This is a genomic window from Liquorilactobacillus mali KCTC 3596 = DSM 20444, from assembly GCF_000260415.1.
GTDB classification, from domain to species: Bacteria; Bacillota; Bacilli; order Lactobacillales; family Lactobacillaceae; genus Liquorilactobacillus; species Liquorilactobacillus mali.
In genome coordinates this window covers 1-57,671 of sequence record NZ_BACP01000031.1, presented here as the reverse complement: position 1 = coordinate 57,671, position 57,671 = coordinate 1, and the positions used below count along the sequence as shown (strand labels likewise).

56 protein-coding genes and 1 pseudogene (1 of these 57 running past the window's edge) are annotated in these 57,671 nt (G+C 36.6%); 45 read left to right on the top strand and 12 right to left on the bottom strand.

Annotation, left to right across the window (positions count from 1 at the left end; translation table 11 throughout):
* Positions 1-1,543: the 3' portion of an excinuclease ABC subunit UvrC gene (uvrC, locus tag GSM_RS05235; protein WP_010077870.1), read on the top strand. The gene continues 227 nt to the left of window position 1, outside the view; 1,543 of the gene's 1,770 nt are visible here — the last part of the coding sequence; its start codon lies off the left edge, out of view; it ends in the stop codon at positions 1,541-1,543.
* On the opposite strand, the gene GSM_RS05230 is transcribed toward uvrC, so the two are convergent.
* On the bottom strand, positions 1,544-2,455 hold the full coding sequence (locus GSM_RS05230) for a cation diffusion facilitator family transporter (protein WP_010077869.1): 912 nt from the start codon (positions 2,453-2,455) through the stop codon (positions 1,544-1,546).
* A gap of 250 nt (positions 2,456-2,705) precedes the next feature.
* Between GSM_RS05230 and obgE the strand changes: the two genes are divergently transcribed.
* On the top strand, positions 2,706-4,022 hold the full coding sequence (obgE, locus tag GSM_RS05225) for a GTPase ObgE (RefSeq protein WP_010077868.1): 1,317 nt from the start codon (positions 2,706-2,708) through the stop codon (positions 4,020-4,022).
* 37 nt (positions 4,023-4,059) lie between these two features.
* On the top strand, positions 4,060-5,958 hold the full coding sequence (locus tag GSM_RS05220; RefSeq protein ID WP_003690598.1) for an acyltransferase family protein: 1,899 nt from the start codon (positions 4,060-4,062) through the stop codon (positions 5,956-5,958).
* 158 nt (positions 5,959-6,116) lie between these two features.
* On the opposite strand, the gene GSM_RS05215 is transcribed toward GSM_RS05220, so the two are convergent.
* Positions 6,117-6,440 (bottom strand): hypothetical protein, encoded by a 324-nt coding sequence (locus tag GSM_RS05215; RefSeq protein ID WP_003690600.1) that lies wholly within the window; start codon positions 6,438-6,440, stop codon positions 6,117-6,119.
* Positions 6,441-6,593: 153 nt separating this feature from the next.
* Between GSM_RS05215 and rnz the strand changes: the two genes are divergently transcribed.
* From rnz to GSM_RS05185, 6 genes are all read left to right on the top strand, one after another.
* A complete protein-coding gene (gene rnz / locus GSM_RS05210; protein ID WP_003690602.1) occupies positions 6,594-7,532 on the top strand; it encodes a ribonuclease Z in 939 nt (312 codons plus the stop codon).
* Between the two features lie 10 nt (positions 7,533-7,542).
* Entirely contained in the window at positions 7,543-8,352 is an 810-nt protein-coding gene (locus GSM_RS05205) for an SDR family NAD(P)-dependent oxidoreductase (RefSeq protein WP_003690605.1), read from the top strand.
* Between the two features lie 23 nt (positions 8,353-8,375).
* Positions 8,376-8,723 (top strand): lipopolysaccharide assembly protein LapA domain-containing protein, encoded by a 348-nt coding sequence (locus tag GSM_RS05200; RefSeq protein WP_003690607.1) that lies wholly within the window; start codon positions 8,376-8,378, stop codon positions 8,721-8,723.
* Between the two features lie 21 nt (positions 8,724-8,744).
* Positions 8,745-11,075 carry a single-stranded-DNA-specific exonuclease RecJ gene (recJ, locus tag GSM_RS05195; RefSeq protein WP_003690610.1) on the top strand — a complete coding sequence of 777 codons (2,331 nt, stop codon included), beginning with the start codon at positions 8,745-8,747 and terminating at the stop codon, positions 11,073-11,075.
* A 19-nt stretch (positions 11,076-11,094) separates the two neighbouring features.
* Positions 11,095-11,613: an adenine phosphoribosyltransferase gene (locus GSM_RS05190; RefSeq protein WP_003690611.1), complete on the top strand. Its 519-nt coding sequence runs from the start codon at positions 11,095-11,097 to the stop codon at positions 11,611-11,613.
* Positions 11,614-11,727: 114 nt separating this feature from the next.
* The gene (locus GSM_RS05185) at positions 11,728-12,390 is read left to right on the top strand and encodes a potassium channel family protein (protein WP_029327371.1); all 663 of its coding nucleotides are present in this window, start codon (positions 11,728-11,730) and stop codon (positions 12,388-12,390) included.
* Between the two features lie 167 nt (positions 12,391-12,557).
* Here GSM_RS05185 and GSM_RS05180 read toward each other — a convergent pair whose 3' ends face one another.
* Positions 12,558-15,188, bottom strand: coding sequence for a YfhO family protein (locus GSM_RS05180; protein ID WP_010077867.1), 2,631 nt, complete (start codon positions 15,186-15,188; stop codon positions 12,558-12,560).
* A 208-nt stretch (positions 15,189-15,396) separates the two neighbouring features.
* On the opposite strand from GSM_RS05180, the gene GSM_RS05175 reads away from it, so the two are divergent.
* From GSM_RS05175 to GSM_RS05150, 7 genes are all read left to right on the top strand, one after another.
* Positions 15,397-17,472, top strand: a complete 2,076-nt coding sequence (locus GSM_RS05175) for a peptidoglycan D,D-transpeptidase FtsI family protein (RefSeq protein WP_003690622.1) — start codon at positions 15,397-15,399, stop codon at positions 17,470-17,472.
* Between the two features lie 129 nt (positions 17,473-17,601).
* Positions 17,602-17,751, top strand: coding sequence for a 50S ribosomal protein L33 (gene rpmG / locus GSM_RS14700; protein ID WP_003690623.1), 150 nt, complete (start codon positions 17,602-17,604; stop codon positions 17,749-17,751).
* Positions 17,752-17,840: 89 nt separating this feature from the next.
* Positions 17,841-18,392 carry a 5-formyltetrahydrofolate cyclo-ligase gene (locus tag GSM_RS05170; RefSeq protein WP_003690625.1) on the top strand — a complete coding sequence of 184 codons (552 nt, stop codon included), beginning with the start codon at positions 17,841-17,843 and terminating at the stop codon, positions 18,390-18,392.
* Positions 18,393-18,404: 12 nt separating this feature from the next.
* Positions 18,405-19,055: a rhomboid family intramembrane serine protease gene (locus tag GSM_RS05165; RefSeq protein ID WP_003690626.1), complete on the top strand. Its 651-nt coding sequence runs from the start codon at positions 18,405-18,407 to the stop codon at positions 19,053-19,055.
* A 33-nt stretch (positions 19,056-19,088) separates the two neighbouring features.
* On the top strand, positions 19,089-19,289 hold the full coding sequence (locus tag GSM_RS05160) for a YqgQ family protein (protein ID WP_003690628.1): 201 nt from the start codon (positions 19,089-19,091) through the stop codon (positions 19,287-19,289).
* Between the two features lie 26 nt (positions 19,290-19,315).
* Positions 19,316-20,275 (top strand): ROK family glucokinase, encoded by a 960-nt coding sequence (locus tag GSM_RS05155; RefSeq protein WP_003690629.1) that lies wholly within the window; start codon positions 19,316-19,318, stop codon positions 20,273-20,275.
* Between the two features lie 30 nt (positions 20,276-20,305).
* Entirely contained in the window at positions 20,306-20,713 is a 408-nt protein-coding gene (locus tag GSM_RS05150) for a rhodanese-like domain-containing protein (RefSeq protein ID WP_003690631.1), read from the top strand.
* A gap of 190 nt (positions 20,714-20,903) precedes the next feature.
* On the opposite strand, the gene GSM_RS14695 is transcribed toward GSM_RS05150, so the two are convergent.
* A complete protein-coding gene (locus tag GSM_RS14695; protein WP_003690633.1) occupies positions 20,904-21,080 on the bottom strand; it encodes a DUF3042 family protein in 177 nt (58 codons plus the stop codon).
* Positions 21,081-21,200: 120 nt separating this feature from the next.
* Here GSM_RS14695 and miaA point away from each other — a divergent pair, with 120 nt between their 5' ends.
* The 4 genes from miaA (at position 21,201) to glnA (ending at position 25,249) form a co-directional block, all read left to right on the top strand.
* Positions 21,201-22,133, top strand: coding sequence for a tRNA (adenosine(37)-N6)-dimethylallyltransferase MiaA (gene miaA, locus GSM_RS05140; RefSeq protein ID WP_003690634.1), 933 nt, complete (start codon positions 21,201-21,203; stop codon positions 22,131-22,133).
* A 7-nt stretch (positions 22,134-22,140) separates the two neighbouring features.
* Complete coding sequence (locus GSM_RS05135) at positions 22,141-23,415, top strand: methionine gamma-lyase family protein (RefSeq protein ID WP_010077866.1); 1,275 nt, start codon at positions 22,141-22,143, stop codon at positions 23,413-23,415.
* Positions 23,416-23,490: 75 nt separating this feature from the next.
* Entirely contained in the window at positions 23,491-23,880 is a 390-nt protein-coding gene (locus GSM_RS05130; protein WP_003690638.1) for a MerR family transcriptional regulator, read from the top strand.
* A 25-nt stretch (positions 23,881-23,905) separates the two neighbouring features.
* Entirely contained in the window at positions 23,906-25,249 is a 1,344-nt protein-coding gene (gene glnA, locus GSM_RS05125; RefSeq protein WP_003690640.1) for a type I glutamate--ammonia ligase, read from the top strand.
* A 98-nt stretch (positions 25,250-25,347) separates the two neighbouring features.
* Here glnA and GSM_RS05120 read toward each other — a convergent pair whose 3' ends face one another.
* Positions 25,348-25,671, bottom strand: coding sequence for a hypothetical protein (locus tag GSM_RS05120; protein ID WP_003690642.1), 324 nt, complete (start codon positions 25,669-25,671; stop codon positions 25,348-25,350).
* 183 nt (positions 25,672-25,854) lie between these two features.
* Here GSM_RS05120 and gmk point away from each other — a divergent pair, with 183 nt between their 5' ends.
* The 11 genes from gmk to GSM_RS05065 all read left to right on the top strand — a co-directional run bounded on the left by gmk (position 25,855) and on the right by GSM_RS05065 (position 37,724).
* A complete protein-coding gene (gmk, locus tag GSM_RS05115; RefSeq protein WP_003690644.1) occupies positions 25,855-26,475 on the top strand; it encodes a guanylate kinase in 621 nt (206 codons plus the stop codon).
* Complete coding sequence (gene rpoZ, locus GSM_RS05110; protein ID WP_003690646.1) at positions 26,472-26,684, top strand: DNA-directed RNA polymerase subunit omega; 213 nt, start codon at positions 26,472-26,474, stop codon at positions 26,682-26,684. The genes gmk and rpoZ overlap by 4 nt, the downstream gene beginning before the upstream one ends.
* Positions 26,685-26,818: 134 nt before the next feature.
* Positions 26,819-27,997 carry a bifunctional phosphopantothenoylcysteine decarboxylase/phosphopantothenate--cysteine ligase CoaBC gene (gene coaBC, locus GSM_RS05105; protein ID WP_003690648.1) on the top strand — a complete coding sequence of 393 codons (1,179 nt, stop codon included), beginning with the start codon at positions 26,819-26,821 and terminating at the stop codon, positions 27,995-27,997.
* 12 nt (positions 27,998-28,009) lie between these two features.
* Positions 28,010-30,430, top strand: a complete 2,421-nt coding sequence (gene priA / locus GSM_RS05100; protein WP_076621431.1) for a primosomal protein N' — start codon at positions 28,010-28,012, stop codon at positions 30,428-30,430.
* A gap of 19 nt (positions 30,431-30,449) precedes the next feature.
* Entirely contained in the window at positions 30,450-31,403 is a 954-nt protein-coding gene (gene fmt / locus GSM_RS05095; RefSeq protein WP_003690651.1) for a methionyl-tRNA formyltransferase, read from the top strand.
* The gene (gene rsmB / locus GSM_RS05090) at positions 31,396-32,727 is read left to right on the top strand and encodes a 16S rRNA (cytosine(967)-C(5))-methyltransferase RsmB (protein WP_003690653.1); all 1,332 of its coding nucleotides are present in this window, start codon (positions 31,396-31,398) and stop codon (positions 32,725-32,727) included. The genes fmt and rsmB overlap by 8 nt, the downstream gene beginning before the upstream one ends.
* 16 nt (positions 32,728-32,743) lie before the next feature.
* The gene (locus GSM_RS05085; RefSeq protein ID WP_003690655.1) at positions 32,744-33,493 is read left to right on the top strand and encodes a Stp1/IreP family PP2C-type Ser/Thr phosphatase; all 750 of its coding nucleotides are present in this window, start codon (positions 32,744-32,746) and stop codon (positions 33,491-33,493) included.
* The gene (gene pknB / locus GSM_RS05080) at positions 33,490-35,505 is read left to right on the top strand and encodes a Stk1 family PASTA domain-containing Ser/Thr kinase (RefSeq protein WP_003690656.1); all 2,016 of its coding nucleotides are present in this window, start codon (positions 33,490-33,492) and stop codon (positions 35,503-35,505) included. Before GSM_RS05085 ends, pknB begins: the two co-directional genes overlap by 4 nt.
* 31 nt (positions 35,506-35,536) lie before the next feature.
* Positions 35,537-36,412, top strand: a complete 876-nt coding sequence (rsgA, locus tag GSM_RS05075; protein ID WP_003690658.1) for a ribosome small subunit-dependent GTPase A — start codon at positions 35,537-35,539, stop codon at positions 36,410-36,412.
* Positions 36,413-36,421: 9 nt separating this feature from the next.
* Positions 36,422-37,075 carry a ribulose-phosphate 3-epimerase gene (rpe, locus tag GSM_RS05070; RefSeq protein ID WP_003690660.1) on the top strand — a complete coding sequence of 218 codons (654 nt, stop codon included), beginning with the start codon at positions 36,422-36,424 and terminating at the stop codon, positions 37,073-37,075.
* 1 nt (position 37,076) lies between these two features.
* Complete coding sequence (locus tag GSM_RS05065; RefSeq protein ID WP_003690661.1) at positions 37,077-37,724, top strand: thiamine diphosphokinase; 648 nt, start codon at positions 37,077-37,079, stop codon at positions 37,722-37,724.
* Positions 37,725-37,950: 226 nt separating this feature from the next.
* On the opposite strand, the gene rpmB is transcribed toward GSM_RS05065, so the two are convergent.
* Positions 37,951-38,136: a 50S ribosomal protein L28 gene (gene rpmB / locus GSM_RS05060; RefSeq protein ID WP_003690663.1), complete on the bottom strand. Its 186-nt coding sequence runs from the start codon at positions 38,134-38,136 to the stop codon at positions 37,951-37,953.
* 233 nt (positions 38,137-38,369) lie between these two features.
* Between rpmB and GSM_RS05055 the strand changes: the two genes are divergently transcribed.
* The 14 genes from GSM_RS05055 (at position 38,370) to rplS (ending at position 53,533) form a co-directional block, all read left to right on the top strand.
* Positions 38,370-38,732, top strand: a complete 363-nt coding sequence (locus tag GSM_RS05055) for an Asp23/Gls24 family envelope stress response protein (RefSeq protein WP_003690665.1) — start codon at positions 38,370-38,372, stop codon at positions 38,730-38,732.
* A gap of 35 nt (positions 38,733-38,767) precedes the next feature.
* Complete coding sequence (locus GSM_RS05050) at positions 38,768-40,447, top strand: DAK2 domain-containing protein (protein WP_003690666.1); 1,680 nt, start codon at positions 38,768-38,770, stop codon at positions 40,445-40,447.
* Positions 40,448-40,674: 227 nt separating this feature from the next.
* Complete coding sequence (gene recG, locus GSM_RS05045; RefSeq protein WP_003690668.1) at positions 40,675-42,714, top strand: ATP-dependent DNA helicase RecG; 2,040 nt, start codon at positions 40,675-40,677, stop codon at positions 42,712-42,714.
* 15 nt (positions 42,715-42,729) lie between these two features.
* Complete coding sequence (gene plsX, locus GSM_RS05040) at positions 42,730-43,752, top strand: phosphate acyltransferase PlsX (RefSeq protein ID WP_010077865.1); 1,023 nt, start codon at positions 42,730-42,732, stop codon at positions 43,750-43,752.
* A gap of 3 nt (positions 43,753-43,755) precedes the next feature.
* Positions 43,756-43,998: an acyl carrier protein gene (acpP, locus tag GSM_RS05035; RefSeq protein WP_003690512.1), complete on the top strand. Its 243-nt coding sequence runs from the start codon at positions 43,756-43,758 to the stop codon at positions 43,996-43,998.
* A 156-nt stretch (positions 43,999-44,154) separates the two neighbouring features.
* Complete coding sequence (gene rnc / locus GSM_RS05030) at positions 44,155-44,844, top strand: ribonuclease III (RefSeq protein ID WP_003690514.1); 690 nt, start codon at positions 44,155-44,157, stop codon at positions 44,842-44,844.
* Positions 44,845-44,887: 43 nt separating this feature from the next.
* Entirely contained in the window at positions 44,888-48,454 is a 3,567-nt protein-coding gene (gene smc, locus GSM_RS05025) for a chromosome segregation protein SMC (RefSeq protein WP_003690516.1), read from the top strand.
* Between the two features lie 2 nt (positions 48,455-48,456).
* A complete protein-coding gene (ftsY, locus tag GSM_RS05020; protein WP_003690517.1) occupies positions 48,457-49,467 on the top strand; it encodes a signal recognition particle-docking protein FtsY in 1,011 nt (336 codons plus the stop codon).
* A gap of 24 nt (positions 49,468-49,491) precedes the next feature.
* Positions 49,492-49,830 (top strand): putative DNA-binding protein, encoded by a 339-nt coding sequence (locus GSM_RS05015; protein WP_003690519.1) that lies wholly within the window; start codon positions 49,492-49,494, stop codon positions 49,828-49,830.
* A 15-nt stretch (positions 49,831-49,845) separates the two neighbouring features.
* Positions 49,846-51,279 carry a signal recognition particle protein gene (ffh, locus tag GSM_RS05010; protein ID WP_003690521.1) on the top strand — a complete coding sequence of 478 codons (1,434 nt, stop codon included), beginning with the start codon at positions 49,846-49,848 and terminating at the stop codon, positions 51,277-51,279.
* Between the two features lie 93 nt (positions 51,280-51,372).
* Entirely contained in the window at positions 51,373-51,645 is a 273-nt protein-coding gene (gene rpsP / locus GSM_RS05005; protein WP_003690523.1) for a 30S ribosomal protein S16, read from the top strand.
* Positions 51,646-51,830: 185 nt separating this feature from the next.
* Complete coding sequence (gene rimM, locus GSM_RS05000) at positions 51,831-52,340, top strand: ribosome maturation factor RimM (RefSeq protein WP_003690525.1); 510 nt, start codon at positions 51,831-51,833, stop codon at positions 52,338-52,340.
* Positions 52,340-53,077, top strand: a complete 738-nt coding sequence (trmD, locus tag GSM_RS04995) for a tRNA (guanosine(37)-N1)-methyltransferase TrmD (RefSeq protein ID WP_003690528.1) — start codon at positions 52,340-52,342, stop codon at positions 53,075-53,077. Before rimM ends, trmD begins: the two co-directional genes overlap by 1 nt.
* A gap of 108 nt (positions 53,078-53,185) precedes the next feature.
* Positions 53,186-53,533 (top strand): 50S ribosomal protein L19, encoded by a 348-nt coding sequence (gene rplS, locus GSM_RS04990; protein ID WP_003690530.1) that lies wholly within the window; start codon positions 53,186-53,188, stop codon positions 53,531-53,533.
* Positions 53,534-53,641: 108 nt separating this feature from the next.
* Here the strand turns inward: rplS and GSM_RS04985 are convergent, their stop codons facing one another.
* The 6 genes and pseudogenes from GSM_RS04985 to GSM_RS14535 form a co-directional block, all read right to left on the bottom strand.
* Positions 53,642-54,763: a tyrosine-type recombinase/integrase gene (locus GSM_RS04985; RefSeq protein ID WP_003690532.1), complete on the bottom strand. Its 1,122-nt coding sequence runs from the start codon at positions 54,761-54,763 to the stop codon at positions 53,642-53,644.
* Between the two features lie 155 nt (positions 54,764-54,918).
* A complete protein-coding gene (locus GSM_RS04980) occupies positions 54,919-55,557 on the bottom strand; it encodes a hypothetical protein (RefSeq protein ID WP_003690535.1) in 639 nt (212 codons plus the stop codon).
* 2 nt (positions 55,558-55,559) lie between these two features.
* On the bottom strand, positions 55,560-55,976 hold the full coding sequence (locus tag GSM_RS04975) for a hypothetical protein (RefSeq protein WP_003690537.1): 417 nt from the start codon (positions 55,974-55,976) through the stop codon (positions 55,560-55,562).
* 47 nt (positions 55,977-56,023) lie between these two features.
* Positions 56,024-56,851 (bottom strand): ParA family protein, encoded by an 828-nt coding sequence (locus tag GSM_RS04970; RefSeq protein ID WP_010077864.1) that lies wholly within the window; start codon positions 56,849-56,851, stop codon positions 56,024-56,026.
* 56 nt (positions 56,852-56,907) lie between these two features.
* Positions 56,908-57,069 (bottom strand): annotated as a pseudogene (locus GSM_RS15620) (SHOCT domain-containing protein); the annotation flags it as partial.
* 61 nt (positions 57,070-57,130) lie between these two features.
* On the bottom strand, positions 57,131-57,580 hold the full coding sequence (locus GSM_RS14535; RefSeq protein WP_010077862.1) for a hypothetical protein: 450 nt from the start codon (positions 57,578-57,580) through the stop codon (positions 57,131-57,133).
* Positions 57,581-57,671 lie beyond the last annotated feature (91 nt).

The window sequence follows — 57,671 nt, the reverse complement described above, 5'->3', positions numbered from 1 at the left end:
TTTGTTGGAAATCACGCTGATTCAAAAACATAAGCCTTATTACAATATAAAATTAAAAAGAGGTACGGGGTATCCGTATATTAAGATCACAAATGAAAAGGACCCAACTTTAAAAATTGTAAGTCAGGTCAAAAAAGATGGGGCTTATTATTTTGGGCCTTACCCGAATGTTTATGCTGCTAGTGAGACAATGCATCTATTGCAGCGTGTTTATCCGCTCAGGAGATGTAATGGTTATCAGAAGCGGCCGTGTCTGTACTACCATATGGGGCAGTGTTTAGGAGCTTGTTTCAAAGAAGTAAAAACAGAAGAATATGATAAGCAAATCAAAAAAATAAAGACCTTTCTGAATGGGAATGTCGGTGCAATTAAGAAAACGTTAGAGAGCAAGATGAATAATGCCGCACAGAAACTTGAATTTGAAAGGGCAGCGGAACTTCGTGATCAAATACATTACATTGAAGTAACTGTAGAAAAACAAAAGATAATCTCAAATGATAATACTCCGAGGGATTTATTCAACTTTTATATGGACAAGGGTTGGGTTTCACTGCAAATTTTCTTTATTCGTCAGGCACGCTTAATTAAACGTGAGAAACGACTTTTTCCTTGTATAGATACACCTGAGGCAGAGTTGGAGTCGTTTATTTTACAGTTTTATAATCAAAAAAATAGAATATTGCCTAAAGAGATACTTGTTCCTAAGGGAGTAAGTCATGATGTACTTGGTGAAATACTGCAAGTTCCTGTCAAAACACCGGTTAGGGGAACAAAGAAAAACTTGATGGAACTTGGGCAGAAGAATGCACGGCTTGTACTTGAAGAAAAATTTCGTCTATTGGAGCTGGATGATCGCAAAACAACGGGTGCAATGGATGAAATAATGAAGGCTTTGGCTCTGCCGGCTGGACATCGAATTGAATCATTTGATCATTCACATATCCAAGGTTCTGATGTTGTTTCGGCGATGGTTTCATTTTTGGATGGACGACCGCAAAAAAGCCAGTATCGTAAGTATAAGTTGCGGACGGTCACTCACGCGGATGAAAGTGCAAGCACAAGAGAGGTCATTAGAAGAAGGTACACAAGGTTGTTGAAGGAGCATAGTGAATTGCCAGATTTAATTTTGATGGATGGAGCAGAAATCCAAATTGAAGCGGCACAAGATGTACTGCAAAACGAACTTGGGTTAAATATACCAGTGGCAGGAATGGTTAAGGATAATCATCATAAGACCGCAGACCTAATGAATATGCAGTATCAAAAAGTATCATTGAATCCGAAGAGTGAGGCATTTTACTTGCTTCAGCGTATTCAAGATGAAGTTCATAGATTCGCGATAACTTTTCACCGTCAAACGCACTCTAAAAAATCTTTGTCTTCGAGATTGGATCTAATTCCCGGTGTGGGTCCAAAATCAAGAATTAAATTGTTGAGAAAATTTGGATCCATGAAAAAAATCGCAGATGCTTCGCTTGAAGATATCGAAGCTTTAGGCATTCCTAAAAAAGTGGCCCAAACAATTAAATTAAGTCTTAAGTAATTAGTGACTATTTAATTCATTTGGTTGTTGAGGCTCATAATCAACGTCCCATGGTTCAACATGAACATCAGTATCAAAAACACCATATTTTCGTTGTAATAGACTTTCGATTTTTTCGGTAATGTGGTGACTTTTTCGCACCGTCATTTGTGGATCTACCCAGATAATAATATCCACGAAGATATTGGCACCATATGAGCGCCCTTGAATATTGTGGACAAGTTCGACGCCAGGAATTCTTTCAACATCGGCAGTATATTTTTCGAGCAAGTCATCATCAAAACCGTCAGACAATGAGAAGGCACTTGCTGAGAAAATATCATAGGCAGTTTTGAGAATCAGGAGCCCAATCAAAAAGGCAACGACACCATCAATCCAAGCCATATTAAAATTAGCCGCAAAGATTGTGATTGATGTTCCAAAACTAGTCCAAGCATCGCTTCTGCAATCTTTGGCAATTGCGAGTAATGATTGTGAGTTTATTTTCTTTGCTTGATGTGCATTATGGAAATAGACACCATACATCAGCAGCCCACTAAAAATACCGACAAATAAGGCATAGATGTCAGGGGATTCTTGATTGCCCGCTAAGATATCCTTGACTGAAGTATAAAGAACACTTAGCCCAACTAATAGCATAATCAATGAAGTCAGAAAAGTTGCGATTGTTTCGGCTTTCCAATGCCCATATTGGTGGTGTTCATCTGGCGGACGGGTAGCTAATCTTAGTCCAACCATGACAGCACAGGATGAAAAAATATCCGTTGCATTGTTGAACCCATCTGCTAGCAGTGTTTCAGAGTGACTTAACTGTCCAATGATGACTTTTAATAAGGAGAGTAGAATGTAGGCACAAAGACTGATTAAGACACCCTTTTGTGCTGTTTTTAGATTTTTATATCTTTGCTGCATTTTGAACACTCCCTGAATAGTATCGGATACGTAAATTATATGATTTTTTTTGTTGAAATGAAATTGTTATATCTTGTAGTGCAAATACGCAAAAATGTGAGCAGTTGTATTTTTGACCTTGATTCTAAAAACTGGTATAGTTGGCGGTGGTAGTTTTTAGGGTAACGATGAACAAGTTCATTTTTTCTTTATTAGCTCACATATTAGTGTCAATGTAAATAATCAATATGGAAAGAAGGGTGAATTAATAATGTTTGTCGATCAAGTAAAAATTAATGTGAAGGCTGGAAACGGCGGAGATGGAATAGTTGCATTCCGTCGTGAAAAATTTGTTCCTGACGGTGGTCCGGCTGGTGGAGACGGCGGTAAAGGTGGAAGTGTAATCTTTAAGGTTGATGAGGGTCTAAGAACCTTGATGGATTTTCGCTATCACCGTCACTTTAAAGCTAAGAATGGTGAAAAGGGAATGAATAAGGGAATGTATGGTCGTGGTGCAAGTGATTTTTACGTTTCGGTACCGGAAGGAACTACAGTTACGGATGATGAGACAGGTGAAATTTTAGGTGATCTGTTACATGATGGTGACGAGTTAGTAGTCGCAAAAGGTGGTCGTGGAGGTCGCGGAAATATTCATTTTGCAAGTGCAAGGAATCCAGCACCAGAAATAGCTGAAAATGGTGAACCCGGTATTGAGCGTGTCTTACGTTTAGAATTGAAAGTTTTAGCGGATATCGGTTTAGTTGGTTTTCCTTCAGTCGGGAAGTCCACGCTGCTGGCGACTGCTACAAGTGCGAAGCCCAAGATAGCTACTTATCATTTTACGACACTTGTTCCTAACTTAGGAATGGTAAGACTGGATGATGGACGAGATTTCGTAATGGCAGATTTGCCAGGATTAATTGAAGGTGCTTCTCAAGGAGTTGGACTTGGGATTCAATTCTTGAGGCACATTGAGCGTACGAGGGTGATTTTACACTTAGTTGATTTAAGTGGTATGGATGGGCGAGATCCATATGATGATTTTGTTAAAATTAATCAGGAATTATTATCATATGATGAAACGCTGCTTGAACGTCCACAAATTGTAGTGGCAAGCAAGATGGATTTACCGGATGCTAAGAAAAACCTGGCTGATTTTGTTGTAAAAATTAAGAATGATAAAATGCTTAAAACTGTACCAGAGGTTGTTGAAATTTCTTCCGTTACTCATACTGGCGTCAAGGAATTAATGGCAAAAGCTGCTGATTTACTTGAGAAAACACCTGTATTTCCAACACTTGCTGATAGAAAACGACAAAAACAGCTTGAAAATGGAACTGTTTATAAGTTTGAAGAGGCTGAACAATATCCATTTGAAATTACGAGAGATCCAGATGCAACATGGGTATTAAGTGGTACTGAATTAGATAAGCTATTTAAAATGACAGATTTTGAACATGATGAAAGTATCATGCGCTTTGCTCGTCAGTTACGGGGAATGGGTGTTGATGACGCTCTAAGAGCAAAGGGTGCAAAACAAGGTGACTTAGTTAGAATTGACAAGTTTACGTTTGAATTTGTTGAATAAATTATAGAATCTTTTTCGTGTTTTGGGGTTGGAATAAATGAATACAGGTAGTAAGAAAAGACGTTATATTACAGGGTTTGATGGCATTAGAACGCTTGCGGTTATCGGTGTTATTTTATATCACCTTGTGCCATATGATATTCAAGGCGGTTTTTTAGGAGTTCCAATCTTCTTTGTGTTATCCGGATATCTTATTACGGATATTTTGAACGAAGAAATTCAAAAAAAAGGGAAAGCCAACCTTTTTTCTTTTTATAAAAAAAGAATGAAGAGGCTTTATCCTGGGCTGGTTACAATGATTGTTGCCACAAGTGCGTATATAACTTTATTTCAAAGAAGTCTATTAAACGGTATTCGGAGTGTAATATTTGGTAACTTGCTTTATGTTTATAATTGGGTGCAAGTTAAGCAAGGCCAATCGTATTTTGATCGTTTTGAGGTACAATCTCCGTTTACACATTTATGGTCGTTGTCGATTGAGGGACAATTTTATTTTTTCTGGCCAATTGTATTGACAGTTTTATGGGTACTCTTACGAAAAAAGCAACCAATTTTTGACACTATCTTTCTGATTGCCTTTTTTTCAGCATTAACAATGGCATTGTTGTATAAAGATGGCCAAGATTCTTCAAGAATTTATTTTGGAACTGATACAAGAATGTTTTCAATATTATTGGGTACCAGTCTAGCAATCGTTTGGCCAAGCAAGGAATTGAAGACTACCCTCCAGAAAAAATCGCGCATGATTTTAGATGGAGTTGGAATAGTTAGTCTAGGTTTGATTGTTTGGATGTTTTTCTCAATGTCTGGTGAGAGCGATTTGACATATCATGGAGGGATGTTCTTTTTCTCATTGATTTCAATGTTTTTAATTGCAACTGTTGCTCATCCTGGAGCCGATATGAATAAGTTGCTGACTAATCCTGTATTTACTTGGTTAGGAAAGAGAAGTTATGGGATATATCTCTATCAATATCCAGTGATGATTTTTTACGAGTCACATGTTCAAAATATTGCAGCCCACCCATGGCTACACGTTGTTATCGAGATTTCCTTGATTGTGATAATTAGTCATTTGTCTTATCGTTATATCGAATTACCGCTTCAACACTTTGATTATTCCAGAACAAAAGAAGTGGTTCAAGAATTCTTCAAAAAAAAGTCTCGTTATGGTTGGCAAAGATTATGGGTAGTAGGTGCACTTCTTTTAATTTTACTAACTATGACGGGGGCAGTTTTTCAACCCAACGCACAAAGCAATCAGAGTGGTAAGCAGTTAGAAGATGTGATAAAAAGAAATCAAAAAGAAGTTGCTGAGGATAATAAGAAACTGCAAGGTAAAGAAAAGCAAAATACGGGTTCGGCTTCTTCCTCTTCACAAAAAAATGCAAGTAGTTCGTCTGAGTCAGCGCAATCGAGTTCGGAACCGGATCAATTAACGCAGCAGCAGCAACAAAAAGCTGCTGCAATGAAGATTACCGCTATTGGAGATTCTGTCTTAGCTGATGGTTCAGTAAAGTTAAGGTCTATTTTTCAGCAGATGTACATTGATGCAAAGGTCGGAAGACAGCCAAGAGATGCAATTGGAATTTTGAATGGACTTGCGCAAAAGAGACAGCTTGATAACACAGTTTTACTGAGCTTGGGGACTAACGGCCCGTTTAATGATGAGGAACTGCACCAAATCATGGGTGCGATTGGAAATCGCAGGGTTTATTGGATAAACACGCATGTTCCTACGAGAAGATGGCAAAAGCAGGTTAATGACTCACTAAGTGCTGCGACTAAAACTTATCCTAATTTGCGAGTAATTGATTGGTATGATTACAGTAATAACCACAATAACTGGTTCTATGACGATGATGTTCATCCAAATGAATATGGTCTGAATTATTACGGCAATTTTATTGCAAAAGAGATTTTAGAAGATAAGTAGCGGTCCAGAATGATAAAACCTAGTAATCTTGACTTTGATTGTTGTTTTTGGATATAGTTGTGCATTTGCTTATTAATCAAGTGAATGTTTCTTCTTGGATATAATAAACGACGGGGAATGACACAGAGCATTGAGTTGTGGTCAGCCTCGTTTTTATTCTACAAATGCAAATTACCATTCACCAACTGTAATTTACCATTTATTAACAATTTTCCTTCTGATATCCGGTATCCGAAAACTTTAAAAATATCAGAATTATAGTTGATCAGAATGTTTTTATTCGATAAAGCAAACTGGTTTGACAGAGAAAAAAAAGTTTTTAAATCAAGTGCAGCGATTGAATTAGGGTCTGCGAGTAAAACCGCTGCTTGTTCATTAGTTGAAAACTGTGTGATTGGAACCAAAGTATCGTTTGATTGAAAATATAATTGGTAATTAGGATTGAGTCCGAATATAAGTGTTGTAAAGTCTTTTAAATACATGGTGTTCCTCTTTTCGTGGAATAAGTTTTAAACGTCTATTTAATTATATTTTGTAATTAAAAATAGTGACAGCTTTTATTTTGATGTTAAAATGATGTAAGATATTATTATATTTTAAGCCATTTATATTGACTTAATAGATTGGAATTATATATGGAAATTGAATTTTTAGGAACTGGTGCGGGATCACCTGCCAAGTCACGTAATGTAACTAGTATAGCGCTAAAGCTTTTAGAAGAAATAAATGAAGTTTGGTTATTTGATGTTGGAGAGGGAACACAGCATCAAATATTGAAAACATCAATTAGGCCACGGAAGGTGACTAGAATTTTTATCACACATCTTCATGGAGATCATCTTTTTGGGCTTCCTGGTTTTTTAAGCAGTCGTTCTTTCCAAGGTGCCCAACAGATGGGAACTTTGGTTATTTATGGTCCAAAAGGAGTTAAGGACTTTGTGCAAATGAGTTTGCGTGTTTCTCAATCCAAATTAACTTACAAAATAAAATATGTTGAAATAGAGCAAACTGGGTTATTAGTGGATGAAGAACGTTTCAAAGTTTACGTTGACAGGTTGGATCATCGAATTGAATGTTTTGGGTATCGTGTTGTTGAAAACGACTATGCTGGAGAGCTTCAAGTTGAACGACTTAAAGAGGAACATGTACCAGCAGGGCCACTTTATGGGAAATTGAAGGCTGGCGAAAAAGTAGAGTTACCCGATGGTAGAATTATTGATGGAAAGAACTACCTTGGAGAGAAAAAGAAAGGCAGAGTTGTTACTATTCTTGGTGATACAAGACAAACGTCATCCATTTTAGAATTAGCAAAAAATGCGGATGTACTTGTTCACGAGAGTACTTTTGGAAGGGATGAGGCGCAACTGGCTTTTAATTATCATCACTCAACTAATATGCAGGCTGCAAAAGTTGCTAAGCAGGCTGGAGTTAAACGACTTTTTCTGACACATATTTCTGCAAGATATATAGGGGCAAAAGCATTGCAACTTGAAAAAGATGCACATAAAGTTTTTGGAAATACAATATTGGCGAATGATTTTGATACTTATGTAGTTCCGTTTTCTCACAAATAGGAGGGAAAGAATGAAAAATTATAAACAACTAAAAGACTTACACAATCGAATTGTTGTTGTAACAGGAGCTTCTTCTGGACTAGGTGAGCAGATATCATACGAATTAGCGAAAAAAGGTGCAATTGTGGTAGCCTGCGCTAGGAGATTGGATAGACTTGAAAAAGTTACCAAAGAGTGTCAGAAATTATCGGGTAAGATATCAGTTGCAAAGCAATTGGATGTTGAAGATCCGTCCCAGATTGAAAGATTAGTTGAAGATGTTGAAGATGAACTCGGACCGATTGATGTACTCGTGAATAATGCTGGTTTTGGGTTGATGGAAAATGTTCTTAATTTCGAAATGAAAGTTGTAGAAAAAATGTTTAGAGTCAATGTACTGGGTTTGATGTATCTATCGAAGTATACTGCACTTAGGATGGCAGAGCGTAAAAGGGGTGCCATCATTAACATTGCATCTGTGGCTGGTAAAATTGCGACGCCAAAATCAGCTGTATATTCGGCAACTAAGTTTGCTGTTCTAGGATATTCGAATGCACTAAGACTTGAATTAAAACCGTTAGGCATTTCTGTTTTGACTGTTAATCCGGGACCAATTGATACTGAATTCTTTAAAATAGCAGATAAGACAGGCAATTATTTAAGTAAGGTTGGTTTTTTGGTCCAAAAACCAGAAGAAATTGCACAAAAAGTTGTGGGTACGATAGGAACAAGTAAAAGGGAACTTACTGTACCCTTTGCTTTTGAGATAGCTCACCGCTTCTATGATTTATTTCCACGAGTTGGTGATTATTTGGCAGGGGATTTGTTCAATAAAAAATAGAAACTAAAGGAGGAGTATTTGTTATGAAGAATCAGTGGAGAATGATTTTAGCACTTGTGATTGCACTTGTTGTCATTGTTTTTGCACTATTGAATACGCAAGAGGTTGAATTGAATTTTCTATTTGGAAAGTTTAGTTTGCCATTGGTGTTGATTTTAGTTGTCTCTTTGTTACTAGGTGCTTTGGTAGCTGTCTTAGTATCAACGATGACGATTGTTGGTTTAAAACGGGAATTAAAGAAGAAAAATGATAATGAAAAGCAAATCAAAAAACAGTTTGAAGAGGATTATCAGAAAAAATTGACTGAAGTAAGAGCTGAGTATCAGCGCAAAATCAATGATAATCGAACAACTGATTTGAATTTAAAGTAAAATTTGGTAGGAGTTGGTTTTTTGTTTGACAAGCACTACGAATGGAAATTCGAGTCTATGTCGTTGGGAGAAAAGGAACTCAAGCTGCAAAAACAAATGGGTATTTCAAAACTGTTAGCACAGCTATTGCTCAAAAGGGGAATTTCAACTCCCGAGGCTGCTGCTGAATTTTTAAATCCTAACGAAAATAGTATTTATGATCCATACCTCTTGCATGATATGGATAAGGCTGTAGAGCGAATTCAAGCTGCAGTAATGGACAATCAAAAGATTACGATTTATGGCGACTATGATGCAGATGGATTAACAAGTACAGCTGTACTGTATGAGGCTCTTGAGCAAATCGGTGCCAATGTAGGTTATTATATACCTGATCGTTTTACTGATGGATATGGTCCAAATATGGAAGTATATAAGAAACTGGTCGATGATGGAACTGAACTGATTGTTACGGTAGATAATGGGGTCGGTGGTTATGATGAGGTTGCATATGCTCAGAGCCACGGTGTTGATGTTGTAATAACCGACCATCATGAATTGCCTGATAAATTACCTGAGGCTGTGGCTATTGTTCACCCAAGACATCCGGATAAAAAGTACCCATGGCCAAATTTGGCAGGTGTTGGTGTTGCTTTCAAAGTTGCTTCGGCATTACTGGAAGATATTCCACAAGAACTACTTGATTTAGTCGCAATCGGAACTGTTGCTGATTTGATGCCCTTGCTTGATGAGAATCGTGCACTAGTTAAATTTGGCATTATGGCACTTAGAAACACCCAGCGCCCGGGACTGTTAGCATTGTTGGCCAATGCTAAAATCAACATTGATGATATCAACGAGGAAACAATCGGTTTTGCGCTTGCTCCGCGACTGAATTCGTTGGGAAGAATTCAAAACGGAAGTACTGGTGTGGAGCTACTGACGACACTTGATGAAGACAAGGCAAAGCAGATTGCAAACAAGGTTGAATCCTTGAATACCGAGCGTAAAGAGCTAGTGGCAACGATCTCAAAGCAGGCATTTAAAAAACTGGCTGAAGATGAAACTGAACATTTAGTAAACGTTGTTGCTGGTAAGGATTGGCACGAGGGTGTGCTGGGAATTGTTGCTAGCCACTTGGTTGAGGAAACAGGTAAACCTTCACTGGTATTGAGTATTACTGATGATGGAAATATCGCAAAGGGTTCAGGAAGATCAGTTGAAGCCTTTCAGCTTTTCGATGCAATTAATGGTCATCGTGACCTTTTAACCAGTTTTGGTGGACATCACATGGCATGTGGGCTGTCTTTGGAAGAGTCAAAGATTGGTGAACTGCAAGCGGTATTAGATAATGAAGCAATAAAACAGCAGTTGGATTTGACCAAAAAAGCCCAATTAGAAATTGAACAGACTATTGAGGCAGATGAAGTCAGCCTTGATTTGATCGAAGAATTAAAGCGGCTAGCACCGTTTGGGGTAGACAACCCTAAGCCAATTTTTTCTTTTACAAACTATAATGTACAAAGTTCGCTCTTAATGGGACAAGAGAAGAATCACTTCAAAATGTCTATAAGGGGTAAAAGAGCACCAATTGACGTAATTGCGTTTTCAATTGGTACGCATGGACAGCAGCTTGTCGATAATGCTGAGAATATTGAATTTGTTGGTGAGTTGGCTACTAATGTGTGGAAGGGTCAAACTAAGATCCAAATAATGATTAAGGACTTTTGTCTAAATGCTGTGGAGATACCCAGAATCAGAATTAATGATTTGAGGAGCAGTAAATTGACAGCAAGTTTGCTGCGGACAGATGGCGAGTTCTTTTTCTTTAACTCAACTGTCTACAGTAAGCTAGCCGGTTATTTTAAGCGCGATGCGAAAATTATTGTTGGTCTAGAGAAATTGCCTGAGAGAGGGAAAGTAGACAATCTGGTCGTCGTAGATTGCCCTCCTAATTTGGAAAGCTTTGGTACTTTGTTAAATAGGATTGAGTTTGAAGAAATTACGACAATTCTCTACCCATACAAGCCGGTATTTCTTACTGGAATGCCGACTAAGGAAGAATTTGGTAAGGTTTATCGCTTTGCAATTTCACATAAGAATGTGGATTTAAAAAAAGATTTGAATAAATTAGCAGATTACTTGAAAATAAAAAAAGATTTGTTGATTTTTACCTTACAGGTGTTTTTTGAGGTCGGATTTGTTAAAATAGATAATGGTTTAATGGCGGGATCATCTTCAAGAAAGAGGATTAATTTGAAAGATGCTCCCAGTTATCGTGCGAGACAACGGTTGCTTGAAGCAGAAAATGTCTTATTAACGAGTAAAACTGCAGAGTTTGAGAAAACTATTTCCCAATTCATAACAGTTTAATTAAAGGAGCGTTTATAAAATGGCACTAGATTTAACTAAGTATATTGCAAGCATCCCAGATTATCCCGAAAAAGGAATAATCTTCAGGGATATCTCACCTTTAATGGCAGATGGGGAAGCTTATAAGCAAGCTACAGCGCGAATTGTTCAATTTGCTCGTGATAAAAAGGTTGAGATGATTGTTGGACCCGAGGCACGCGGCTTTATTGTTGGTTGTCCCGTTGCTTATGAACTTGGTGTTGGTTTTGCACCAGCCCGTAAGAAGGGAAAGTTGCCTCGCGAAACAGTTGAAGCAACATACAAACTTGAATATGGTACCTCAGCTCTTTATATGCACAAAGATGCCGTGAAACCGGGGCAGCGGGTGTTGGTTACTGACGACTTGCTGGCTACTGGAGGAACGATTGGAGCAACAATTGATTTAGTTGAGCAATTAGGTGGAATTGTTGTGGGATGTGCATTCATTATTGAACTTGATGCTTTAAATGGTCGTGATAAGATCAAAAACTATGATACATTAAGCTTGATGAATTATTAATTTGATTGACTTTAGTGTTTAGCAGATATGGGATTACCAGTAAGAAGGGCTTTGACAGAATTAATTTTTGTGTCACAGGTCCTTTTTTTGTTAAGGAGGAGTTTCAGTAGAATGATTAAGCAGACTTTTGCTGTGATTGGGTTAGGAAGGTTTGGCTCAAGCGTTTGTCAAACCTTAATAAATGCAGGTGTTGAAGTATTGGTGATTGATAAAGATGAAGCGCGAATCAATGATTTTAAAGATATTGCGACACAAGCTATTATTGCAGACGCACAGGATGAGAGTACACTTAAATCGATTGGCATCAGAAATTTTGATCATGTCGTAATCGCAATTGGTGAGGATATCCAGGCCAGCATTCTTGTAACACTAATGGTTAAGGAGTTAGGAGTTAAGTATATTACGGCTAAAGCACAAAATGAGTACCATGCTCGTGTTTTGACAAAGTTGGGGGCAGACAAAGTTGTCCATCCAGAACGAGATATGGGAACGAGAATTGGGAAAAATCTGCTTTCACGAAATATGCTGGACTACCTTGATTTATCCTCTGATATTAAAGTCGCTGAAATCAAAATTACAAAGAATTCCTTTGTGGGAGCATCACTGTCTTCACTTGAATTCAGGAAAAAATATGCACTTAACGTCATTGCGATTAGGCATGATAAAAAAATAGACATCTCTCCTGCACCAAGTGATGCATTAATACTGGGAGATAGTCTATTAGTTGTTGGTTATCAAAAAGATGTTGATTATTTTAATAGTTTAATGGATAGTTGATTATCATGAGATGAGGGGCCAAGTCAAAAGTTAACGTTTGACTTGGCCCCTCTATTTACCTAGGATAAACGTGTTTCATGAGTTTAGACTTTCTGTCTAATCTTGAATATTCATAGCAAATCGCTTGCTATATTTTTGTGTTAGTACACAAATCTTACCGACTTATGTTATACTTTTCGTCTTTTTTTGCTTTCAAAGATAATTATGAATAGCAGTAGGGCTAAACCAATTAGTGTAATTATGGTTCCTGTTACGAACAGAGGAGGTGTAAAGGTCAAAGTAATTGAATGTTTTCCTTTGGCCACGTTTGCTGCAAGGAACGTATTTTGAATTTTAAAAGTTGAAACTTTCTTTCCATCTACACGGACTGTCCATCCAGAACTATAAGGAATTGTAGTAGCTAAAAGATGATTAGTGGAAGCATTGTAAGTTCCAGATAGTTTACGAGATGAAATCTGTTTTAGATTGACCGAATGTTTTTTGATTTGGGTAATCTTATTTTGTACCAAACGATTGTTCATTTTATAGAGAACAAAGTTATTCAACCATAATGACGATTTTTTCAGACGTGCAGTCAGTACGATTTCTTGCCCCTTTGAATGGTTAGCAACGTTGACTATGACAGTATGCCTGAAAGTGCTATATTGTTTTAATGGTTGGTTATTTAAATACAGCGTAGCATTGTCTGAATCTAAAGCAGAACCAAGAGTCAAATAGTATGAGTCATTTGTTTTAGGTGTGAATTTAAAAACTATTTGTGCAGATTTTGCAAGATTCTTCTTTTTGAAAACAGAATTTGTTAATTTAGTTGATTGTTCAATATTTTGAAATACAACTTCATTGAAATTTTGTGCCTCAAAGTACTTGTTATTTTGCTTGCCACTTATGTCATTTAGCCACTCAGTTTGGTATTCAATAGGGTTGTCATAGAATACAGATAAGTTCTTTAACTGGTTATTAGCAAGATAAGCATAGCCCAAGGCGTTATTATTTTTATAAATGCGAGTTAACTTATTTTGTTTAATCTCCTTATAACGGGACAAATCGGGTTTCTCGGTTAATGACGAGAGCGGTTGACCGTTTTTTAACAGTGAACTGTCGATAGGTGTAATAAAATACTTCATGTTCAATAAAGCATCACTGATAATCGTTCCGTTTGAATAAGTAACATAATTATCCCCATCAGGATTTCCAAGCATGCCGTAGAAGTCCGGAATACTTTTTTCGAGGGCTGAGCTAAAGTATGAACCAGTATTTAAATTATTAGCCAAACCATCATTTTTAGTACGACTGTACGTCTGTCCTGTGCGATAGGCGCTGTCCTTAAGACTATTTAGATAGTTGCTGTCTTTGATGAGTGCTTTTGTAGGAGTTGCATAGTCTTTTTGTGTAAGATAACTCAAATTACCTAGTGAAATATAAGCGTTCATTGATATTTCGACGACACTGATCAAACATAACAAGAAAATTTTGACTCTATTATATTTTGAATTTACAGCAAAGGCTAAAACTGCAAGAGAAAGGGTTGCAAAGATTGCTGTAAAAATCAGAGTTTCATTGGTTACATAGGAAAATTTTTTTTCATTTATGAAAGAATATGCAATTATGCCAGCATAAAGGATGAAGCTAAGCCAAATCTTCCAAGGACGCACGGTTATAAAGTTTTTGAGAGTTCGACTAGCTAGCAGAAGCATCCAAAAACTTACGACATAGGAAAAGCGGTATGGGTACCAAACAGGAAATTGCCAACCATGCCATAATAGATCCAAAGGTTCAAAACATAAGGATAAGACTAAGAAAATACTGATTAAAAATGATAAAATTCGTTCGCGCATGCTGATTTTTGAATCAACAAAGTATAAAATAAATCCAATCAGGAAAATAGAACCAATGAAAAGATTGGGATAACCGGAAGGCATCTGTTGAAAATTGAAGGAACCAACAATAAACTTAGAAAGCATTTTGAAAGCATTATACTCGAATTTTAAGCTCACAGAGCTTTGAGTATATTGTCCCTTGCTTGAAAGTAAAGAGGCAATTGTAGGTAACAAAATAATCATTGAGATTGCCAATGCAACGAGCGAGCTAATGATAAAACGAATGCTTAACGAGAAAATCTGCTTTAAATCGCGTGCTTTTGAGAACAAAAACCAAATAAAGTACAAGATTAAAAAGAGGCAGATCATGTAACCCATGTAATAATTATCGATCAGCATGATGGCTAGTAGAACAATGTAAGGCCAACTTTTCTTGCCTGATAAAAGTCTGTGAAGCGCTAGAACAATTAATGGTAAGAAAATTGTTGCATCTAACCATAGCAGATTCAATTGATTGGCAACAAACCAACCCATCATTGAGTAAGAAGTAGAGAAGGCGACAATCGATAATCCTGCTTGTGTGCGCATTTTTTTTAAAAAATAGCCGAATGATAAACCTGCGCAGCCATACTTTAAGAGCGTGATCAGCATGACTCCCGCTGCTAAGTACTTCTCGGGAAATAATAGCAAAAATAAATTAAATGGGCTCATGAGGTAATATGCCCATTCACCAATCATATTGCCCCCGACTTCTTTGGAGAATGAATAAAAGAAACCACTTGGATTTGACAAAAGGGTCCTTCTAAAATATGCGAAAAAATCAATATATTGCTGTCCCAAATCAACAGTTAACAGGCTGCTTTTACCAAATGGGAACATTTCCTGTGAGATAAAGTAACCGCCCATTAGAAAGATGGGTAAGAAAAAACTAATTATTAAAGGATAATGACTGCGAACAAAGTGTGTTAATCTTATTTTCATGCTAAACTCCTAATAATGATTTATGTAACATCTCTAATTATAATACAGACTAAAATTCAAAGTTGAAAAAAGCATGTAGTTTTTATTAAAGTTTAGACAATTAATAAAGTATCAAGACTAATTTATGGTAACATTATTAAGTGAACTATTATGTGGCAGGCCTGTGTTAGAAAATGGCTAATTAATTATTTATTGTGAGGGAAAAAAATTGAAGTTTCTTAGAAAGACAAGTAAAAAAAAGCAAACAAAGAAATCACAGACACCTTTTAGACTGAATTTTCTTTTTGTTATTGTTTTTTTGCTTTTTGCTGCCTTGATTTGGCAGTTGGCATATCTCCAAATTGTTAACGGGACCAAGTTTGAATCTGAAATCAGCAGTACAGATACACAAACTGAAACCGGAAGTGTTCAGCGTGGGATGATTTACGATTCAACTGGGAAAGTACTAGTGTCAAATAGTGCATCACGAGCGATTACATATACAAAGCCATTGTCTGTTACCTCGAAACAGATGTATCAAATTGCTAATGAACTCGTTAAATATGTCAAGATAGACACTAGTACATTAACAACGTCAATGAAATCTGATTACTACCTTGGGAGCGAAAAAAATCTTAAAGCTGTTAATAATAAATTAAAAAAACAAATATCTAAGTTTTCAAGTCTAAGTGGAACAGAGGCTTACAAAGACGAGGTAGCTTATGTAAAAAAGCACAAGTTGGCGGCTAGTTTAACAAGTAAACAAAAACAAGCAGCAGTTGTTTATTCGAAGATGAGCGGAGCATATGCCCTTTCAACGGTGTATTTGAAGTATGAAGGTGTTAGTGATAGCGAAATGGCTGAGGTCGGAGAAAATCTTTCTCAGATGCCAGGTATAAAGATTGGCACAAGCTGGGCAAGAAGCTATCCAAATGGTAGCTCTGTTAAGAGTGTCATTGGGACTGTAACGAGTAAAAAGCAAGGACTTCCGAGTGACCAATTGGGTGAGCTTTTAGCGGAAGGATACGCAAGAGATGATAGTGTCGGCTCGAGTTACATTGAATCTGAATATGAAAATGTATTAAAGGGGACAAAATCAGTTACAACACTTGAAACTCAAAACAATAAAATCACTAAAGAAATCAAGACATATGGTGGTAAAAAAGGTGATAATATTGTTTTAACAATCAATGAAAAATTCCAAAAAGATGTGCAAAATATTATGGAAAGTGCAGTTAAGAGTGTTTCAGGAAGTAACCCTTATCTTGCTGGTGCTTATGCTGTAATAATGAATCCTAATACGGGGGCAATTTATGGCTTAGCTGGCGTAAGCCGTAATATTAAGACTGGTAAGGTTTCTGAAAATGCACTTGGGACAATCAACCAATCATTTGTTATGGGGTCTGTTGTTAAAGGTGCAACAGTAATGGGTGGCTTAATGTCCGGTGCAATTACACCTACAAGCAATACTTTTACTGATCAACCAATCAAATTGAAAGATACCGCAAGTAAATCTTCATGGTTTAACTCTTCGGGAAGCAATGATATGCAATTAACAGCTTCTGATGCACTGGAAATTTCTTCAAACTCATATATGATGCAATTGGCGATGCGTGAAGCAGGATTCCAGTATAAGTCAGGGGCATCGTTGAATATGTCTACTTCAATCTTTAGCAAGCTTAGAGGTTATTTCAATCAGTTTGGGTTGGGTGTAAAGACTGGAGTTGATATTCCAGGGGAAGCTTCTGGATATGAAGGTCCTTCGACACAGAGTGATATTGGTAAAGCACTTGATTTGTCGTTTGGTAACTATGATTCGTATACCACAATTCAGTTAGCACAGTATATGTCAACTGTTGCAAATGGCGGTTATCGTCTGCAGCCACATATTTTACAGGCTATTCGAGGTACAAGCAAAAATGGAGGCTTGGGTAAGACTAAGTACCAATTTACACCAAATGTCTTAAACGTTGTAGATGCGACGAGTGCCGAATGGAATGTTGTAAAAAATGGTTTTTGGAGTGTGGTTCATGGCTCTAATTCAATGAGAACTGGTACAAAACTTGAAGACTTGAATCCACAAGTAGTTGCTAAGACTGGTACTGCGCAGACATATTATGGAACCAATGAAACAACCACTCTGAGTGGTGTTTCTTATGCACCTGCTAAAAATCCACAAGTAGTAATTGCGATTGCATTTCCAGGAATGTCTGAAGAAGATTCAATTAATATGACTTCAATGCATGAAATTTATGAAGCATATTGGAAAGATGTACAATCCAGTGACGGCTATACTACAAATTAGACTGTCAAGGTAATTTCCTTAACATTTTTCGAAAAAATACTAGCGTGTTTGTATAAAAGATGGTATCATATTTACGTTAGAGGCTTAGTTGCCCTTTTGAAATGAAGTCGTAGTTTGGAGGTTTAGAATATGCGTGTACACATTACAATGGAATGTACTGAATGTCATGAGAGGACATATCTATCAAGTAAGAATAAGCGTAATAACCCGGATCGCTTGGAATTGAATAAGTTCTGCCCACGTGATAACAAGGTAACATTACATCGCGAAACAAAATAACAACAGGAACTTTTTCCTGTTGTTTTTTATTATGTTATACTCTTTTGAAATTCTTAATATGGAATCTTTTTGGGGGCTACTCGATAGTAATGATGAAAGAAAAAATACTATTTAGAAGAGAACAATTAGCGATATTTGAAGAAAGAAAGCATGAATGGGAGAAAGAATTAGAAGAAATATTACTATACAGGAAGCTTTTTAATTCTTCTGAATGGATCAATGCTGATATGATAGGCATGACTTTAAGTTTGCCTTCTGAAATTGACACTAAACCAATAATTTTACAAGCATGGTCAGAATCTAAGAAGGTTTGTGTCCCTCTCACTTTACCGCAAAGAAAGATGAATTTTAAATTGTTGACTAAGACGACAAGAGTTGTGAAGAATAAATTTGGAATCTTAGAACCTGAGAAGACAAGTACAGAAATTGATAAAAAACAAATCGACTTAATTATTGTCCCAGGCTTAGCATTTTCTTCTAGAGGAGAACGACTTGGCTTTGGCGGTGGTTATTTTGACCGTTTTTTAGCCGATTATGAAGGTGGAACAATTAGTCTTGCTGAAAAGCCACGTTATTTTGAGAAATCAGTCTGGCCAATTGAGGAAACCGATGTTTTGATAAAAAAAATATTGACGTTGTGAGGATGATTTATAGTGGTAAAGAAACCTGTGGTTACCTATACACTTTTAGGCATTAACGTACTCGTCTTTATCTTAATGACTTTGGCAGGTGGTAGTCAAAGTGTGGGGGTACTGGTTGAGTTTGGTGCAAAAGTTAATACACTTATTGTCGCGGGACAATGGTGGCGCTTAATCACACCAATGTTCTTGCATATTGGTTTTGAACATATTGTTTTGAACATGATAACCTTGTATTTCGTAGGAATTCAACTTGAAAATATTTTAGGTCGCGGCCGTTTTTTAGCTGTCTATCTAGTGAGTGGAATTGCTGGAAATCTTGCAAGTTTTGCGTTCAACCCAGACGCCTTATCTGCAGGTGCAAGTACTGCATTGTTTGGACTATTTGGGATTTATTTGATGATGGGAGAATCATTCAGTAGTAATCCATATATCAGAGCAATGGGAAGGCAATTTTTGCTACTTGTTGTATTGAATATTATGTTTGGTTTTTATGGAAGTGTTGATTTGGCAGGACATATCGGTGGTCTTGTTGGCGGCTTTTTGATGGGATATTGCGTTGGTGTTCCACGCGTAGGCAGTGTCCCTCTCCCAAAAAGAATTGTCAGCACTTTGGCATTGGTATTTCTATGTATTATGATGTTTACTTTGGGTTTTAAAAATTAAAGTTTTCTATTATAATCAATTGGAGATGTTTTTTTGAAGACACTTTACGACGTACAACAGCTGTTGAAAAAATTTGGGGTTTTTGTTTATGTCGGTAAACGGCTGTGGGATATTGAACTGATGGCACTCGAGATTGATAATTTGTACCAAGCTGGAGTTATCGACAAACAAACATTTTTGAATGCTAAACTTATTTTGACTCGTGAACATAAGGTTGAGGAAGAAAATAACTAGATGTTTAATTTTTGGAGGGACATTTAATGGACAAAAAATTGATTGGTGTTGATTTGGGCGGTACAACAATCAAGTTTGCAATTTTAACTGAAAAGGGTGAAATTCAACAAAAATGGAGCTTTGAAACCAATATTCTTGATGATGGTGCACACATTGTTCCAGATATAGTTGAGTCTATCAATCATCATCTGAATTTATATGGTATGGAACCCGAACAGTTTCTTGGTATTGGTATGGGATCACCGGGAACAGTCGATTTAGAAGCAGGAACCGTGACGGGTGCGTATAATCTTAATTGGAAAACCTCGCAAGAAGTAAAAAAGGTTGTGGAAGAAGAGACAAAGATATCTTTTGCCATTGATAATGATGCAAACGTTGCTGCTTTAGGTGAGCAATGGAAGGGTGCAGGTGAAAATGATAAGGAAGTTGCATTTATCACTTTGGGAACTGGTGTCGGTGGCGGACTAGTTTCTAATGGTGAACTTCTTCATGGACTCGGAGCAGCGGGTGAAATCGGGCATATGGTTGTACAGCCAAATGGATATTTGTGCACTTGCGGTAATCATGGCTGTTTAGAGACATATGCTTCAGCAACTGGTGTTGTGCGAGTTGCACGCGATCTTGCGGAAGAATTTGCGGGAGATTCCAAATTGAAGAGCGCATTAGATGATGGGCAGGAGATTACATCTAAGATTGTGTTTGACTTGGCGAAAGAAGATGATCTTCTCGGCAAGATGGTCGTTGATCGTGTCTGTTACTACTTGGGATTGGCTTGTGGGAATATTGGAAACTTATTAAATCCTTCATCTATTATTATTGGTGGTGGGGTTTCTGCAGCTGGAGTATTTTTATTAAGTCGTGTGGAAAAATGCTTTCTGGAATTTGCTTTCCCAACGGTTAGAAAATCTACCAAACTTAAATTAGCACAACTAGGAAATGAGGCTGGTGTTATCGGTGCTGCTTCGTTAGCATTACGTTTCAAATAAGAGGTTAGAATGAAAAGGGGATGATAGTTTATGGTATTAAATGTTTCAGTATGGGTTGTAATTGATATTATTGCCATTGCAATTCTACTTTACATTATCGGAAATCAGCTATATTTATGGTATCAAGGAAGACGAGTTGCAACTTTGCTTGAGAACAAAGAATTCAGACAAGGGATGCATGTTGGGCAGATTATTGATTTGAGAGATAAGGATAATTTTGATGCCGGTCATATAATGGGAGCACGTAACGTTCCGTATACTCAATTCAAAATTATGAAAGAATCAATTCGTAAGGATATGCCTGTTTATTTGTATGATCAAGGCAAGTCTTTGAGTACAAGAATAGCGGTCAAGCTGTATAAAGACGGATACAAAGACATTTTTGTATTAAAAAATGGTTTTGAACGTTGGGATGGCAAGATCAAAAAAAGAAAATAATAAGGTAGTATTTGCAAAGTAGTCTGGAGGCTTTTTTGTATAATACAGGATTACTGAAAAAGTGCGTTTATAGGTAATGAAAAAAGGGCTGCTACAAAACATTGTTTTGGTACAGCCCTTTTCTTGAATACAATTAATTATTTTTAGAATAGTTAATTGTATATCATAGTATTATGTTAGTTTAAAAGTGTTATCCTTGGTGTGCAGAATGCATTTTACGGATTGCACGACGACGATGTTGGTCATCGCGTTCCTCTTTTATTTCAATTGGTTCAACAACATTTTTCTTGAAAGCATAAAAACAACCTGCAGCTGCACCGATTGTTGTAACAATTCCTAATAAAAATCCTGTATTAAATTGTTTCAATAAGAAAACCTCCTCAATCTAGTTACTACATAATCATTATGAAGTATTTTGACTCTAAATTCCAGTTTATTGATTATTTTGCTTAAGATGAAATAAAAAATAATGAAAGGAGCCGTTTTTTTGGCTTATAAAGTAATAGTTATCGTGGGTCCTACCGCTGTTGGAAAAACTTCATTGTCTCTTGTATTGGCACAAAAATTCAATGCTGAAATAATTTCAGGAGATTCTATGCAGGTTTATCGTGGACTAGATATTGGGACAGCAAAGGCTACTGCGGAAGAAAGAAAGTTAGTTCCACATCACTTGATTGATATCAGGGAAATCAATCAACATTTTACGGTCGCAGATTTTGTGCAGGATGCAAGAAAGCAGATCAAGGAAATCAGTGAAAGAAATAAACTACCCTTGATAGTAGGTGGCACTGGGTTTTATTTGCAGGCATTACTCGATGGCTATAATTTGGGTGGTAATGATGTCAGAGGTAATCAGGGCATCCGAAACAAGTTCCAAGATTTTGCTTTAGAAAATGGGAATGAGGCTTTGTGGAGTTATCTAAATAAGATTGACTCAGCTGCTGCAGCACAAATTCCTGTTAATAATGTTAGAAGAATTATTCGTGCGATTGAAGTGTATGAGGTTACGGGACACAAATTTTCGGAACAATTTGATCAGCGGGATGAGGAAATAGACGCTTTAGTAATCGGTTTAAATACAAAACGAAATGTCTTGTATGAGAGAATTGAGCAAAGGGTTGATCAGATGATGCAAGAGGGGTTGCTGGATGAGGCACGCTGGTTGTTCCAAGAAGGCGGCATAAATTTACAACCTGGTAAGGGAATCGGGTATAAGGAGCTTTTCCCCTTTATTGAAGGGACGGAAAGTCTAGTAAATGGAGTAGCAGAAATAAAGAAAAATTCGAGGCATTATGCCAAGAGACAGCTGACTTGGTTTAGAAACAAAATGAATGTAAGATGGTTTGATTTAGTTTCGGATGAAGCTGAGATTGAGAAGGTAACAAGTGCAGTTTTGTTATGGCTTAAAGAGAAAGGATAGATAGAGTTTGAGTACATGGATGGGTGAATTACCGGCAAAATTACAGCAAACGATTGAAGAGGTTGAAAAACAAATAAAGAGTAAGATACAAGAGATCGACGATCAGGCTACATACAATCAAATGAGGGTGCTGAAATGTTTTAAAAAACATCATGTAGCGGAGGAAGATTTTGCAGGTTCAACTGGCTATGGCTATGATGATGTCGGTCGAGACAAACTTGATGCAATTTATGCGGATTACTTTAATGCCGAAGATGCAATGGTTAGACCGCAATTAATTTCAGGAACACATGCGATTACAACAGCACTTTTTGGGGTGCTTAGACCAGGAGATACGTTATTTTATATGACGGGAATGCCATATGATACTATTCAGCATGTTGTCGGTATTGTTGGAGATGAGCCTGGAGCAATGAAAGATTTTGGCATTAATTTTAATTACTCGTCATTACTTGAAAATGGTGAAGTTGATTATGAAGATGTTGCGAAAAAATTGAAAGCTGACAAGAAGATTAAAGTAATTGCTATTCAGCGTTCACGTGGTTATTCAGACAGAGCGAGCTTTACTGTTGCAAAAATCAAACAAATGATTAAATTTGTAAAACAAATCAGCCCAAATGTGATCGTATTTGTTGATAATTGTTATGGTGAGTTTTCAGAAATTAATGAACCAACCGAATATGGTGCAGATCTGATGGCGGGTTCATTGTTTAAAAATGCTGGCGCTGGGATTGCTAAGACTGGGGCCTATATAGTGGGAAAAAAAGACCTAATTAGACAAGCAGGTAATAGATTAAATGTTCCAGGAGCAGGTAAAAATGAAGGGGCAACTATCGGACACATGCGTGATATGTTTCAAGGTTTCTTCTTGGCACCAAATGTGACTGCTAATGCAATTAAGGGTGCGGTATTTGCAAGTGCATTGTTAGAAAAAATGGGACTCGATGTTTCACCAAAATGGAATGAACCGAGAACAGACTTGGTACAAACGATTAATTTTGGGAATCCTGAGGCAATGATTTCTTTTTGTGCAGCAATTCAACATTATTCACCTGTAAATTCATTTGTAGATCCGGTACCTAGTTACATGGATGGATATGAGGACGAAGAAATAATGGCATCAGGTAGTTTTACAGAAGGTTCAACAATTGAACTATCATCTGACGGGCCTTTGAGACCTCCATTTACTTTGTATATTCAAGGAGGATTAACTTATTCACACGTAAAAATTGCGATTAGTAATGCAGTGAGTGAAACTTTCTTCGAAAACAAAAAGATGTAAGAAAATGTAACATTTGGCGTTGACATTCATAATGCCCCTTGCTATCATAAGGGCGTAACTTAGAGGAGGGTTGTTATGAAAGAGAAGGAGCTCAGACGGTCGCTTGCTGTTTTGCCTATTGGTACTGTGATGAAACTCACAAATTTATCTGCACGTCAGATTCGTTACTATGAAGAACAAGAGTTGGTCATGCCTAAGCGCAGTGAAGGTAATCGTAGAATGTATTCTTTGAATGACATTGATCGTCTACTTGAGATTAAGGATTTCTTGGATGAAGGGATTAATATGGCTGGTATTAAGCATATATACGATGAGAAGGAACGGAAACTTGCTGAGAAACAAGCTAAGCTTGAGAAACCACTGACGGATACTGATGTACGACGGATTTTGCGTGATGAGTTTATTGCAGTGAGTGGGCTCAGTAAGCAGAATGAGTCTTCTTTTAAACATAATAATAACTTCTAAAAATTCAATAAGGAGCGATTTAATGATGGTAAAGCCTAATTATACAAAGGATGATATCCGTAAAATAGCCAAAGATGAAAATGTTAAGTTTTTGCGTTTGATGTTCACCGATCTATATGGTGTTATCAAAAATGTTGAGGTTCCAATTAGCCAACTTGAAAAATTATTGGATAACAAATTAATGTTTGATGGTTCTTCAATTGATGGTTTTGTTAGGATTGAAGAGAGTGATATGTGGTTATACCCAGACTTATCAACTTGGATGATTTTCCCTTGGGGAAGCGAACATGGGAAAGTAGCTCGTGTTATTTGTGAAGTCTACAATGCTGATCGCACACCATTCATCGGTGATCCACGTAATAACTTAATTCGAGTTCTTGACGAAATGAAGGAATTAGGCTTTACCGACTTTAATATTGGACCTGAACCAGAGTTCTTCTTGTTTAAACTTGATCCAGAAACTGGTAAGCCAACATTGAACCTTAATGATAAGGGAAGTTATTTCGATTTAGCTCCTGTTGATTTGGGCGAGAATTGCCGTCGTGATATTGTTTTGGAATTAGAAAACATGGGCTTTGATATTGAAGCTTCTCATCATGAAGTTGCTCCTGGGCAACATGAAATCGACTTTAAGTATGCTGATGCACTCCAAGCATGTGATAATATTCAAACATTTAAGTTAGTTGTAAAAACTGTTGCAAGAAAACATGGTTTACACGCAACATTTATGCCAAAACCACTTGATCGCATTAACGGATCGGGTATGCACATTAATATGTCATTGTTCAATGGCGATGGGAATGCATTCTTTGATGAAAATGATGAAATGCAATTATCTAAAGAAGCACGTTACTTCTTAGGCGGTTTGTTGACACACGCACGTAGCTTTACAGCTGTAACTAACCCAACTGTTAACTCATACAAGCGTTTGGTTCCTGGATATGAAGCACCTGTTTATGTTGCTTGGTCTGGTCGCAACCGTTCACCTCTTGTACGTGTTCCAATCGCACGTGGTATGTCAACACGTCTTGAATTGCGTAGTGTAGATCCAAGTGCAAATCCATACTTAGCAATTGCCTCAATTTTGGAAGCAGGGTTGGATGGTCTGCGTAAGCAGATTGAAGCTCCAAAGCCAATCGATCGTAACATCTATGTAATGGATGCGGAAGAACGTAAGGCAAATGGTATCTCTGATCTTCCATCAACATTGCATAATGCACTTAAAGAACTTGAAAAAGATGAAGTAATTGCAAAAGCAATGGGTCCTCATTTGTATCAAAACTTTATTGAAGGTAAGAAACTCGAATGGGGTGCTTATCGTCAAGAAGTTTCACAATGGGAACGTGATCAATACTTAGAATTATATTAGAGTCAAAATAAAAACCGTTGGCAAATTAGTTACCTGTTCATCAGGAATATTCGCCAATGGTTTTTATTAGTCAAAAAACAAAATGTTTAGAGATGATTTTATCTTTTTGCCAGTTTAATGTACTTTATTTGGTTAATATTTAGCAGGTGTGATAAATTATCTCCAAGGCTATCAAGTTTAAGAATTGTTTTATTGTTTTTGTTTCTCGAGATGAAACCAGTTGCTACAAATTCATTATCATAAATATCTTTATAACTTATACTGATGACTTTATGTTTTTGGATAGCCTGGTTAATAAAATAGTTAAGCTGAAAGATAGGCATTTGTATGCAGTTACTAAAATCTTGTTTAGCATACGAAACAAATTGCTTTTGGATATTCTGAGTGATTTGCTGCAGTGTTGTTTTTTTTAATTCTAGCATATTGGAAACACTCTCCTTTTTCAGAACGTTTGTTCGATATTTATATTATAGAACAAATGTTCGAAAAAGCAAGCGGTAAAAGTATTTTTTATTAAGAAATTCTAATTAAGAATAACTTGAAATTTTTTGAAAAAAAGTACATGATAATCTTAATACAATATTTTAGAGGAGAGTTTTGTAAACATGTCTAAACGGGGAATGTTGATAGTATTGTCTGGACCTTCTGGAGTCGGTAAAGGAACAGTTAGGAAAGCTATTTTTGAGCAAGATGATAATAAGTTTCATTATTCAATCTCTATGACTACGAGATCGATGCGAAAAGGCGAAGTTGACGGAAAAGATTATTATTTTGTTTCGAAGGCTGAGTTTGAAAAGGAAATTCGAAATGGCGGCATGCTTGAATATGCTCAGTATGTTGACAATTATTATGGAACACCGCTAAAATATGTTAATGAGATGCTTGATCAAGGCAAGGATGTTTTTCTTGAGATCGAAGTAAATGGTGCTATGCAAGTTCGTGAAAAATGTCCTGATGGTTTATTTATTTTTTTGACACCTCCAGATCTTATGGAACTGCGTCATAGAATAAGCGGACGTGGAACAGATGATTTAGCGACTATTGATAAGCGTATGGCTAAAGCAGTTGATGAAATTGAAATGATGCAAAATTACGATTATGCGGTTGTTAATGACGAAGTTTTGAACGCGGTTGAGAAGGTAAAGACCATCATCAGGGCTGAAAGATGGCGGGTAAAGAGATTCTTACCTGATTATAAAAAGCGACTAGGAGATGATTTAAAATGATTTTATATCCATCAGTTGATGATTTATTGGAACGAATTGATTCGCGTTATTCGTTGGTAATGTTAGCTAGTAAAAGGGCTCACGAGTTGGATGCAGGTGCAATTCCAATGCTTAGTGAATATAAGTCTGTTAAGAATGTTGGCAAGGCACTCGAAGAAGTTGTTGCTGACGATTTGATTATTGATCCAGACCACAGAGACGAAGTATAATTTTTTTACTTCAGGGAAAGGCCATGAGACTGCTGATATGATGGTATCAGAATAATAGTCACAATGGTCTTTTTTGATGTTCTTTTTTGGCTATATTATTGATACAATATAGTTATCATTAAGGAGGGTTACAATTGGAGAATATGCATGTCGCTGTCTGTGTAACTGGAGGAGTTGCAGCTTATAAAGCGGTTATTTTTATTAGAAAATTAATCAAGGAAAAAGCAGAAGTTAAAGTCGTAATGACCGAAGAAGCAGCGAGCTTTGTGACTCCGCTAACCTTTAAAACTATCAGCCGGAATAATGTATACTGTGAAATGGGGCAACAACAGGGAATTGTCGATCATGTTGAACTTGCTAAATGGGCAGATATCGCGGTAGTTATCCCTGCAACTGCCAATACCATTGGCAAAATTGCTAACGGTATTGCTGACAATTTTGCAACAACTTGCTTGATTGCTATGAATTGTCCAAAGTTTATAGTACCTGCAATGAATGATAAAATGTATGACAATGAAGCAGTGCAAAGAAATCTGCAACAGCTAATTGAAGATGGGTATCAAGTCCTAGAACCTGACACTGGATTTCTTGCTGAAGGATATGATGCTAAAGGCCGTATGCCAGAACCTGATGCAGTTTTTAAATGGATTAGTGATTTCATCTCAAACAAACATGATCTAAAAGGGAAAAAAGTCGTGGTTACCGCAGGACACACGATTGAAGCAATTGATCCCGTGAGATATATTACAAACCATTCTTCTGGTAAGATGGGATTTGCAGTCGCCAGAAATGCAGTAAGACGTGGAGCGGATGTAATCCTAATAAGTGGGCCAACACATTTGGCTAATGACACGGGTGCGAAGCTGGTATCTGTTAGGACGACTGCACAGATGCATAAGGCTGTAGAAGAACAATATTCGGATTCAGACATTGTGATTATGGCGGCCGCAGTAGCAGATTATCATGTGTTACGACCTTCAAAACAAAAAATTAAGAAGACGGGCAGTAAGTTGACCCTAGAACTAGAAAAAAATATTGATATTTTAAAGACACTTGGTCAGAAGAAAAAAACACAAAAATTGGTCGGTTTTGCTGCTGAGACGCAAAATCTATTAGAAAATGGGCAACAAAAATTGATTAGTAAAAATCTCGACTTGATTGTTGCAAATGATGTTTCACGTTCAGATATTGGTTTTGGCAGTGATGAAAATGAAGTGGTCTTTATGCGTCCTGGTAAAGAAAATATCAATAGTCCAAAAACTGATAAAAATAATATTGCCAAGATGATTTTTGATCTTATTACAGAAGACTAGGGGGAATTCACAATCGCATCTTTTGCTGAAATAATTGTTGACATACCAGCTATGCAAACTGACAAACCTTTTGTATATCAAATTCCTCCTAAATTTGAAGATATGATTCAGGTAGGAATGCGGGTGAGTGTGCCATTTGGAAATGGTAATCGGTTAATTCAGGGATTTGTAATAGGACTAAAAGCAGGCAATGATTTTTCTGGAAAAATCAAAGAAATAAAATCCTTGATTGATGTTGAACCAGTGCTAACCGAGGAATCGATTGCCTTAGCAAAATGGTTGGCGCATGAAACGTACTCATTTCTGATAAGTTGTCTACAAGTAATGCTGCCAAGTGCGATGCGTGCTAAATATTATAAACAGTTAGTTCTTGTTGATGATGCAGTTGATCCAGCGGTTAAAGAGTATTTTTCTTCCAGTAAGAAACAAATTTTGAATGAAGATAAGATCGATCCAGCATTATTGAAACAATTAATGGCTGCCAGAACTTCAGGAAAAATTAGTTTAGAATATTTGATGAAAGATAGTTTGGTTGAAAAAAAGGTTCAGGTTATTCTGAACAATTTGACAGCAAAAAGTTACAAAATTGAAAAAGATAAATTGCGTGCTAATGCTTTAAACTTGAATAGACTGCTTGATTATTTGATTAAACTTGGAGATTCAGCAATTGAACAAACAATGCTTGAACAAAAATTAGGAATTACGAGTGCTGTAATAAAAAATGCAGAATCAAAAAATTGGTTGAAACGCAAAGCTATAGTGAAAAGAAGAGCAGCTTATAAGCAAAGTGATTTTGTTAGAACCACACCAAAAGAACTTACTAGTGCTCAAAAAGACGTTATTGTTAAAATCAATAATTCCATGGATGAAAATAAAGAAAAAATTTTCTTGCTCGAAGGCGTAACGGGAAGTGGAAAGACAGAAGTTTATCTTCAGGCAATGGCAAAAGCACTTAAAAAGGGCAAGACTGCTTTAATGTTGGTTCCAGAAATAGCATTAACACCGCAAATGGTAAAGAATGTAGTTGGAAGATTTGGCTCAAATGTTGCGCTATTGCACAGCGGGTTATCTGAAGGTGAACGTCTAGATGAGTGGCGCAGGATTCAAAATGGAAGAGCAAAGGTAGTTGTTGGTGCAAGATCAGCAATTTTTGCGCCTTTGAAGAAGATTGGCATAATTGTCATCGATGAAGAACATGAGGCAAGTTACAAGCAAGAAAAGATGCCACGTTATCATGCCATAGAAGTTGCAAAGTGGCGTGCACGATACCACAATTGTTCTTTAGTTTTAGGCAGTGCTACACCTTCACTTGAGTCGAGGGCGCGTGCCCAAAAAGGTGTCTACGAATGGCTTCATCTTAGTGAGAGAATTAACAAGATGCCTTTGCCAGAAGTTGAACTGATTGATATGAGAAAGGCAACTAAAAAAATTGATGATAATGTTGATTTTTCGACTGAACTGCGTAGTGAAATTGCCTTGAGACTGAAACGCAAGGAACAAATTATTTTGATGCTCAATCGGAGAGGGTACTCTTCTTTTATGATGTGTCGTGACTGCGGTGAGGTTTTGCTGTGTCCAAATTGTGACATTTCACTAACTCTGCATTTAGACAGTCGTTCAATGAAATGCCATTATTGTGGACATGAGGAGAAAATACCGCAAAAATGTCCAAATTGTGGCAGTAATAAAATTCGATACTATGGAACTGGTACTCAAAAAGTTGAGCAGGAATTGCAAAATTTATTTCCCAAAGCACGTGTTCTGAGAATGGATGTGGATACCACTAGAAGAAAGGGAATGCATGCCAAAATCTTGAAACAATTTGGTGAGAAGAAAGCGGATATTCTGTTAGGGACACAAATGATTGCAAAAGGATTGGACTATCCTGATGTGACGTTGGTCGGTGTTTTGAATGCAGATACAGCACTTGGATTGGCTGACTTTAGAGCAAGCGAACGAACCTTCCAATTATTAACACAGGTAAGCGGAAGGGCAGGAAGGGCCGATAAAGAAGGCAAAGTTATTATTCAGACTTTTAATCCCGAACACTATGCTCTGCAATTGGCAAAGAAACAAGATTACGAAAGATTCTTTGTTAGAGAAATGAATGTGCGGCATCAAAATGGTTATCCACCGTATTTTTATACAGTCCAAATTACTGCCAGTGCAAAAGAAGAAGGGCTGGCTGCAAAAAAGATCTACCAGATTTATGCTGAGATAAAATCTTCTTTGAGTACAAAATCGATTATTTTAGGACCAACGCCGAAAGCAATAATGCGTATTAATAATCAATTTTATTACCAATTGATTATTAAATATAAAAAAGAACTTAATTTAGATGCAGCGTTAAATACAATTTTACAGAAGAGTCAAAAAGATGAGCGGCAGGGAATTTTAATTTCAATCGATAAGGAACCACTTAATTTTATTTAAAAGGAAACGAGGTATTTAGATGGTATCAGTAATTTTTATGGGAACTCCTGAATTTGCAGCAACTATTCTTGAAGGAATAATTGCTACTGATTATGACGTTAAAGCAGTTGTGACACAACCAGACAGGTATACAGGCAGAAAACGTATTTTGACTGCTTCACCGGTGAAACAAGTGGCAGTAAGCCATGGTATTCCAGTGTATCAGCCCCAAAAATTAGGAAAGAGTACTGAACTTGCTCAGTTGATAGAAATTAAACCAGATTTAATAATCACTGCTGCCTTTGGTCAATTCCTACCAATGTCGCTAATCAATTCTGCAAAGATTGCAGCCGTAAATGTACATGGTTCGCTGCTGCCTAAGTATCGTGGAGGAGCACCTGTCCAATACGCTATTATGAATGGCGAAGATAAGACTGGGGTCACGTTAATTTACATGATTAAGAAGATGGATGCAGGTGATATGTTGGCACAAGCTGAATTACCAATCTTGCCAGATGATGATAATGGAACAATTTTCACTAAGATGAGTCTTTTAGGAAGAGATGTTTTAATAAAGACACTTCCTAAAATTATTAGTGGTGAGGTCACGGCGGTAAAGCAAGATGAAGAAGCAGCTACATTTGCCCCAGTTATTTCAGCAGAGCAGGAGAAGTTATCGCTAGATTTGACCGCACAACAACTTGATTATATGATTAGAGCACTTAGACCGCAGCCGGGACCATATTTTGAAAAACTTTTGAATAAAAGGACAAAACTATGGGATATAAGGCCACTTGATGAAAAAACTGAATACGAACCCGGAGTAGTTGTATTTGTAGACAAAAAACAATTGAAGGTGGCTGCTGCTCAGGGAAGTGTGTATGAAATTAAGGAAATTCAACCTGCCGGTAAGCCAAAAATGACAATTAATAACTTTTTAAATGGTCAAGGTCAGGGAATAAAAGCAGGACAGAGGATTATAACAGATGAATGAAGATAATAAAAACCCCAGGTTAATGGCAGTTGAAATTCTAACCAAGATTGCCAAAAATGGAGCTTATTCGAACTTGGCACTTAATCAGGTTCTTAAAAAAGATCAGATGTCGAGAGTAGATGCTAATCTACTGACAATTATTGTATATGGAGTTCTCCAGAATCTTTTATTACTTGAATTTTGGTTGGAACCTTTTGTTAAGGGCAAGAAAATGGATGACTGGGTCAAGCAGCTATTATTGATGTCCTTGTATCAACTGAAATTTCTAGATAAGGTCCCAAATCATGCAGTGCTGAATGAAGCAATCAAGATTGCAAAAAGTAAGGGACACGATGGTACAAGAAAGTTTGTAACAGGTGTTTTGCATGCAATTTTACGTAAAGGTGTTCATGATGCTGCAAGTATCGAAGATGAGAATGAGCGACTAAGTATTGTCTATAGTGTACCTGTATGGATAGTTGAAGAGTTAAAGAAACAGGTTGGATATGATAAAACAGTCGCAATTTTAAATTCTTTGAATAAGGCACCGAAGCAAGCAATTAGGGTAAATGAATCAAAGGCATCAATTGAAGATGTTAAAACTGAATTAACTCGCGAAGGTTTTAAAGTTGAAAATAGTCAAGTTGCAGCAGGGAGTCTAATCGTGGAAAAAGGGCATGTTAGTTCAACCCGACTCTTTGAAGAAGGTAAAATAATGCTGCAAGACGAAAGTGCAGGTCTTGTAGTTGAGGCCATGAATTTGAATGGAGATGAACAGGTTTTAGATGCTTGTGCTGCCCCAGGTGGAAAAACAATGCAGATTGCTGATTATCTGAGAACTGGTACGGTCACAGCTTTGGATATCCACAAACATAAGGTAAAACTGATTAAAGAAAATGCTAGGAAATGCGGATTTGAGGAAAAAGTAAATTCAATACAGCTTGATGCTAGAAAATTGAATGAACATTTCGAGCCTGAAAGTTTCAATCAAATACTGGTTGACGCACCTTGCTCTGGTATTGGATTAATGAGGAGAAAACCGGAAGTCAGATATGAGAAATCTTTGCAAGATTCGTTAAACTTGCATAGGGTTCAAGTTGGAATATTGGATAAAGTTGCAAATTATATTGAAATTAACGGGTACTTAACGTATAGTACTTGTACTATATTAGAAACTGAAAATACCAGTGTGATTAAAGAATTTTTAGAAATGCATCATGAATTTGAACAAGTTGAGGTGAAGACAAGATTGAATTTACCTAATACTAAAAAAAGTTTGACAATCTATCCAGATGATTATGAATCTGATGGCTTTTTCATTACCCGGTTGAGGAGAGTAAGATAAACGAGGTGAGTACCTGATGAATTTTGCATATAAGAGTGATGTGGGCGAAGTAAGGCCCAACAATGAGGATTATGTAGGTGTTTTTAAAAATATTGCCAATATAAGCTTTGCGATTGTTGCGGATGGCCTGGGTGGTCACAAAGGTGGCGATGTTGCCTCAGAAATGGCAGTTTCTCACTTGGGCTTTCGGTTTGAAGAAACTGAAATTGATACAATTGATATTGCTGCAAAGTGGCTGGTAGATGAAGTTCAGCGAGAAAACAAATTAATTTTAGAGCGCTCAAACCAATATGAAGACCTAAATGGTATGGGGACGACGATTGTGTGTGCTATTTTCTTTGGCGATGAGGTGCTCTTGGCAAACATTGGCGATAGTAGGGGATACTTATTGCGAGACAGTGATTTGATGCAGTTAACCGAGGATCATTCTTTAGTAAATGAATTATTAAAAAGTGGTCAAATTAGTTCTGAAGAAGCAAGAAATCATCCTCAAAAAAATATTGTCACTAGAACACTTGGAATATCGGAAAATGCAAATATCGATGAAAAGATTATCAAGATAGAAGAAAATGATATTTTACTACTTTGTTCTGATGGACTTACAAATATGGTTGATGATCAATTGATAAAAAAGGTTTTGCTGAATAATGAGTCTTTCGCAGATAAATGTGACAAGCTAATCGATATGGCAAATAAGGCCGGTGGAAATGACAACGTTACACTCTTACTTGCTTCTTCCTCGTTTGAGAGGAGGGATGAGCAGTGAAACCAGGATATGTACTGAGCGGACGATATAAGGTTGTAGAGACATTAGGCGAAGGTGGGATGGCCAATGTCTATCTTGCATACGATTTAATCTTAAAGAGAAATGTTGCAGTTAAGTTGATGCGCCTTGATTTACGCGATAATGAAGCTGCGATTAGAAGGTTTCGACGTGAGGCAATCTCTTTGACAGAACTCGTCCATCCAAACATTGTCAGCATTTATGATATTGATGAAGACAACGGTACACAGTTTTTAGTGATGGAATACGTAGAAGGAATGGATTTAAAGAGTTACATAGCACAAAATTATCCTCTTAGTTACGAGCAGGTAGTCAACATTATGGATCAGGTGTTGTCGGCGGTTGAAGAAGCACATGCACATGATATTATTCATCGTGACTTAAAGCCACAAAATATTTTGATCAACGCTGATGGACAGGTGAAGATTACCGATTTTGGAATAGCGTTAGCGACTTCTGAATATTCGTTGACACAGACAAACACATTAATGGGATCAGTGCATTATCTTTCTCCAGAGCAGGCTAGAGGAAGCGTAGTTACTAAACAATCAGACATTTACTCATTGGGCATAATCTTATTTGAATTATTGACAAGCCGAGTTCCCTATCAGGGAGAAACAGCTGTTTCAATAGCTTTGAAACATTTTCAAAATGATATGCCTTCTGTTAGGTCCTTTGACAGTCAGATACCACAAGCACTTGAGAATGTCGTATTAAAAGCGACTGCAAAAAATTTAACAGAACGGTATCAGAATGCTTCAGAAATGAAGGATGATATTGAAACTGCCCTCTCATATACTAGAAGTAATGAAGGAAAATGGGAACCCGCGAGTATAATTGAGGACGAAACTAAGGTTTTGGAACCTTTGAGTGCACAGCAAGTTAAAAAGAATATTGGCTTAGGTGATAAAAAAGATGGTTCTGAAAAAGATGGTAAACCCAAGAAGAAGTGGAGCAAAAAGAAAAAGTGGCTAATTTGGTCATTGATTGCAGCAGCTATATTTGTTTTGATAATTTTTATAACTGCATTGGCAATGAGTCCAAAGGATGTGACAGTTCCGGATCTGCAAGGAATGAATGAGACAGAGGCGAAAACTGCTCTTGAATCTCAACAACTGTCTATTGGAAATATTATCAGGCGAGATAGTACAAAATATGATAAGGGGCAGGTTATCTCATCTAGTCCGACCGTGGGCTCAAGTGTACGTCAAGATTCAAAAGTTGATCTGATAATTTCAAAAGGTCCTGAAAAAAATGTGTTTGGTAATTATAAAGGGCAATCATACGCTAAGGTGAAAAGTAAGCTTGAGAACAAGGGCGTTACTGTTGTCAAGGAGACAAAGAGTTCCAATTCGGTAGCAAAGGGAGAAATTATTAGTCAGAATATTTCGTCCAAGAAGAAGGTAGTTTGGGATCAAACAACGGTCAGATTTGTTGTTAGTTCTGGTGCAAAGAAAGTTATTTTACGTGATTTGACAGGCTATACTGAAAAAAGCGTGGAGGACTATGCTGAAGAGCTGGGTCTTGCATTAAATATTGAAAATGACTCTTCAGGCAGTTCTAGCACAGGATTAGTGGTTTCACAAGAACCTGCTGCGAATACGCGTGTTGAAGCAGGGGATACTTTAAACGTGGTTTTAGGGTCGACTTCTGAGAGTTCTTCCAGCGATGAATCGCAGCAAAGTAGTAGCTCAAGCAGTAGTGAAAGTAGTTCAACTAATACTTTTTCTGTTCGTGTAAACATTCCGTACCAGGCTTCTTCCAGCAGCACACAGAGTTCTACAGGCTCTTCGGAAAGTTCTAGTACAATGAATACGATTCAAATTTACTTGCAAGATGATAATCATAGCTATAGTGATATCTACCAGCAATTTACGATTTCATCTGATACGAGTGTGACTCTGCCATTTACATTAAGTGGTTCGGATACTGGTAAATATAAAATTGTTAGAGATGGTCAGGTTATCGCTGAGAAAACAGATGTGACAAGCTAAACTTACGAAGCTTGAAAGGCAGGGTGATTTATTGTTAAGAGGTCAAATTCGACAATCGTTGAGTGGATATTATGATGTTGATATGGAAGGTATTACTTATCGAACACGTGCACGTGGAAATTTCCGAAAAAAAGGTGAAGCTCCACTCGTGGGTGATTGGGTAGAATTCAAGGCTGATAATCAAAATGAGGGTTACATTTTACGAATAGAAAAGCGAAAGAATGAATTAATAAGACCACCAGTAGCCAATATTGATTATGCAATTGTGGTGACGGCTTGTAAGGAGCCCAAGTTCTCTTCAAATTTATTGGATCGTCAGTTGGTAATGCTTGAGAAGAATCAAATTACGCCGTTATTGTTTTTTTCAAAGGTAGATTTATTAACTGAAGAAGAATTCTTAGAGATAAAACAAGTTGTAGCAGACTATCAAAAAATATATGACTGTCAATTAGGAAGCCTTGATTCTGTCGTGGCACTTACCGAAAAATTTCAGCAGAAGACGGTCGTTGTAATGGGACAGACCGGTGCTGGCAAATCAACATTATTGAATAATCTTCAACCAAAACTCAAGTTAGAAACCGGTGAAGTTTCGAAAGCTTTAAGTCGAGGGAAACATACAACTAGAAAAGTGACGCTCTTACCCATAAATGGGAATTTAATTGCAGATACCCCAGGTTTTTCATCCTTTGACTTATTAGAGATAAAAAAAGAGGAACTGGCAAAATATTTTCCAGATTTTCAAAACTATGCTGCAGGATGTAAGTTCAGAAGCTGTATTCATTTGAACGAACCAGGATGCAAAGTCAAAGAGGCTGTGAAAAAAGGTGAGATTAAGTCAAGTAGATATGAAAATTATCAACAATTTCAAGAAGAAATAAGTAAGCAAAAGGTAAAATATCGAAAATGAGGTGTTAGGATGAAAATTGCTCCTTCAATTTTAAGTGCTGATTTTGCAAATTTAAAAAATGATGTAGAAATGACGACTCAGGCTGGTGCTGAATACTTGCATATTGACATAATGGATGGTCATTTTGTGCCCAATCTTTCATTTGGTGAACCGATTTTAAGGGCAATTAGACCATATTCGAAACAAGTCTTCGACTGCCATCTGATGGTTGACAATCCTGAAGAATATATTGCAATTCTTGCAGATGCGGGTGCTGATGTATTGGGAGTGCATTATGAAGCAACTCCGCATATTCACCGAGTCTTGCAGCAAATCAAGGAAGCTGGGTGTGAAGCTGAGGTCGTAATCAATCCTGGGACACCAGTGACCGTTCTCGAAGATTTGTTAGAAATGGTAGATGCGGTGTTGATTATGACTGTTAATCCAGGATTCGGGGGCCAAAAGTTTTTACCTAGTATGCTTTCAAAAATTCAAGCTTTGAACCAGATTAAAAACGACAGAAAACTTAGTTTTGATATTGAGGTTGATGGAGGCATCAACAGTGAAACAATTAAACAATGCCAACAAGCAGGGGCTACAATTGCGGTGGCCGGATCATTTGTGTTTAATTCAACTGATCCGATTGAAAAAATACAATTATTACACAAGGTGACGGGTGATTAGAGTGGAAATAAATCTACTAGTTGGAGGTCCAATCAGCGAATGGCCGGAAGCGCTGCTGAAAAAAGATGATGACAAGATCTGGGTTGGTGCAGATCGTGGGGCCTTGCGGTTAATTCAGAATGGAATTCAACCAACAATTGCAATCGGTGATTTTGACTCTTCGACAAAAGCAGAACAAGATCTGATCAGGGAAAATAGTAAGAAAGTTTACACTGCTAAACCTGAAAAAGACGACACTGATACAGAGCTCGCATTAAAAATTATATTTAAGAGTTTTCAAGATATTAGTAGAATAAACATATTCGGTGCCACCGGCGGTAGGATAGACCATCTTTTGGCTAATTTGTTTTTTGTGTTAAGGAAACCATTTTATGAATATGCAGATAAAATTTTTATTTTTGATCGTTTTAACACTATTAATTTCTATAGACCAGGCACTTATATTATTCAAAAAGAAAATGACAAGAAGTATTTGGCATTTGTTCCATTGACTAGCGTCGAAAAACTAAGTTTGATTGATGAAAAATATCGTTTGGATAAAAGAGATTTTAAATTTCCCATATCGTTGGCAAGCAATGAGTTTGTGGGTAAAAAAGGAAGTTTTAGTTTTGTGAATGGGGTTGTGTGTGTGATTCAAAGCAAGGATTAGGCGAAATACGGAATATTGTAAAAAATAGACATTTTATTTAGTCAGAGTATGCGAAGGAGTTTCTGTTTTAACCAGAGACTTCTTCATTTTTTATTCATTGATCGATGTTCATTTACAAGTGAAGTTGATACCATGATTTTAGTTAATTTTTAAAAGGTTAGAGGATATAATCGATATATTTGTAACTGCAATAAAAAAAGACCCGTAAAAAACGAGTCTTCAGTGTTTAAACACGAGTAACTTTACCGGATTTCAATGCACGAGCTGAAACCCAAACCTTCTTAGGTTTACCATCAACCAAGATGCGAACTTTTTGCAAATTTGGTTTCCATGAACGGTTTGTTTGGTTTAAAGCATGTGAACGTTTCTTTCCGAAAGTTGTTTTACGGCCAGTAATAAAATCTTTTGCCATTATTAGTTCCTCCTTTAATGATAGGATTCAAAGCATACGTACTACTTACTCACTAGAATAAGTTATCATAATTAACGAATGATTGCAAGAATTTTCTGTAAAGTAAAATAACTTGGCAGATAAGTTATTGTTTTTCACTTGAAATTGTCACAATCATACGGTATAGTGATCTGTCGTATTTTATGCTAGAATGATACTAGTATTTGTGTGTTAAATTAAGGAGGCTGTATCTAATGGCTGTAAAAATCAAAACGCAATTTGGAAATATTGATATCAATAATGATGTTATTGCGACAGTTGTTGGTGGTGCTGCAACTGAAATATTCGGAATTGTCGGAATGGCAAGTAAAAACCAGATTAGAGACAATCTTAATGAAATTCTGAAACGTGATAACTATTCAAAGGGTGTCGTTGTGCGTCAAGAGGATGACGGAGTTGCAGTTGATGTGTATATAATTGTAGGTTACGGCACAAAGATCTCTGAAATTTGCCGTAATGTGCAAGACAAAGTTAAATATAATTTGGAAACCATGTTAGGAATAACAGCTAATTCGGTCAATGTTTTCGTACAAGGTGTACGAGTCATTGAAGAATAACTGAGTGTTATGGGGACCAAGGAGGATAATTGAATTTGAAAGTCACAGAGATAACTGAGACGCATTTTAGAAAGATGGTTGCGGTCAGTTCAAAAAGATTAAGTAATAACGCAGAGTTTATTAATTCATTAAATGTGTTTCCTGTCCCAGATGGGGACACTGGAACAAATATGAGCCTTTCTTTTGCCAGCGGAGCAAAATATGTGGCTGAATCTACTGCTAACACTGTAGGTTCTTTAGCTGTGGCCTTAGCTAAGGGACTACTAATGGGTGCTCGTGGAAATTCAGGAGTAATATTATCTCAAATATTCCGTGGATTTTATAAAAGTACAGAAAAGAAGGACAGCCTGAATGCTGCCGACCTGGCTGCAGCTTTGACTGCGGGTGTTGAAACGGCATATAAGGCTGTAATGAAGCCCACTGAAGGAACAATATTAACAGTCGCGCGCGAAGCAGCTAAGGCAGCTAACAAGGCAGCTAGTGAGAGCGATGATACTGTCGTGGTGATGGAAGCCGCCTATGAAGCTGCAAAAGAAGCATTGGCAACTACTCCGGATTTATTACCGGTTTTGAAAGAAGTTGGGGTAGTCGACTCTGGTGGACAGGGTCTTACTTTTGTGTATGAAGGTTTTTTTGATGTCCTTTCTGGGAATAAACGTGCTGAAGACGATGCACATCAGCCAAGCGTCGAAGAAATGGAAGAGATGGTGAATGCGGAACATCATAAGAGTGTTCAAAGTCAGCTTAGCACAGAAGATATTAAGTACGGATATTGTACTGAAATAATGGTTAAGCTAGGTGCAGGTCGCCTAGTTGATTCAAAATTCGATTATGATGAGTTCCGCAATCACTTGAGTGAAATTGGTGATTCATTATTGGTAATTGCTGATGACGAAATTGTCAAAGTACATGTCCATACTGAGCATCCGGGGGATGTTATGTCTTATGGACAACGTTTTGGGTCTTTGATTAAGGTCAAAGTTGATAACATGCGTCTACAACATGAGACGATTTTGGAACATGATGAGCAAGAAGAAACTGAAAAAAATTCGAATAATGATGGGTATGGCATTATTGCAATCGCTTCTGGCAATGGTGTTGCTAACTTGTTTAAGAGTTTGGGTGCGACTTATGTTTTAAATGGTGGTCAGACGATGAACCCAAGCACACAAGATATTATTGATGCAATTAAGAAGGTCAATGCCCAAAAGATCATTATTTTACCAAATAACAAAAATATTTTCTTAGCTGCTGAGCAAGCCGCAAAGGTTGCGGATGTACCGACAAAAGTTGTTGCAAGTAAGACAATTGCTCAAGGAATGACGGCATTAATTGCATTCAATCCCGCAGAAAATTTGGATGAAAATGCTGTAAACATGAGTGATGAGATGGATTCCGTGAAGTCAGGTCAAGTTACTGTTGCAGTTCGTGATACAACTATTGAAGGAAATATAATCAAAAAAGATGATTATATGGGAATTATTGATGGAAAAATTAAGTTGACGAATCCAGACAAAGTTGATGCGGCTATTCAGATGGTAGGGAAAATGCTTGATGATGATAGTGAAATCGTTACGATAATTGTTGGTCAAGATGGTACTTCGGCAGAAGCTGAAAGTATCAAAAAGGCAGTTCTGGATATTGATAAGGATCTAGAAATCGAGATTCATCAGGGCGATCAGCCTGTATATCCATATCTAATTTCTGTTGAATAATGATTTTCATGATGATGGAGTTGGGTCAAAAGTTTAACTTTGACCTAGCTCCTCTATTTGTTCCAGATAAACGTGTTACATTAGTCAAAATTTTTCGTCTAATATCGGATTACTCATAGTACTCATAGCAAATGATTCAACGTACTTGTAGTTTAGATTCAGTACTAAAATTTTACCGACTTATGTAACACTTCCATTTTTAGGTCATTTAAAGAGAGGTGATGTTTTTGGCAAAACAACTTAGTGATTCAGTAGCAGTTCTGTCAGGTGTTGGTCCTAAGAAAGTTCAAGCACTGAACAAATTGGGCATAAATACCATTGAAGACCTGTTAACTGCATATCCATTCAGATATGACGACTACGCTGCACGTAAGCTTGCGGAAATTGGTGATCAAGAAAAGGTAGCTTTAAAAGGAACTGTTGCAACAGAACCAGTACTGAGTCGCTTTGGACGCCAGAAAAATCGCCTAAATTTTAAACTTTTGGTAGAACATGATGTGATTATGGTGACTTTTTTTAATCAAGGATATTTACGTTCTAGAATTGAGTTGGGTAAAGAATTAACTGTTTATGGCAAGTGGAACCATAAAAGGCAAAACTTAACAGGCATGAAAATATTGGCAGACGATAACAGTAATGAACTTGGCGGGGTATACCGTTCTTCGAAGGAGATCAAACAGTCCCAGGTAAAAAAATTAATAGAGCAGGCATATGATGAGTATGAAGATGCAATCGTTGATATTATTCCGGATTATCTGGCAAAAAAATACCATTTGCTTTCACGAAAAGAAATTATTCATGAGATTCATTTTCCAAAAGACCAAAAATCTGTGAAATTGGCACGCCGCAGCGGAACTTTTGAGGAATTTTTTCTTTTTCAAGCTCGAATGCAGTATATCAAGGAAAATGACAACATTAATGAAGGATTGAAAATTAACTACAAACTCGGGAAACTAAAGCAGTTTATTGCAAGGCTACCCTTTGAATTAACAAATTCACAGAAAAAAGTTGTGAATGAGATCTGCCACGATATGCACATGCAAAGACATATGAACAGGTTGTTACAAGGCGATGTTGGTTCAGGAAAGACTATTGTTGCAGCAATTATTATGTATGCAGCTATTACAGCAGGATTCCAAACCGCATTAATGGTCCCAACTGAAATATTAGCTCAACAGCATGCTACAAAGTTGGCACAGTTGTTCGAGCCCATGGGAGTTACTGTGGCACTCTTGACGAGTTCGACTGTAACGAGAGTGGCGCAAAGACGCGAATTATTATCCAATTTGAAAAAAGGGACAATCAATCTTGTAGTCGGGACCCATGCGTTGATTCAACCAGATATTGAGTTCTTGAATCTCGGTTTGGTTGTAACAGATGAGCAACATCGTTTTGGTGTCGGGCAAAGACAAATCCTCAGGGAAAAGGGAAAGTCCCCTGACGTACTAATGATGACAGCAACTCCAATTCCACGAACATTGGCACTGACAACTTATGGAGAAATGGATGTTTCCACGATTAGAGAATTACCAAAGGGACGCAAAGCTATTCGGACCCAGTGGGTAAAGAATCGTCAATTAGCAAGTGCCTATGAGTTTCTCGAACGGGAATTAGCTAATAATTCACAGGCGTATATCGTCAGCCCTTTAATTGAAGAATCTGAGGCAATGGACTTGAAAAATGCTGAGGAAATATTCAACAAAACAAATGAACATTTAGGATCGCGATATCAAGTTGGGCTTCTTCATGGTAAAATGAGCGGTGAGGAAAAAGAAAAGGTAATGTCCGCTTTTAAGGAGCACAAGATTGATGTGTTGGTAGCAACTACAGTAATTGAAGTAGGAGTTGACGTGGCGAATGCAACTGTTATGATGATTCTTGATGCGGATAGATTTGGTTTGGCACAGCTGCATCAGCTACGTGGCCGAGTCGGACGAGGAGATAAGCAATCCTACTGTCTCCTTGTCGCTGATCCTAAAAATGAATATGGGATTGCACGGATGCAGATAATGACAGAAACAAATAATGGGTTCGTGATTGCACAAAAGGACTTGGAACTTCGAGGACAAGGCGACATTTTAGGAAATAAACAATCAGGAATACCTGAATTTAAATTAGGTGATCCAATCGCTGATTTGCGAATATTACAGATAGCAAAAGAAGAAGCACGGCAAATAATCAACAATGAACATTTTAAACAAAAAAAAGAAAATGAAGAACTGATAAAGTATTTGAATCGAACTTTATTGGGAGCATCATTTGATTAAAGAAGGATGGATTTAATGAAAATTGCAGTTGACGCTATGGGTGGAGATAACGCACCTCAAACGGTTGTTGAAGGGGTTGAGCGGGCAAGAGATGAGTATAGTGATCTTGAGTTCAATCTCTATGGTAAAGAAAGTGAAATTAAGAAGTATTTAAATGATCAATCTAGGATTCAGATTATTCATACTGATAATAAGATTGACATGAATGATGAACCTGTTCGAGCAATTCGACGAAAGAAGGATTCATCAATGGTTTTAGCTGCAAAAGCAGTTAAAGATGGCGAAGCCGATGCGTTCTTTTCATGCGGTAATACTGGCGCGCTCCTTGCTGCCGGACTGTTGATTGTTGGAAGAATCAAGGGAATCAGTCGTCCTGGATTACTTTCCACACTTCCGATGCTTTCAAAGGGCGAGGGAGCTTTAAATCTGTTGGATAGCGGCGCAAATGCCGATAATAAACCTGAACATCTTTATGAATATGCGATTCTTGGTAAGTACTATGCACAAAAGGTCAGAGGAATTGCAAATCCGAGAATAGGCTTGCTGAATAATGGAACTGAGGAACACAAGGGTAGTAAGACTACACAAGAGGCGTATCAGTTATTAAAGGCAACTCCAAATTTGAATTTTGTTGGTAATGTAGAATCCAATGCAATTTTAAAAGATGTAGCAGATGTAGTGGTTGCAGATGGTTTCACCGGCAATGCTGTTTTAAAAGCAATTGAAGGGACTGCTTCAGCTACAATGCATTTGTTGAAGGATTCAATTATGAATAGCGGAGTGTCAGGTAAATTAGGTGCATTGTTACTCAAATCGACTTTTAATGAACTAAAAAATAAGATGAATCAATCACAGTACGGTGGGGCTGTTTTACTTGGTGTCAAGGCGCCTGTTGTGAAGGCCCATGGCTCAAGTGATAGTGCAGCGGTCTATTATACGTTGAAGCAGATTCATAAAATGTTGGAAGAAAAGATGATTCCCGATTTAGTTGCGTATTTTGAAGAAGAAGCAAAAAAAACAGATGGTGCGGAGGAATAAAAGATGACAGAAAAAGAAATTTATGACAAGATTGTAAAAATTATCAATGAACGCTTTGATGTTGAAGAAGATAAAGTAACCCCTGATTTGAACTTTTCAACGGACTTGAATGCCGATTCAATAGATATTGTTGAATTTGTGCTTGAACTTGAAGATACATTTTCGGCTGAAATACCTGATGAAGATGCAGAAAAATTAATCACTGTCGCAGATGCAGTTAAGTATATTGCGAATCACCAAGAATAGTCACTGACATTTAAAATTCTGGAAGATAGATTGCAGCAGGAAAAATCCTGGATGATGATCTATCTTTTTTTAGAAGAATGACTGTCATGCTTTGTTCAGATAGATATGTAAGGGTATAATATAAAGTATTAAGTTGTAAAAAGGAGAAGACAAAAAGTGATAATCGGATTAGTACAAAAACTAAAAAACGATTTTGAAATAGATTTTAAACGACCTGAGCTACTTGATGAGGCATTTACACATGCTTCATATGTAAATGAGCATCCAAAGGAGCATCTAAAGTATTACGAACGAATTGAATTCTTGGGAGATGCTGTGATGCAGCTTTGTGTCTCTGAATATTTGTATCGTCGCTATCCTGGAATGTCGGAAGGAAAGCTTTCACGGTTGCGTGCAGCAATGGTTTGTGAAGATAGCTTCAGCAAATTTGCAAAAGAATGCAATTTTGACGAATACATCAGACTTGGTAAAGGAGAAGAAAAGGCCAATGCAAGGCAAAGACCGGCCTTGTTATGTGATATTTTCGAGGCTTTTATTGGGGCATTGTATCAAGACCAAGGCAAAAAAGCAGTAGAAGAATTTATTGCAAAAGTTGTTTTTCCTAAATTAGACTTGGGATGGTTTGATCACTTGTTAGATCACAAGACGGAATTGCAGGAATTATTGCAGGAAAAAGGTGAGGTAACCATCACTTATGATGAAGTTGCTGATCTTGGACCAGAACATGACAAAATGTACACAATGGCTGTTAGTGCTGATGGTAAGGTTTTAGGAACAGGCAGCGGACATTCAAAGAAAGAGGCTGAACAGGTAGCTGCAAATGCTGCATTAAAATCTTTAAAGTAAAGAAGCCTATCTATATAGTAAGGAAATAAAGGAGCAGTGCTGGATGAAGTTAAAGTCACTGATAATCAATGGCTTCAAGTCTTTTGCAGACAAAACACAAATTGATTTTCAAGATGGGATGACAGCAATTGTCGGACCAAATGGAAGCGGTAAGAGCAATGTAATTGAAGCGATTCGCTGGGTCTTAGGGGAACAGTCTGCTAAGAATCTTCGTGGTGAAAAAATGCCGGACGTAATTTTTGCCGGGACAGACACTCGTGCACCACTTAACCGCGCAGAAGTTGAGATTATTTTTGATAACAAGGATCACTATTTACCGTTGGATGAAGACGAGATTGCAATTGCGCGTAGAATTTATCGTAATGGTGATAGCGAATTTTTATTGAATGGAAAACAGGTTCGCTTGAAAGATATCACAGGCCTGATGTTGGATACAGGGCTTGGAAGAGAATCATTTTCAATTATTTCTCAGGGACGCGTTGAATCAATCTTTAATAGTAAGCCTGAGGAACGCCGGGTGATCATTGAAGAAGTCGCTGGTGTTTTGAAATATAAAAAAGAGAAGCAAAAGGCACAACAAGAATTGGCTGAAACTGCAGATCATTTGAATAGAGTTGCAGATATTGTTGTGGAATTACAAATGCAAAGAGAACCATTAAAAGAGCAGAGCAGTATTGCAAGGGATTATCTAGAACAGAAAAAAGATTTTGACCATTATAATTTAAGTAAATTAGTTCTGGAAATTGCTGAGAATAAACAGAAAAAAGTTGTATTTGAAGGTGAGATTGCACAGTTAGAGGCAGTTAAGGCTAAAAATAAAAAACAGATTGAGCAATACGAGTCATCTGTTAATTCATTGCATAAGAAGCAAGATGAATTGAATCACAGTCTTGATCGTTTACAAGAAGAAGCAGCACTTTTAACTGGTCAGAAAGAACGCTACAGTGGGAAAAAAGAAATTACACAAAAGGAAAAAGACTACCAGTTACAAAAAATCACTGAGGTTAAGGCACAAAAAAAATTAAACCAGGAAAAACTGAAACAAGTAGAAATTGAACGCATGGAATTAATAAAACAGATTAAAGATCTTACAGAAGAACAAACGGAATTGCAAAGAAAAGTCACTGATTTAACGGAATTGCATGAGCATGATGCAAACCAGATTGCAGCTGAAATTGAAGACTTGAGACAGCAAATAATTACAAAGATGCAAGAACAGACGTCTTTAAAAAATCAGGCTTTATATCTCACAAAAGAAGAGCAAAGAAACAAGGCAAGTAAAGATATTTTTCTCAAGAAAACAAAAAAACAGCAGGAAAATATTCAGACTCTTAAAAAGAAAACAGACGATTTGAAATTAATTTACGAAGAAAAATGCAAGCTATTAGAAATTGAAAATAAACGCTTTGAAACTGAGCAAGATGATTTGTCAAGTTTACAAGTGAAGCTGCAACAGCAAAAAGACAGCTGGTATAAGGCATTAGCAATTGTTCAGCGTGCACAGGCACAACATGATAGCCTAAAGAATATTGATGATAATTTTGCCGGATATTATCGTGGTGTCAAGGAAATTCTGCAGAAAAGAGCAAAATTTGCTGGAATTATAGGTGCAGTTGCAGAACTGTTGGATGTTCCTTCAAATATTGCATATGCAATTGAAATTGCCTTAGGAAGCCAAACACAAAATGTTGTTGTTGAAAACGAGCAGGCAGCAAAGGCTGGTATAAATTATTTAGTAAAGAATCGTTTGGGAAGAGTTACTTTTTTACCGCGGAATACAGTGAGACAGCGGAAATTAAGTAAGTATCAATCTGAAATATTAGCAAAAATTCCAGGTGTTCTTGGAATTGGTAATCAGTTAGTAAAGTGTGCTAAAGATGATCAGCCAATTTTGAATTATTTACTGGGTACAACAGTCATTGTGGAGGATATCGATATTGCGGTGGATGTTGCAAGAAAGCTTGACCATAGTCTACGAGTTGTTTCGCTAGCAGGTGATGTTGTTAATCCTGGCGGTGCAATGACTGGTGGTGCAAATAAGCAAAAAAATAGTGGACTAATAGAGCAAAAAGAGCGAATCAAGACATTAGAAAATGATCTCGCCGAAATGAAGCAAAAGATGAAAAAGATTGAACTTCAGGGCGCCAATGCAAAAAAAGATTTTGAGCAAAAAAAGATAGATGTTCAAATGATTGAAAAAAATGTAGCTGCGAAAAAAGAAGAAAGTCATAATATAGAATCTCAACTTGTACTTTTGAAAAATCAATTAAGGGATTCAAAAGAGGCTCTTGAGCTACAACAAGAAGAGTTTGAACAGGAAATAAAAAATGATGCATTTGGTGCGAATAAGAATTCTCTTGCTGAAAAGCAGGCTATTTTAGAGCAAAAAATAAATAAGCTTCGGGCTGAGTTTGACAGTAAGAAAAATATGCTTACAAAGCTAAATGAAGTTAAAGAACAAAATACACAAAAAGGCAATGATATGAAACGACGTTTGGCAATTGTCACAGAAAGATTGAGTTCTTTAAATGAAAAGGCTGTGGCTAATAAAAAACAGATTAATGAGTATCAAGATGCACTTCAAGATGAACAGAAAATATTAGATGGGATTGACAACAAACAAAAAATTGACTCTCTAAAATCTGAGGAGATAGTACAACAACTGCGTCAGATTAACGAAAAACAAGAGGCAATTGCTATCGAACTTACAAAAGGTAAAAAAATGCGAGCTGATATTCATGAATATCTGCAATCAAATGAAACTGAATTGACAAGAGTTAACAACCTGCAGGAGCTAACATTTAATAAGCAGCGTGAGAAAAGTATTAAATTAAGCAAGGTAAATGGTATACTTGATCAGAGCCTGTCCGAACTAGCACAAACATATGAATTAACATATGAGGCTGCAAAGGCTCAAAATAAAGAGCATGATTTGAAACACGTATTGCAAAAGTTAAAGCTGCTGCGTTTAGGTATTGAAGAACTAGGAGAAGTTAATATTGGTTCAATTGATGAATATGAACGCGTAAATGAACGTTTTGAGTTTCTATCAATGCAGCAAAATGATTTGTTGGAAGCAAAAAAACAGTTGCAAAAAAGCATGCAAGAAATGGATAATGAAGTTAAAATCCGTTTTGGAAAGACATTCAAGGCTGTTGCGGATGCATTTACTGAGGTCTTTCCACAGATGTTCGGTGGTGGGAAAGCATCTTTGAAATTAACTGATTCAAGCGATCTATTGACAACAGGAATAGAGATCATGGCACAACCACCTGGTAAAAAACTACAGAAATTATCTCTATTGTCGGGAGGAGAAAAAGCATTGACTGCATTGACACTGCTCTTTGCCATCTTGAAAGTAAAACCAGTGCCCTTTGCAATTCTAGATGAGGCAGAAGCAGCCCTAGATGATGCGAATGTAGATCGTTATTCATCATATTTGCAGAACTTCCATGATCAGACACAATTTATTATCATTACACATAGAAAAGGGACGATGAGTCGAGCTGATATCTTATATGGGGTGACGATGCAGGAATCAGGCATATCAAGGACGGTTTCAGTTTCTCTTGAAAATATACTCGAAGAAAATGTCGCTAAAGGGGGATAAAAATGGGCTTTTTTGATAAACTTAAACATGTGTTTAGCGGTCAGGAAGAAGAAAAACAGACTGTTGAGGAACAAAAATATGAAAAAGGACTGGAGAAATCACGCAAAACTTTTGGTGATAAGCTCAATGAACTTTTTGCAAATTTCCGCAGTGTTGATGAAGAATTCTTTGAAGAGTTGGAAGAAAAATTGATTGAGGCCGATGTCGGCTTTGAGACTGCTGTTAAGATTAGTGAGGAGCTTCAAGAAGAGGTAAAGCTGCGCAATGTAAAAGATAAAAAAGATGTTTCAAATGCGATTATTGAAAAACTTGTTTCGCTATATGAAGCAGAAGGAACGACAGAAGATAATTCATTGCACTTTGCACAGAACGGACCAACTGTTTTTCTTTTTGTGGGTGTTAATGGTGTTGGGAAGACGACAACAATCGGGAAACTTGCCCATAGGTATCAGCAGGAGGGAAAGAAGGTTTTACTTGCCGCGGCCGATACATTTAGAGCCGGCGCAATCGAGCAGCTTGTTGAATGGGGAAGACGAGTGAATGTTGAAGTTGTTCGAAAACCAGAAAGAAGCGATCCAGCAGCAGTTGTTTTTGATGCCGTTCAAAAAGCCAAGAGTGAGGACTATGATATCTTATTGGTAGATACTGCTGGCAGGCTACAAAATAAGGTTAACTTGATGAATGAATTGGGTAAAATTGCGCGAGTGATTACCCGTGAACTACCAGATGCACCACAAGAAGTTTTATTAGCCTTGGATGCAACTACTGGTCAAAATGCATTAACGCAGGCAAAACAGTTTAAGGATGTCACAAATGTGACAGGAATTGTTTTGACTAAGTTGGATGGAACTGCTAAAGGCGGAATTGTCTTAGCGATTCGTAATGAATTACATCTTCCGGTTAAACTTGTTGGGCTGGGTGAAAAAATGGATGACTTGCGTGACTTTGAACCAGTCGAGTTTGTTTACGGACTCTTTAATGGTTTGGTGGAGGCTCCAAAAGAAGAAAATTAATCTGGTTGAAGTAGGTGATGAGCGATGGCAATTGAAAAAACAAATAGAATTAATGCTTTGTTTGAATTTTATGAACCGCTTTTGACTAGTAAACAGATGGAGTATCTTGCTTTATATTATCGGGATGATTACTCACTTGGTGAAATTGCTGAAAATTATCAGATTTCAAGACAAGCTGTGTATGATAATATAAGAAGAACGGAAACAATCCTTGAATCCTATGAAAAGAAACTTCATCTGTTGCAGAATTTTCAGGAACAAAGTCAAAGGACTGATGAGCTTCAGAGTTATGTTCAAAAAAATTATCCAGATGATAAGGCTTTAAGCAGGTTAGTTGAACAATTAGAAGAATTAGAAGAATGAAAGTTGGTGGATTAAGTGGCATTTGAAGGATTAACAGAGCGACTTCAGAATGCAATCGGCAAGTTGCGGAAAAAAGGTAAGATCAGTGAAGCTGATGTACGAGAGGTCATGCGTGAGATTAGGCTTGCATTACTTGAAGCCGATGTAAATTTCCAAGTAGTAAAAGATTTCGTTAAGACAGTCAGAACTCGTGCTATTGGTGCGGAGGTTCTGGAGAGCTTAACTCCTGCGCAACAAATTGTAAAAATCGTTAATGATGAACTAACCAAAGTCATGGGTGAGGAAGCTGTCGAATTAAATAAATCAGACAAGATTCCAACAATCATTATGATGGTTGGTCTCCAAGGTGCTGGTAAGACAACCACATTAGGTAAATTAGCTTTAAAGTTAAAGAATGAAAAGAATGCTCGTCCATTAATGATTGCTGCGGATATTTACAGACCCGCTGCGATTGATCAGCTGGAAATATTGGGTAAGAGTATTGATGTACCTGTCTTTTCAATGGGAACTGACGTTTCACCAGTTGAAATTGTCAGAAAAGGGCTAGAATTAGCTGCTGAGAAGAAAAATGATTATGTATTGATCGATACTGCCGGTCGCTTGCAAATTGATGAATTACTGATGGATGAACTTGCTCAAATCAAGACATTGGCACAACCAGATGAAATCCTGTTGACAGTTGATGCAATGACAGGTCAAAATGCAGTTGAAGTTGCCAAAGGATTCAATGAACAATTGGATGTTACAGGTGTTGTATTGACCAAGTTAGATGGTGATACTCGTGGTGGTGCTGCGTTATCAATTCGTTCGGTCACTGGTAAGCCTATCAAGTTCATTGGTCAAGGTGAGAAAATGACAGATTTGGATGTATTTTATCCAGACAGAATGTCGTCACGTATCTTAGGAATGGGTGATATGCTGACCTTGATTGAAAAGGCACAGCAAGATTTCGATGAGAAAAAAGCTCAGCAAATGCAAGAAAAGATGCGTGAGAACAGCTTTGACTTCAATGATTTCATTGATCAAATGGAGCAAGTTCAAAAAATGGGACCAATGGAAGATATCATAAAGATGATTCCTGGGATGGCAAATAATCCTGCAATTAAGAATTTAAAAGTTAACCCTAAAGACATTGATCATCTTAAGGCTGTTGTTTATTCAATGACTAACGAGGAACGCGAAAATCCAGATCTATTCAATCCTAGCCGGAGAAGAAGAATTGCCGCCGGTTCAGGTCGTCCAATTCATGAAGTTAACAGAATGATTAAACAATTTAACGAGATGAAGAAGATGATGGGGAAGGTTTCTAAGGGAAACTTTGAAGGCATGGAGGGTATGTTTGGCAATGGATTATCTGGCAAGCTTGCAAAGATGTCAATGAATTCTATGGCACGAAAGAATAAGAAGCGCAAACTTAAGCGCTTGAAGAATAAAAAACGCAGGAAATAAATTTTTTTGTGTCTGTCAAGAAATAATCCTTTACACCAAGCCAAAATACTGTTATATTATTAACGTTAAGAAAGTTAATAGGAGGTGTAGTTAATGTCAGTTAAAATTCGTTTAAAACGTATGGGTTCTAAAAAGCGTCCATTTTACCGTATCGTTGTTGCAGATTCACGTTCACCACGTGATGGTCGTTTCATCGAAACAGTTGGAACATACAATCCATTGACAGAACCTGAAAGTGTTACACTTAAGGAAGAAAATATTTTGAACTGGTTGAGCAATGGAGCACAACCTTCAGATACAGTACGTAATATTCTTTCAAAGAATGGTGTCATGAAGAAGTTCCATGATGCAAAATTCAGTAAATAATAAGACTTATTGCATATAAAAAGACCCTTAATTGTAATCTTAACTTATGTGCTTTGATAGTTGAATATTTGTAATAATTGGCTATACTGTATGTTTGATTAAGAATTGTATATAATTAGTGAATCCCTTTAGATGAAGCAGTGATGTTTTATTTGGGGGATTTTCTTTTTTAAAGAGGTGGAAGAATGAGTTTTTATGAAGTAGGACAGATTATTAACACTCACGGAATACATGGTGAGGTAAAAGTTAAAATAATTACTGACTTTCCAGATGAACGCTTTAAAAAGGGCAAAATGTTATATCTACTATTGCCTGATAGAGAGCTTGTACTGAAAATTATGGCTGTCCGTAAAGTAAAACAATTTTATTTATTAACATTTGAGAACTATCAGGATATAAACCTAGTTGAGAAATTCAAGGGACTTAAATTGGCAGTTAAGGAAGAACAGCAACAAAAACTAGCTGATAACAACTTCTATCATCACGAAATAATTGGATTGAAAGTATTTGATGAAGAAAACAATGAAATAGGAGAAATTAGTGAAGTCATGAGTTTAGGTGCTAATGATGTTTGGAGCGTTAAAAGAGTTGGGAAAAAGGACCTACTTTTACCTGCAATTCATGATGTTATAAAAAAGGTCGATATCGCAAATGGAAGCATAATCGCCGATGTGTTAGATGGGTTGGATGATTAATGAAAATCGATATTTTAAGTTTATTTCCGGAGATGTTCAAGGGCCCCTTGGAATCATCCATTGTGGGTAAGGCAATTGAAAGTAAAATCATAGATGTTGACATTACAAACTACCGTGATTTTACCAGTAACAAACAGCACCATGTTGATGATTATCCGTATGGCGGTGGTGCTGGAATGTTATTACAAGCACAGCCGATCTTTGATGCTCTGGATTATGTTGAGAAGAAGAACGACGGATTAGGAAGTGTGATTTTACTTGATCCGGCAGGAAGGCAATTTAATCAAAAAGTGGCAGAAGAATTATCTGCAAAAGATCATCTAACATTTATTTGCGGCCATTATGAGGGTTACGATGAGAGAATTAGGAAGAGGGTCACTGATGAAATTTCATTGGGAGACTATATCCTAACTGGTGGAGAACTTGGCGCAATGGTAATAATTGATGCTACTGCCAGACTATTACAAGGTACCTTAGGTAATAAAGATTCTGCACCGGGAGACTCATTTTCAAGCGGGTTGTTGGAGTATCCCCAGTATACGAGACCAGTCTCATATAGGGGGATGGATGTTCCTGAGGTACTTGTTAGCGGTAATCATCAAAAGATTGCGCAGTGGCGAGAATATGAGTCCTTGAGACGAACATTTTTACGAAGACCAGATTTGCTTGCAGAACTAGAATTAACTGAACAACAAAAAAAGATATTGGATGAAATAAGGGGCAACACTAGAAAATAAGCACTTGATAATTATTTTACGATATGATAATATTCTAAGTGGCTATGCGCCACATTAACAATATTCCGCTGTTGAAAGACAAGAATGTTGGCGAAAGGAAGAAACAAGATGAACCCATTGATTAAAAAAATTACGGAATCTCAATTACGTAGTGATATTCCAGATTTCCGCCCTGGTGATACTGTTCGTGTCCACGCTCGTATCGTTGAAGGTACTCGTGAACGTATCCAGATTTTCGAAGGTGTAGTTATCAAACGTCGTGGTGAAGGTATCAGCGAAACTTATACAGTTCGTAAGATTAGTAGTGGTATTGGTGTTGAACGTACATTCCCAGTCCACACACCACGTGTTGAAAAGATTGAAGTAATTCGTCAAGGACGTGTACGTCGTGCTAAGTTGTATTACTTGCGTGCATTACATGGTAAAGCAGCTCGTATTCCTGAAAGACGTCGTTAATATAACGTTCAAAAAGCCTTGTTTATCAAGGCTTTTTTTGTTTTACAAGAATAAATTTGCTTTGTAAAAAACTGTACTTTTATGTTTAAGGGGCACAAAAGGGGCAAACTAGAGTTGGTCGAGGTCATTTCTAAGTTTTTTCTGTGCATTTTGAGTGACGTGCAAATATATTTTAGAAGTGATCTTGCTACTTTCATGTCCGACTCTTTCTTGGATTACATAAAGGGGTGTTCCAATTTCTGCAAGTTTAGAAATATGCGTGTGTCTAAAAATGTGACTTGAGAGTGGCTTATTTATTTTTAGTTCCGATTTAGCTTTTCTTAAAAAAGTATTTATTGCCGAAATGCTTAAAGGCGTTTGATTAGATGTTTCAAATAGATAATCACTTGCAGAGTTAAGTGAGCAGAGTTTCTCATATATCTCAACTGCCTTGTTGGGTAAAGAGATAGTTCTCATTCCTGCTGCCGTTTTCGTTACCTTGGTTTTTTTCTGATCACTGATTTTTAATCCATGATAATCTAGTGTCCCGTTAATATCAACATAGTATACTCCTTTGTCGTTGAAAATATCCCTCTTATTTAACGCTAGAGCTTCCCCAGCACGCATGCCGGTCAAATATAGCCATTCAAATAAATAACCGTACATAGCGTTTCTGTGATAGGTATATTCTAAAAGCATAGCAAGCTCATCACTATCTAGAAACTTATTCTTAGTATTTGATGACTCATTATTTTTAAAAGATATTTCTAAATCTTCAACTGGATTATTTTTTGCGTAATTTTGCGAGATTGCATATTTAAATAGCTTGTTAAGCCTCGACTTAACTATTGATACATATTTATTAGACAGCTCATCATCATAGATCATGCTCTCAAGAACCCGTTTAATGAGCCTTGAGTCTATCTTAGAAACCACAATTTCATTGTTAATTTTATCAGAAAAAGTATGTAAATTATAAACAGCAGACATATACGTTGAATTGCGTACTCTTTTTTTATAAAGTACAAGCCATTCCCTAATTAATTCACCGATTGTAATTTCTGTAACTTTTTGAGAATGTTGGTGTAACTTTTTACTGACTTTTCTATCAAGTGTCTGTTGGGCTTGCTTAACTGCATGAGTTGAGTTACTGTTCATCAAAACAGATACACGCACGTATTTGTCCGTATAAGGATCTTTGTACCGCTCTATAAATTTGAACTTTTTCTCAGCAAGCTTCTCATACCACATTTGTGTATTTCCTCCTTCTGTTACACATATCAATACTATTTGCATTATAAAAAAGCAATATTTACTTATTATTGCGTATTCTTAGTTATCAAATACGCACGTATGTTCACTTAACGTGTTAAATAAAAGCCCCCAAAAGAGGCATTTGAATACAATTAATGAATAAAAATCGATTTTATTCGAATTTTAATAGCTGTATCTGTTGAGTCTAAGTCTGGTATGAGTTTAAGAAATAGTTCCAGAACAAAAATGTTTTCAAGACATTGCAAATCTTGAGTAATTTTTTTTAGGTCAAACAGATTACCGTCTAATCTTTTTTGAATATCTATTTTTGTATTAGTAGATGGATGTGTGTCATGTATTAATTCAGAATATACATGATAAAGTCTATCGAGCATTTCTGCATTTCTATCTGTGAGATTCGTACCACGTAGAAGATTTTTCCTAGCTGATGTTCGAATACGACGTATTGACTTCGATGGATTGTAGTATCCATATAGGATGCGATAAAGCTTTTCAACTAATATTCTTACAACATTTGAAGTGAAAAATTCATCATTCAGTGTAACCGATACTAAAAGGCGCGCATAGAACTCTCTATATTCAATGATTAAGTCAAAAAAATTATCATCTTTCTTTATTTTCTCAAAGTCTAATAAAATGTTGCAAAGTGAAAAAGAATTATTAACTAAAAAATAAAGCGAATGTAAAGTTGACGTATTTTCTTTAAATTTAAATTTAGGAAAAAAATTAGTTATTACTTTTTTGTAGTTAAGAAAATCTGCTTCTGTCATTTTTATTTATCTCTATTTCGACTATATTTTTTCATTGTTTTCAAAATTCGTTCCTCAGCACGTAACTCATTATTAGTAAGCAGTTTTACTTTCTTCTTCTTTTCTTCCGAAGGAGTATCTAAGTTTTCAGAATAGAAGTCTTTAAAAATTATAATATTTTTATAAAGTTGTTCTTCACTAAAGCCTTGAATTTCTCTAACAATTCTAGCAACTATTTGTGTTCTGCTTTTAAATAAATAATCTTTTAACTCTTTTTTTAAGAGTAATTTGTCAGTCAGTTCTCTGACATTTGGATTATGTTCAAAAATTTCAGTAGATAAAATAAAAGGAACTAAAGTGCTCAGAAGTTCGATTCTTGTTTTATCTATGTTAGTAGTGAAAGACAGTTCTTTTATCTTCTTTTCTAGATAAGGCGACATTTTTCATCATTCCTTTAATTTATGATTTTTCTAGAAGTTGAATTCGTTCAAGAAATTTTTTTACCAATTCTATCAACCATTTCTTTAAGTCTATGGTCATTTGTGTCTGTAACAAATTTGCCTAATTCAAATGTTGAAAGTTTATTGTATTCCTTAAAATTTTGTTTATCATCAAAAACTGTTAATTCGTTTTGTTTTACAATATCCGATTTTCTTAATGCAGACATGTAAATTTTTTGCTTAGGTTTTTCATCTGAAACCCTTGTGAAAATAATACCCATATTTTTTGGGGATCTATTCTTAAATACTGAGTTCCTATTATTATCTACAATATCATGAACAACTCTTTCTAGTAAATCAACACCAAGAGTAGAATATTTATCCGGAATTACTGGTACAAAATAATAATCACTTATAAATAATGCTGTTTCTGTATAAATAGAATAAGTAGGAGGACAATCAATCATAATAAAATCATAATTGTTTCTGATTTTATAGTCAATTATGAAATCTAATAATTTTTGACTAGTTGAATTACCACTTGAACGTTCCAAAAATATTGTTTCTAATTCTCCTGGAATTAGATCAATATTTTTTTCAAGTTGCACTATGACATCACCAGGATTAAATCCTTCTGGTTTTTTATTAAAAATGACTTCTATCGATTTGTCGAACTTTTCCTTTTGCGGGAAATAATGTTCATTAAGTGCTTGAGTTAAATTTGCCTGTGGATCTATATCGATTAATAAAACTCGGTAATTTTTTTCACTATGTTCACTTTTCTTATTCGCTAAAAAGTTAGCTATTTCTAAACACAATGTTGTTTTACCGACTCCACCTTTCATGTTAATGAAACTAATAACTTTTGCTGTCATAACTATACCCCCAATATATATTTTTCTCTAACTATGTAAAAAACAACAGCACACTTTTATAACCCTAGCAGCTGTTTCTTTTTAGCCTCGAACTCTTCTTGAGTGATAACTCCTGAATCTGCAAGTTCCTTGAATTTCTTTATCTCGTCAGCGACAGAAGAAGGATTCCCAACTTTTTCTACATTCATTTCTTTGGATTGTTCATCAATAACATTTTGCAAAAACGCTAAAGTTTTATCAACCTCAATTGCAATCTGCTTATAGGTATTACTGTTCTTTTTAATTTTTTTGGTTAAAGATGATATATGAAACATTTGCTGTCTCACTCTTAGAGACAACCTTTATCTTTGTTTCCGTGTTTACAGATGATGCAGATTTTTTACCGGTAATTCCACCTACAATTGCTCCGATTCCACCTGTAGCGGCTCCAAAAACAATAGCTCGACCTAGACCACCTTTTGTAATGGTTTCGCCATCCTGTTGAAGTTCAAAACTAGACAAATCTTCGTATTTTATTATTTTTCCAGGTATTCCGAAAAGTAGATTAATTCCAAAAGCTTTTAATGAATCATTATACTTTAGGTAAGAATTTAATTTTTTTTCATTTTTAGGGAATTCTTTAGCAAGCTCAGCTTGAAATTTTTTATTTTCGCGTTCAATTTTTATTTTTTCTTGTGCTTTTTCTTCTTCTGCTTTTATTGATTCTTTAATTTTGTCCATCAATCCCATAATAATTCCCCCTAATTATTACTCAAAAAATAATTATATGACACACCAAATTCTTCAATTGAAAATTTTTCTAACAAACCTGTTGCAAATC

Bases quoted from the DNA above. Each gene is read 5' to 3' on its own strand.
- GSM_RS05015 (WP_003690519.1), top strand. From the start codon at position 49,492: ATGGCAATTGAAAAAACAAATAGAATTAATGCTTTGTTTGAATTTTAT.
- rpe (WP_003690660.1), top strand. From the start codon at position 36,422: ATGAAAATTGCTCCTTCAATTTTAAGTGCTGATTTTGCAAATTTAAAA.
- GSM_RS05170 (WP_003690625.1), top strand. From the start codon at position 17,841: ATGATGAAAGAAAAAATACTATTTAGAAGAGAACAATTAGCGATATTT.
- GSM_RS04975 (WP_003690537.1), bottom strand. From the start codon at position 55,976: ATGTCGCCTTATCTAGAAAAGAAGATAAAAGAACTGTCTTTCACTACT.
- smc (WP_003690516.1), top strand. From the start codon at position 44,888: ATGAAGTTAAAGTCACTGATAATCAATGGCTTCAAGTCTTTTGCAGAC.
- rpmG (WP_003690623.1), top strand. From the start codon at position 17,602: ATGCGTGTACACATTACAATGGAATGTACTGAATGTCATGAGAGGACA.
- rnz (WP_003690602.1), top strand. From the start codon at position 6,594: ATGGAAATTGAATTTTTAGGAACTGGTGCGGGATCACCTGCCAAGTCA.
- rimM (WP_003690525.1), top strand. From the start codon at position 51,831: ATGAGTTTTTATGAAGTAGGACAGATTATTAACACTCACGGAATACAT.
- GSM_RS05230 (WP_010077869.1), bottom strand. From the start codon at position 2,455: ATGCAGCAAAGATATAAAAATCTAAAAACAGCACAAAAGGGTGTCTTA.
- rpmB (WP_003690663.1), bottom strand. From the start codon at position 38,136: ATGGCAAAAGATTTTATTACTGGCCGTAAAACAACTTTCGGAAAGAAA.
- GSM_RS05120 (WP_003690642.1), bottom strand. From the start codon at position 25,671: ATGCTAGAATTAAAAAAAACAACACTGCAGCAAATCACTCAGAATATC.
- GSM_RS05215 (WP_003690600.1), bottom strand. From the start codon at position 6,440: ATGTATTTAAAAGACTTTACAACACTTATATTCGGACTCAATCCTAAT.
- GSM_RS05190 (WP_003690611.1), top strand. From the start codon at position 11,095: ATGGCACTAGATTTAACTAAGTATATTGCAAGCATCCCAGATTATCCC.
- GSM_RS05220 (WP_003690598.1), top strand. From the start codon at position 4,060: ATGAATACAGGTAGTAAGAAAAGACGTTATATTACAGGGTTTGATGGC.
- fmt (WP_003690651.1), top strand. From the start codon at position 30,450: ATGGTATCAGTAATTTTTATGGGAACTCCTGAATTTGCAGCAACTATT.
- GSM_RS05085 (WP_003690655.1), top strand. From the start codon at position 32,744: ATGAATTTTGCATATAAGAGTGATGTGGGCGAAGTAAGGCCCAACAAT.
- GSM_RS05155 (WP_003690629.1), top strand. From the start codon at position 19,316: ATGGACAAAAAATTGATTGGTGTTGATTTGGGCGGTACAACAATCAAG.
- GSM_RS05130 (WP_003690638.1), top strand. From the start codon at position 23,491: ATGAAAGAGAAGGAGCTCAGACGGTCGCTTGCTGTTTTGCCTATTGGT.
- rpsP (WP_003690523.1), top strand. From the start codon at position 51,373: ATGTCAGTTAAAATTCGTTTAAAACGTATGGGTTCTAAAAAGCGTCCA.
- GSM_RS04970 (WP_010077864.1), bottom strand. From the start codon at position 56,851: ATGACAGCAAAAGTTATTAGTTTCATTAACATGAAAGGTGGAGTCGGT.
- GSM_RS05200 (WP_003690607.1), top strand. From the start codon at position 8,376: ATGAAGAATCAGTGGAGAATGATTTTAGCACTTGTGATTGCACTTGTT.
- rplS (WP_003690530.1), top strand. From the start codon at position 53,186: ATGAACCCATTGATTAAAAAAATTACGGAATCTCAATTACGTAGTGAT.
- plsX (WP_010077865.1), top strand. From the start codon at position 42,730: ATGAAAATTGCAGTTGACGCTATGGGTGGAGATAACGCACCTCAAACG.
- gmk (WP_003690644.1), top strand. From the start codon at position 25,855: ATGTCTAAACGGGGAATGTTGATAGTATTGTCTGGACCTTCTGGAGTC.
- ftsY (WP_003690517.1), top strand. From the start codon at position 48,457: ATGGGCTTTTTTGATAAACTTAAACATGTGTTTAGCGGTCAGGAAGAA.
- GSM_RS05205 (WP_003690605.1), top strand. From the start codon at position 7,543: ATGAAAAATTATAAACAACTAAAAGACTTACACAATCGAATTGTTGTT.
- trmD (WP_003690528.1), top strand. From the start codon at position 52,340: ATGAAAATCGATATTTTAAGTTTATTTCCGGAGATGTTCAAGGGCCCC.
- GSM_RS04980 (WP_003690535.1), bottom strand. From the start codon at position 55,557: ATGACAGAAGCAGATTTTCTTAACTACAAAAAAGTAATAACTAATTTT.
- GSM_RS05180 (WP_010077867.1), bottom strand. From the start codon at position 15,188: ATGAAAATAAGATTAACACACTTTGTTCGCAGTCATTATCCTTTAATA.
- rpoZ (WP_003690646.1), top strand. From the start codon at position 26,472: ATGATTTTATATCCATCAGTTGATGATTTATTGGAACGAATTGATTCG.
- rsmB (WP_003690653.1), top strand. From the start codon at position 31,396: ATGAATGAAGATAATAAAAACCCCAGGTTAATGGCAGTTGAAATTCTA.
- obgE (WP_010077868.1), top strand. From the start codon at position 2,706: ATGTTTGTCGATCAAGTAAAAATTAATGTGAAGGCTGGAAACGGCGGA.
- GSM_RS05150 (WP_003690631.1), top strand. From the start codon at position 20,306: ATGGTATTAAATGTTTCAGTATGGGTTGTAATTGATATTATTGCCATT.
- GSM_RS04985 (WP_003690532.1), bottom strand. From the start codon at position 54,763: ATGTGGTATGAGAAGCTTGCTGAGAAAAAGTTCAAATTTATAGAGCGG.
- glnA (WP_003690640.1), top strand. From the start codon at position 23,906: ATGGTAAAGCCTAATTATACAAAGGATGATATCCGTAAAATAGCCAAA.
- GSM_RS05055 (WP_003690665.1), top strand. From the start codon at position 38,370: ATGGCTGTAAAAATCAAAACGCAATTTGGAAATATTGATATCAATAAT.
- GSM_RS14535 (WP_010077862.1), bottom strand. From the start codon at position 57,580: ATGGGATTGATGGACAAAATTAAAGAATCAATAAAAGCAGAAGAAGAA.
- acpP (WP_003690512.1), top strand. From the start codon at position 43,756: ATGACAGAAAAAGAAATTTATGACAAGATTGTAAAAATTATCAATGAA.